Origin of the sequence: Stutzerimonas frequens (assembly GCF_024448335.1) — a bacterium.
GTDB classification, from domain to species: domain Bacteria; phylum Pseudomonadota; class Gammaproteobacteria; order Pseudomonadales; family Pseudomonadaceae; genus Stutzerimonas; species Stutzerimonas frequens.
The window spans coordinates 1-56,730 of record NZ_JAMOHM010000004.1; the positions used below are offsets into that span (position 1 = coordinate 1).

A 56,730-nucleotide genomic window follows, 5' to 3' on the forward strand; every position below is an offset into this window, starting at 1 on the left:
TCAGCGTGGCGCATTCTACTCGAATCCGCCACCAGTGCAACCCTTTTATCTAGCTAACCTTTTGATTTGCAAGAGGTTTTGCTTGAGGACTGCGCTGGAAGTGGTGCGCATTATAGGGGCCTGAAAACAGCCGTCAACCGTTTATTTCGGTTTTGTTGCAACCTTCCCCGTTTGAGTACGAAGTCGCCCTAAAACAGAGGCCAACACAGGGAGCCGTAGAACAAGCAGGATCGCAGCTACGCCGGCATAAAAAGCCCATCTGCCAGCGTCGGCACGTACAATCCAAAGCATATGTATCAACACCACAATGACGATGACGTAGATCAGTCGATGCAGGGTTTTCCAGCGCTTACCGAGACGCCGCATGCTCCATCTAGAGGAGGTAGCGGCCAGCGCGGTGAGCCCAAGCAATCCGAGCATCCCGACAAGAATATAAGGGCGTTCGCTCAACTCCTCAGGCAAACGCGAGAATTCAGCACCCAGCAGGAAGAAAAGATAACTGGCGAGATGCAGCAATGCATAGCTGAAGCACCAGAGCCCAAGTTGGCGACGTACGGCAAGCCAACCGGCCCAACCCGTCACCCGCTGCAGGGGCGTCATGGCAAGCGTTAGAAGCAAGAGGACCAGCGCGCCCTGCCCCAGGTTATCCACCAAAACCTTTCCAGGGTCAGGTCCCAACGCAAACGTCCAGGCGAGATATAGCCAGTACAAAGGTACGCTGGCGGCGCATAGGAACACACCCAGCCGCCACAATGGGTAACGCATCAGTAGTCCTTGCTGAGATCCATCGAAGCGTACAAGCCTGCCACCTGATCGGCATAGCCGTTGAACAGCTGGGTCTCCCGGACGTTGGGGCGGAACAGGCTCCCAGGAAGCCGCCGCTCACGAGCCTGAGACCAACGCGGATGGGAGACCTGTGGGTTGACGTTGGCGTAGAACCCATACTCCTCAGGAGCCATCGACTGCCAGGTGGTGGTCGGCTGCTCACTTACAAAGCTGATTCGCACGATCGATTTGATGCTCTTGAAGCCGTACTTCCACGGCACGACTAGCCGTAATGGCGCCCCATTCTGATTCGGCAATACCCGCCCATACATGCCAACGGCGAGCAGGCTGAGCGGATGCATCGCCTCATCCATGCGCAACCCTTCGACATACGGCCAATCGATCAATGCAAAGCTGGAACGCGTGCCACGCATCTCGTCGGGCCGGTAAGCCGTTTCGAAGCGTACAAACTTTGCTGCCGAAAGGGGGCGAACCCTCCGAATCAGGTCGCCCAACGGAAAACCTAGCCAGGGAATCACCATCGACCAGGCCTCCACACAACGCAGACGATAGATCCGCTCCTCGAGCTGCCCTTCCGCAAAAAGATCCTCGAGCGAATAGCGTCCTGGCTTTTCGACTGCGCCATCAATCAGCACCGTCCACGGCTCGACTTTCAACTCGCCGGCGTAGCGCGCCGGGTCGCCCTTGTTGGGGCCGAACTCATAAAAGTTGTTGTACTGCGTGGCGTCCCCATACGGAGTGATGGCTTCGTCTTCCTGGACGACAGCGCGCCAACGGGTATCGCTCAGTTTGCCAACAAACCAAGGAGAGGCTGGCGCATCGGGGACGCCGGGGTACTGCTCGGATGCCGGGGCCAGAGAGGGCAACCCCAAAGCCGCCCCGGCAATTGCTGCCCTCTGAATGAAGCGACGCCGACTTCGATAGACCGTCTCCGTCGTCACCTCAGATTCACGGCACGTACCGGAAGGGGGGATTCTAATCAGCATGAGTAGCTCCGCGTATCGGCTCTGAACGAGCAATACGCGCAGCCAGATCGAAAATCAACCCTCGACGCGCTTACGCCGACGCAGCTGCATCAGGTACTGAACCGGGCCGGAAACCGCATATGCGAGGAAGATAAGCAAGAGGATACGAGGCGGGTCGCTGAATACCACTGCAAACACCAGGACCACGACCAAAATCGCAACGAAGGGAACCCGCCCTTTCAAGTCCAGATCCTTGAAGCTGTAGTACTTGATATTGCTGACCATCAGCAGACCGGCAGCCGCGACCATCAGCGCAAAGAGCATGACCAGCACCAGCGGCAGATCGACGCCACGAATACCGGCATCATCGAGCGCCCAAACGGCCCAGACCCAACCGGCTACGACGCCCGCCGCGGCCGGACTCGCCAACCCAATGAACCAGCGCTTGTCCACCTTGCCGATCTGCGTATTGAAACGCGCCAGACGCAGCGCCGCGCAGGCAACGTAGATAAAGGCGACGGTGAGCCCAACGTTGCCGAGCTCCGAAAGCGCCCACTCGTATGCGAGTACCGCAGGCGCCAGACCGAAAGCCACCATATCTGACAGCGAGTCGTATTCCGCGCCGAAAGCACTCTGCGTATTGGTCAGGCGCGCAACGCGTCCGTCCAGACTATCGAGCACCATCGCGACGAAGACCGTCGCCGCGGCCACATAGAAATTGCCATTGATCGCCGTGATGATCGAGAAGAACCCAGCGAAGAGGTTGGCAGTGGTGAACAGGTTCGGTAGCAGGTAGATGCCCCGGTGGCGTACCTTGCGGCCGTCAGCCTCCTGGGTTTCCTCCACATGCTCGTCGATCGGCAGAATGCTTTCTGGCTCGACTGGCTTGTTCGGCTCTTCGGATTGTCCACTCATGCGCATTCACCTTCTACAACAGGTACGGATAGATTTCGACCAGATCGACACACTCGCGGTTCAGCCTGGCCAAAGCCGCGATTTATAACAGAAGCCGGGGAACAGAATGAAAAAACGCGGCCGTAGCCGCGTTTCTTGAGCAGAAAAACCGATCAGTTCTTGCTCTTGTCAACGATCTTGTTCGCAGCGATCCAAGGCATCATCGCGCGCAGCTTCTCGCCGACCACTTCGATGCCATGGGCCGCATTGTTACGACGGTAGGCCGTCATGGACGGATAGTTGGCGGCACCTTCAGTGATGAACATCTTGGCGTATTCGCCGTCCTGAATGCGCTTCAGGGCATTACGCATGGCGGCGCGGGACTCGGCGTTGATCACTTCAGGACCGGTCACGTACTCGCCGTACTCGGCGTTGTTGGAGATCGAGTAGTTCATGTTGGCGATGCCGCCTTCGAACATCAGATCGACGATCAACTTCAGCTCATGCAGGCACTCGAAGTAGGCCATTTCCGGCGCGTAGCCAGCTTCGACCAGGGTTTCGAAGCCGGCCTTGACCAGCTCGACGCAACCGCCACAGAGAACGGCCTGCTCGCCGAACAGGTCGGTTTCGGTTTCGTCCTTGAAGGTGGTTTCGATGATGCCGGTACGGCCACCGCCGACGCCGCAGGCGTAGGACAGTGCGACGTTACGGGCATTGCCGGAAGCGTCCTGGTAGATCGCGATCAGGTCGGGAATGCCGCCGCCCTTGACGAACTCGGAACGCACGGTGTGACCCGGCGCTTTCGGAGCGATCATGATCACGTCCAGATCGGCACGCGGCACGACCTGGTTGTAGTGAATGGAGAAGCCGTGAGCGAAGGCCAGGGTCGCGCCCTGCTTCAGGTTTGGCTCGATCTCGTCCTTGTACAGGCGGCCCTGAAACTCGTCCGGGGTCAGGATCATTACCAGATCGGCAGCGGCAACGGCGGCCGGAACGTCACTGACCTTCAGGCCATGGGCCTCGGCCTTGGCAATGGAAGAGGAACCCGGACGCAGACCGACGGTGACGTCGACGCCGGAATCCTTCAGGTTGCATGCGTGCGCGTGACCCTGGGAACCGTAACCGATGATGGCGACCTTCTTGCCCTGGATGATGGAGAGGTCGCAGTCTTTATCGTAAGAAACCTTCATGAATTACCCCTGTTGCCGGCCTCGTGGGCCATTCGATAAAACGTTGCTGACTGACGAGACGACGTGTCCGGCAGTCGTTAGATACTCAGCACTTTGTCGCCGCGAGAGATTCCGGTGACACCGCTGCGCACAACCTCGAGGATCGAGGCTGTACCAATGGCCTGGATGAAGCTGTCCAATTTGTCACTGGTTCCGGCCAGCTGAATGGTATAGACGCTGGTGGTCACGTCGACGATCTGCCCACGGAAGATGTCGGTGGTGCGCTTGACTTCGGCGCGCTGAGCGCCGGTGGCCTTGACCTTGATCAGCATCAGTTCGCGCTCGATATGGGCGCTCTCCGACAGGTCGACCAGCTTGACCACTTCCACCAGCTTGTTGAGGTTCTTGGTGATCTGCTCGATCACTTCCTCGTGCCCTACCGTGGTCAACGTGAGACGCGACAGGGTCGGGTCTTCGGTCGGTGCCACGGTGAGGCTTTCGATGTTGTAGTTGCGTTGCGAAAACAGGCCGACCACACGAGACAGCGCACCCGGTTCGTTTTCCATCAGCAGGGAAATGATATGTCTCATGATCAGGTACGCTCCGTCTTGCTCAGCCACATGTCACGCATCGCGCCATCCTTGATCTGCATTGGATAGACATGCTCGGCGGTGTCGACGGCGATATCCAGGAAGACCAGGCGGTCCTTCATGGCGAACGCCTCTTCCATCATCGGCTTGAGATCTTTGAGATCGGTGATGCGCATGCCGACGTGCCCGTAGGCCTCGGCCAACTTGACGAAGTCGGGCAGCGATTCCATGTAGGAATGCGAGTAGCGACTGTTGTACACCATGTCCTGCCATTGGCGGACCATGCCCAGCGCACCGTTGTTGAGGTTGATGATCTTCACCGGCAGGTCGTACTGCAGGCAGGTGGACAGTTCCTGGATGTTCATCTGGATGCTGCCCTCACCGGTCACCACCGCGACATCGGCTTCGGGGAAATTCAGCTTCACGCCCATGGCTGCCGGCAGACCAAAGCCCATGGTGCCGAGGCCGCCCGAATTGAGCCAGCGGTTGGGCTTGTCGAACTTGTAGTACTGGCAGGCGAACATCTGATGCTGACCAACGTCCGAGGCTACATAAGCCTCGCCCTTGGTCACTTCGCAGAGCACCTCGATGGCGGCCTGCGGCTTGATGATCGAACCATCGCCCTCGTTGTAGGGGAACAGCCGGCCATTGCCGCGCCACTCGTCGATCTGCTTCCACCAGCTGGCCACGGTCTCGGCATTCGGCGCCTGGCCGATCTCCTTGACGATGGCGACCATCTCGGTGAGCACGCTGTCCACCGGACCGACAATCGGGATATCCGCCTTGATGGTCTTGGAGATGGATGCCGGGTCGATATCGATGTGGATGATCTTGGCGTTCGGACAGAACTTGGTCGCGCCGTTGATCACGCGGTCATCGAAACGCGCACCGACCGCGAGGATCACATCGGAGTGATGCATCGCCAGGTTGGCGGTGTAGCTGCCGTGCATGCCGAGCATGCCGACGAACTGGCGGTCGCTGCCCGGAAAGCACCCCAGGCCCATCAGGGTGTTAGTCACCGGCAGGTTGAGCATCTTCGCCAGCTCGGTCAGTTGCGCCGAAGCCTTGCCCAGGACCACACCGCCACCGGCGTAGATAATTGGCCGCTTGGCGCCCAGCAGCAATTCCGCTGCCTTGCGAATCTGGCCGGAATGCCCACGCACGGCCGGGCTGTACGAACGCAACTTGGCCTTCTTCGGGTAGACGTACTCGAATTTCTCGGCCGGGTTGGTCATATCCTTCGGGATATCGATGACAACCGGCCCTGGACGCCCGGACTCGGCGAGATAGAAGGCCTTCTTCATCACTTCGGGAATTTCCGAAGGATGCTTGATCATGAAGCTGTGCTTAACGATCGGACGGGAGATGCCGATCATGTCGGTTTCCTGGAAGGCATCGGTGCCGACCATGGTGCTGGGCACCTGACCGGAGATGACCACCATCGGGATCGAGTCCATGAAGGCAGTGGCGATACCAGTGATGGCATTGGTCGCCCCGGGACCGGAGGTCACCAGCACCACGCCGGCCTTGCCGGTCGCGCGCGCATAGCCATCGGCCATGTGCGTGGCGGCCTGCTCGTGACGAACCAGGATATGTTCGATGGCCTTTTCCTTGAAAAGCGCATCGTAGATATGCAGAACGGCACCGCCCGGGTACCCGTAGATGTACTTAACGCCTTCGTCACGCAGGGAGCGGACGACCATTTCAGCGCCGGATAAGAGTTCCACGTTGTTCACCTCTGAACGCCAGATAGCGGTCCAAGCCGGAGCCGCCAGAAATAGGTTTACTGCCAACAGGGCATGAGCGACGGTGGTCGCCGACTACGTCAGCCACTGATTGAGCCAGTATCGGAAGAGTCCCTGGTGTCGCGGGCTCTCCACCCAGCGCGAGGTAACGCGTTGCGGGTGATGCAGGTCGGCGCGGGTAGCACCTCATGTCTGTCTAGACTGAGCCGGTATCGCTTGCGGCGAGGCGACTCAGGACAGCAAGCCTCGGATTGTTCGGATTCGGCACCCGCAAGTCAAGCCTGCCGTTACGTTTCAGCCAACCTCGAGCTGTGACGGCGCGCAGAAGTACGCCCTCGGCTTTTGGGTATAGTGGAGGCCGTTTTCCGATCCTGATGAAGGTAACAGCATGCGATTGACGGTTCTTGCGAGCGGCCTGGCACTGGCGCTTTGCGGCAATGCCATGGCCGCGCAGGTGTACAAATGGGTGGATGCCCAGGGCGTGACGCACTTTGGCGCCCAGCCGCCGCAGGGGCAGCAGGTGGAAACTGTTAATACCGTGGTTGCGCCAGGCAAATCCGTAGCAGCGCCGGCACCGTCCTCGCAGGAAAAAAGCGAGCCCGATCAGCAAAGCATCGACCGCAAGGTGAAACAGCAGGTCGCCGAGCAGGAGGCCGAGCGCAAGCGTTACTGCGAAACCATGCGCACGAACCTGGCCCAGCTGCAGAACAACCCACGCGTGCGAGTCGAAGAGAATGGTGAAACGCGGCGAATCACCGAAGAGGAACGTCAGGCGCGGATAACGGAAACCCGCGACAAGATCGCGGAAAACTGCAACTGATCCATCATCCGATCGACTGGCGCCGCCAAGCGCGGCGTCAGGACGACGACGCTTCGATCAGGGTGTCGAAGCCGCGCAAGGCCTCCAGCAGCGTAGCCACCTGGGACTCACGATAGACCACTTCGGCCATTGCGCAGATACCGGACGCAGCGGGCAACGGCTGATCCGCCTCGACGATCACCTTCATTCGCGGCAGGAAGATCCACTGTAGCCATTGCTCGAAACGCAGCGTGTCGACGCAGAACGGCTCCACACTAGCCAGGGCTTCCGGAGCCGGCGAATCCACACTCCACAACCCCAGCAGCCGCAGCTCACGCTCGATCAGCAGCAACTGCTGCGCGATCGCCGGAAGCCGACTATCCATCACAGACTGACCTTGGCGCGCTCACGCGCCTGAGCGGCACCGGCGCTGTCGCCCTGCCGTTCGCGCGCCTGGGCGATCAGCTCCCAGAGGCTGGCCTGGAGCGCTGGCCGCCCGCTGGCATAGCTCAACGCCCGGCGCGACAGCTGCTCGGCCTGAGTCGCATCGCCCTGGGCCAGGCGGACCTGAGCCAAACGGTAGAGCACCTGCGGCTCGCGCGGAGCGATACGCTGTGCTCTCTCGAGACTGGAGGCGGCTCCGTTGAGGTCGCCGCCACCCTGTTGTTGCTGTGCTGTCGTCAGCAGCGCAAGAACCGGACCGTCGAGCTGCTCGTCCGCTGCCAGCCCGCTGTTGGATGAAGGAATCCCGCTGGGCATGCTTGGCTGCGGCGTACTGGGCGGTGCGGAAATCGACGGTGCGGGCTGCCAGGTTGGCTGCGTAGCGTCGGATGCACCACTGGACGACGAAAACGGCACATCCGGTGCGGCGAAGGTTTCAAGTGGTGCGGAAGTACCCTGCGGCACCATCACCACCACCCCAGAATCCTCCTGCTGCTGCCTTGGTGTCGCGACCGCGGCTGGCGCGCGGTATCCCTGGCGAGCCGCCACCTCCTCGGAAACGGGAGCGCCTGAGTCCACCACGGGGATCGAGCCACGATCCACTGTCGCGCACCCCTGCACCAGCGTCACCGCTGCAACAACGGCCATCCACTGCTTGTTCACCAATTCAGACCTCTCAACGTAGAACCACGAAGCACGCGACCTCCGCGGCAGTTACTCCAACCAGCCGCGTACCCAATCCATGACCGACTCCGCCGGCGCCTGAATGCCGCAGCCAGGTCCGGGGGCCGGTTCGCTGCCACGAATATAGGGCATCTGCACGGCATCCGGGCAGCGCTCGTCTGTGCCAAGCCCGCTACGGGCATCGACCCAGGCGTAGGCCACATTGTCCGGCACCGGCATCTGCAACGGCAGCGGATCGGCCCTGCGCATGAAGTCGGTCCAGACCTGCAGCGCTCCGGTGGCGCCGGTCAGCGACGTCTTGCCGTTATCGTCACGCCCCAACCAGACCACCGCCAGCACGTCCTGGCTGAAGCCAGCGAACCAGCTGTCACGCGAATCATTGGTGGTGCCGGTCTTGCCAGCCAAATTGAGCGACTGCGGCAGCCGATTGTAAGCCGAGCGCCCAGTACCCTCGCGCATGGCGCGCTGCATGGCGTACTGGGTGAGATAAATAGCGCCCGGGTCAAAACGCTGCTGGATCTGGAACGGATAACGCTTGAGGGGCTCGCCATCGGCAGTCAACACACTGCGAATACCCCGCAGCGGGGTATTGAAACCGCCATTCGCAAGGGTCTGATACATGCCTGCTACCTCGATAGGTTTCAAGCCACCCGCCCCGAGCAACATCGACGGGTAGGCTGGCCACTTCGGCGAGGCACCCAACCGCTCCAGTGTCTTGAGCACATTCGGCACGCCCAGATCGAGCCCGAGCCGTGCCGTCGACAGGTTGTAGGAATTGGCTAGCGCCTGGTACAGGTACACCGTCCCATGCGCCTGACGACCATAGTTCTGAGGCTTCCATACCTGCCCATCGGCGCCCTTCACGGAGAAGGCCTCGTCCTCGAGAAGACTGGTCAGCGTGTACTGGCTGGGCTTCTCCAGCGCGGCCAGGTAGATGGCCGGCTTGATCAGCGAGCCGATCGGACGCGACGCGTCCAGCGCCCGATTGAAGCCGGCGAAACCTGGCTGGCGGCTACCCAGCATGGCCTGGATTTCACCGGTTTCGGGATTAGTGACGATCATCGCGCCCTCGACGCCCTCAGTGGCCTTGCCGAGTCGCTTGAGGGTTTCGCTCATGGCCTGCTCGGCCTTCAGCTGGAGCACCGGATCGAAACTGGTGAAGACGCGCAGGCCCTCTTCGGTGAGGTCCTCGTCCCGATAGTCCTCGCGCAGCTGACGCTTGACCAGGTCTAGGAAGGCCGGATAGGAACTGTCCGCCATGCTGCCGCGCTGGGTTACCCCCAATGGCGCCTGCTTGGCCTTGGCCGCCTCATCGACACTGATGACCTGCTGCTCGGCCAAGAGATCGAGCACCAGATTGCGCCTTTCCAGCGCACGCTCGGGGTTGCGCCGCGGGTTGTAGTAGGTTGGCCCCTTGACCATACCGACCAGCAGCGCCACTTGCGGCAGTTTGAGCTCGGCCAGCGGCTGACCGAAGAAGTACTGGCTGGCCAGTCCGAAACCATGCACGGCGCGACGGCCATCCTGGCCGAGGAAGACCTCGTTCAGGTACGCCTCGAGGATTTCCTGCTTGTCGTAATGCAGCTCCAGCAACACAGCCATCATCGCCTCGGTTGCCTTGCGGCTGAGGCTGCGTTCGTTGGTCAGGTAGAAGTTTTTGACCAGCTGCTGGGTCAGGGTGCTGCCACCCTGGCGAACCTGGCCGGCAGTCAGGTTGACCCAGACGGCGCGAGCGATGGATTTGGGCGACACGCCGAAATGATTGAAGAACTCCCGGTCCTCCACTGCGACCAGCGTTTCCACCAGATAAGGTGGCACCTGGTCCAGCTTGATCAGGATGCGATCTTCGTTGTGCGCCGGATATAGCCCGCCAATCAGCACCGGCTCCAGACGCGCCACAGGCAGGGCGCTACCGTTTGCGCTGCTGAGGCCGGCAACGAAATCGCCGGAGAAGCGGACCCGCAGCCGTTGCGACTGCTCGGCGCCTTCGTAGAACTGGAAGCCGCGGGTGTGCAGTTCAATGTCGTTGCCGGCAACCGAAGCGCCGCCCGGGCCGCTGACCGAGCGCTCGCGCCGATAGCCGAGCGCGTCCAGCTCAGCAAGGAAGTCGTTCTTGTCCAGCTTCTGACCGACGAACAGTTCCAGCGGCCGCGCATAGACCTTTGCCGGAATCGTCCAGCGCTTGCCGGAGAATTTCTCCTGCACGACAGCATCGAGGTAGATGGCGAAACCGGCCAGGATCACCAGACCGACAATGGAGAGCTTGACCGCCCAGCCCAACCAGGGGCGAGCACCACTGGAGCGGCGCTTGGAGCGATTACGAGGGGAGCGAGGTTTAGTCATGGCGGCGCATTATACGCACTTTGCCGCCGCGGATTGACGGCCTCTCAGCGGTTTGCAGCGCAACGCTCAGCGGCCATAATGCCGGCGACTTTCCGACTGTGTGGACTGCTTCGCAGTGGACTCGCACGCCCCGTTCAAGAACTTCGACAAGGAATGACCGTGAGCCAAGCACTGATCGCCGCCCTGCAGAATCCTGCCCTGTATCCGCACCCCACCGAAGGCTTTCGGGTCATCGAAACCCATATCTCCTGGGTCATCCTCACCGGCCAGCACGCCTACAAGATCAAGAAACCGGTGAACTTCGGCTTCCTCGACTTCACCGATTTGTCCGCTCGCAAGCATTTCTGCGAAGAGGAGCTGCGCCTCAACCAGCGCATGGCGCCCGATCTCTACCTGGAAGTGCTGCCCATCAGCGGCTCGCCTGATGCCCCGGTGATCGGTGGCGACGGCCAGCCCTTCGAGTACGCCCTGAAGATGCGCGAGTTCCCGCAGTCCCAGCTGCTGGCCGAGGTCCAGGTCCGCGGCGAGCTGACCGATGCGCATATCGACGCCCTGGCTGAGCAGATCGCCAGCTTCCACCTCAGTACACCGCAGGTACAAGCGGACCATGCGCTGAACAGCGCCGACGCGATCGTCGCACCGATGCGGCAGAACTTCGAACAGATCCGCCCGCTGCTCAGCGAGCCGGAAGACCTGCGCCAGCTGGACGCGCTCGAAGACTGGACCGAAACCAGCATCACGCGCCTGCGCCCGCTGCTCGAACAACGCTGCCAGCAAGGCTTCGTTCGCGAATGCCATGGCGACCTTCACCTGGGCAATGCGACGCTGATCGATGGCAAGGTCGTGCTGTTCGACTGCATCGAGTTCAACGAGCCGTTCCGCCTGATCGATGTCGCCTCGGATGCTGCCTTCCTGGCCATGGATCTTGAGGATCGCGGACTGAAATGCCAGGCCCGACGCTTTATCAATGGCTGGCTGGAACACACCGGCGACTATGCCGCACTGGCCCTGCTCAACCTGTACAAGGCCTATCGTGCACTGGTTCGCGGCAAGGTCAGCCTGTTCCGTCTGTATCAGGAGCAGGACGCCGTGCAGCGCAAGGTAGTCCTGCGCCAGTATCGCGGCTACGCCAACCTTGCCGAAAGCTACAGCGCGATTCCGTCCCGCTTCCTCGCCATCACCCACGGCGTATCGGCCGTTGGCAAGAGCCACGTGGCACTGCGCCTGGTCGAAGCGCTGGGCGCGGTGCGTCTGCGCTCGGATGTCGAGCGCAAGCGTCTGCACGGCGAGCAGCCTCAGGCGCAGGCAGGCCAGCTCGATAGCGGCATCTATAGCCCGCAAGCCAGCGAAGCGACCTACCAGCGCCTGCACCAGCTGGCGACCGGCGCACTGCAAGCCGGCTTCGCCGTGGTCATCGACGCGGCGTACCTGAAGCAGTCGCAACGCCAGGCGGCGTGGCAGGCAGCCGAAGCGACCGGCGTGCCGTTCCTCATCCTCGACTGCGAGGCTCCGGAAGCGGTGATCGCCCAATGGCTCGCCCAGCGTCAGGCCGAAGGCCTTGATCCGTCCGACGCGACGATGGAGGTGGTCCGCGCGCAGCAGGCCAGCCGCGAGCCGCTGAGCGACAGCGAGCGCCTGCACAGCTGCCGGGTCCAGACGCAGGATGCCGGCAGCCTCGACGAACTGGTCGCCAACATCCGCCAGCGCCTGCCGGGGCTCTGACCGTTAGGCACCGTCGCCGGCAGGCCGCGGCGGTGCCTCTATACTCCCGGTATAACGACCGTGGAAATGCCCATGCCTGCCAGCGAACCCCGCCTCTCCGGAGCCGGTGACAGCGTTCAGCTGTTCTCCAGCCGCTCCGATGACTACGCCCGTTACCGTCCGACCTACCCGGAGGCGCTCTTCGCCTGGCTTGCCAGCCAATGCGCCGCTACCGACAGTGCCCTGGACCTGGCCGCCGGCAACGGTCAGGCCAGCCTTCCGCTGACGCGCCACTTCCGTCAGGTGCTGGCCTGCGATGCCAGTGCCGAGCAGCTTGCCGCGGGCGATGGTTGGGCGCACGTGCAGCGTTTCGTCGCCGAGGCAGAGCACCTGCCTCTGCGAAACGGCCTGCTCGACCTGATCGTCGTCGCGCAGGCACTGCATTGGTTCGCCACTCCGGCGTTTTTCGATCAGGCGCGACAAGCGCTGAAGCCCAGCGGACTGTTCTGCGCCTGGTGCTACAGCCTGCTGGAAGTATCTCCGGATGTGGACGCGATCATTAATCACCTCTACCACGAAACGCTTGCTGGCTACTGGCCTGCCGGTCGTGCCAGCGTCGACGCCGGCTATCGAGATATCCGGCCACCGTTCGCATGCATCGACACGCCGCCCTTCGCCCTTGAAGCACAGTGGAATCTCGGCGAGCTGTTGGGCTACTTGCGCACCTGGTCAGCCGTCAAACAATGGCAACGGCAACACGGCCGGGACCCCATCGAGCTGCACGAACCTCAAATTCTCTCGGCCTGGGGCCCACCCGATCAGCGGCGCCCAGTCCGCTGGCCGCTACACTTCCTTACAGGCTTCCCCAACCGCTAGCAATGCAAGGACGCCGCCATGCACGACGAACTGCTATCGCTCCGCAATCTCGGCAAGACCTCGGTTCAGTGGCTGCACGCTTCGGGCATTCACACAAGGGATGACCTGCGGCGGCTCGGCTCGGTCAGCTCCTATCGAGCAGTCAAGGCGCGCGGCTTTGCTGCGTCCAAGGTTCTGCTCTATGCCATTGAAGGCGCACTGCGTGACGTGCCCTGGCAGCAACTACCGTCCCCGCTGAAGGACGAGCTGAATCGGAACCTGAGCAACGAGCCCGACAACTAGAGCTAGCTCACAACCTCCGCTCGGCACGATTTACTCGCTCGCGCGACCGGGCCTATTGTGCATCAACGTGACCCTGCCAATCGTCTGCCGCTCGTTCAAGGATTACCGACATGTATCTACTCGGGGAACAACCGGCGTATGCCGATCGCCTGATCAGCCGCCTGCAAGCCATCCCCAGCCAGCTGCTGGAGGGCCTGCAACCATCAGGCCCCAATCTCGACATCAAACACACCGACGACCTTTGCGCGGAGCTGCCGCCCCAGCAGCTGTTCGTGATCGAGACCGGCCTGCTGCATGCGGTGATCGACGGCAAACCACTGTTCTATCTGCAGGAAGGCGACTTGATCGGCCTGCGCCAGGCCGCCGACTTGCCCGAATGCCGCTACAGCAGCGACGAGCCCGTCACACTGGTGCCCTACTCGCGCAACGCGGTGTTTCAGCACGTTCATGGCGACACGCATCGGCAGGAACTCTTCACGCAATACCTGATCGGTCACACCGCTCTGCTCGGCGACGCGCTGGCACGCCTGAAGCAACCGGAAATCCGCCCGGCAACGGGGTTCAAGCATTTCGCGGTAGGCGAGGAACTCATTCGTCAGGGCGATGAGGCGGACAACGTATTCATCATCATCGAAGGCCACGCGGACGCTATCGTCGACGGACAGAAGGTCGGCGACGTCCAGAAGGACGAGATCTTCGGCGCCATGGCGGTGTTCACTCGCGAGCGCCGCAGCGCAACGGTGGTCGCCAGCGAGCCATGCACGGTCATGGTGATTCCCAAGGAACAGTTCCTCGGCCTGACGCAAAGCAACCCGCGCATCGCCCACAGCCTGATCGAGAGCATGGCCCGACGCATCGACCTGCTGAACAAGGAAGTCACTCACCTGCGGGTCAATGTCGCCGTCTAGCGATCCGCTCGTCGCGGCCGCATATATTTTTACGAATGCCTGTTGACGTAGAAATGAGAATTGTTATTATTATCGCAACTGATCGCGAGGTCAGCCGATAGCTGAAGGCTCAGGCAGTCGATCCTTCAGGTTATCTCCTCATCAGGCTAATCACGGTTTTGACCCGGCTCTGCCGGGTCTTTTTTTGCCTGTCTTCTGCTGGCGGCAGATAAGGCAGCGCTATTTGCCGCGCTGCCGCAGTTGCTCGCAATGATCCTGCTCTGGTTGTGCCGGTGTATACCAGACGAAGTCTGCCTGCTCGGCGGATACCCTCTCGCCGACCTCGGCAAGCATCAGCACCGTGACAGGCATGTCTGCCAGATCCTCGATATGCAGCGGCACCCCAAGGTCACGCCGCACATGGAACGCCCCCGCCAGCAGCATCGCGGGCTTTGGCGCTGCGAGCAGACGTTCGGCCATGCGTCGATCTCGCTGCTGTTGCACCGCCAGCATCGCCGGAAGCTGACTTGCCGGCAGCATGCCGCAATGCGAGGTTTCGATCTGCGCGAGCAGAGCATCCCTCACCGTGGTCGTTGCCGAAGCGCGCCCCTGCAAGCGGGGAGCGGCCCGGTAGATGGACATGATCTCGTCGCGTCCGAGATTTGCCTGCAACAGCGGATAGGACTGCATCAGCGCATGGCTGACCAAAGGCCCGTAGAGGTTCCAGTCCCAGCCCTTCTGCCAGTCCAACGCCTGGGCAAGATCGCCCGGCGCATGGCCCGCGCGAAGGTTTCGACGCACACTGTCGACACGCGCCTGCTGGCCGGGCTCGAGCATTTCCAGCAGCAGGCTGCCGTGCGGGCGTTGCTGCTCCAGCGCCTGCAGCAGCCAGAGCTGCAGCGCATGGTGATCGGGGTTGTCGTGGCGCTCGCCGACCAGCAGGGCCTCGCTGTCCTGCAACCTGGCGACGAGCTGAGCCGGGGTCAGCACAGCGTCATTGCGCAGATCGACGATAAGGCCGAGATCGGCGTGGTCCCGGCCTTCCGGACCCTGCCACTCAGGTAGCGGTGGCAGTACGCTACAAGCGCTCAGCAAGACCACTGTCAATAAAACGATGATGCGCACCACAGACCTCCTCAACGGGCGATGACCAGGGGGTGACCTCGTTCCGGATGCCGCTGGACCAGCACATCCAGGCCGAACACGGCTTGCAGCGGCGCCTCGCGCAACACCTCGTCCGGCGCGCCGGCGATCTGTGCGCGACCGTTCTTGAGCAGCAACAGCCGATCACAGTAACGGGCAGCCAGATTCAGGTCATGCAGGATCACCAGTGCGGCGCCGCCCTGCTCGGCGAAACGCCGAACCGCCTGGAGGATGCTGTGCTGATGTGCCGGGTCGAGCATCGAGGTGGGCTCGTCGAGCAGCAGCACGCTGCCCTCGTCCCCCGGCCAGAGCTGCGCCAGCACTCGGGCCAGATGCACCCGCTGACGCTCGCCACCGGACAGCCGCAGATAGCTGCGCCCGGCCAGATGCTGCGCATCCGCGGCCTGGAGTGCAGCGGCCACGATGCGAGCATCAGCCTGACGGCCGCTGCAATGCGGCAGGCGCCCCATCGCGACCACATCTTCGACCTGGAAGGCAAAGCTCAGCGTCGAACTCTGCGGCAATACCGCTAGGCAACGCGCCCGCTCGCGATCCGACCAGTCGTCAAGCGCTCGCCCATGCAGCATGACCTGCCCTCTGGCGGTTTTCAGCTCGCCGGACAGAGCCTCCAGCAAGGTGCTCTTGCCCGCTCCGTTCGGGCCGAGCACACCCGACACCTGTCCCGCCTGCAAGCGCAGAGAAACCCCATCCAGCGCCGTGATGGCGCCACGCCTTACCGTCAGATCGCTGCCGACCAGCATCAAACACGCTCCCGGAGCAGCAGGAACAGAAAGAACGGCGCGCCTAGCAGCGCCGTGACGATGCCGATCGGCAACTCGGCAGGCGCGATCACCAGCCGCGCGGCGACATCCGCCAGCAACAGCAGGGTGGCGCCGGCGAGGGCCGAGGCCGGCAGCAGCAGCCGATGATCCGGCCCCACCAGCAGACGCATCAGATGCGGGACGACCAGGCCGACGAAGCCGATCAGGCCCGCGGCAGCAACGGCGGCGCCGACACCCAGCGCGGTACAGACCACCAGCTCGCGCTTGATGCGCTCGACGTCGAAACCCAAATGGCGCGCCTCGGATTCGCCTAGCAAGAGTGCATTCAATGCCGTTGCGCGGCGTGGCAGCCAACAGCCGACGGCAAGCGTGATCAGCAACAGCGGCCATAGCCCCGCGTAGCTGGCGCCGTTCAGGCTGCCGAGATTCCAGAAGGTCAGTGAGCGCAACGTGGTGTCGTCGGCAAGATAGGTGAACAGGCCGACAATGGCACCGGCCAGTGCGGTCAGGGCGATACCCGCCAACAGCATGGTGGCGACGCGGGTCTGCCCGTCGCGCCGCCCCAGCCGATACACCAGCAAGGTCACCGCGAGGCCCCCAAGGAAGGCGAACATGGACAGCACATAGGGCTGCCAGACCTGCGGCAGCGCGGGCACGAAGGTGCTGCCGACGATCGCGGCAGCCGCACCGAGCGCGGCGCCGCTGGACACCCCGACGAGCCCGGGATCGGCCAAGGGGTTGCGAAAGAGTCCCTGCATCGCCACGCCGCACAGGGCCAGCACGGCACCTGCGGCGCAGCCGAGCAGCGTACGCGGCAGCCGGATCTGGCCCAGGATCAACTCTGCCTGCTGCAGACCATCATGTCCGATCGGCAGTCCCAGCAGGCGCAGCGCCGCCAGCGCAGTGTCGTCCAGCGCCAGGCTCAACGGACCCAGCGCCAACGACAGCCAGACGGCCGCCAGCAACAGCACGCTGAGTACGACAAACAGAATACGTACAGGAACCCGAGTGCCCATCAGGGATGCTTCGCCAGGCGGATGAGGGGCGAAGGATAAGAGCGTGTCGGCGGCGCCGCCACCCCGCGGTTAGCATCAGGCTGCGCACGAGCAGTGGTTGCGGGATAATCGCCGTTCCTGCGAGAGGTCAAGATGATTCGATTGTGCGCAACATCCGAACTGCCGGAAGGGCAGAGCCGCGGTTTCACCGCAGGCGAACTGCAGATCATCGCGGTTCGCCGGGATGGCCGGCCGTACCTGTACGAGAACCGCTGCCCGCACCGGGGCGTGCCATTGGAATGGCTGCCCGACCGCTTTCTCGACGAAAGCGGCAGCCTACTGCAATGCGCCACGCATGGAGCACTGTTCCTTATCGAGACTGGCGAATGCGTCGCCGGCCCCTGCGCCGGTCAATCGCTGCGGCAGCTGGATGTGATCGAGCGGGACGACAGCATCTGGTTGCAAACTGATCGACAGGGCGGCAGTTGAGCACGGGCACCAAACTCGAGGCTTGGTTATCATGCCGCCAAAGCTTTGCCGTGAGATCACCATGCTTCGCCTGCTGAGTCTGCTGCTCCTCTTCTGCGTACTACCCGCTAACGCCGGCCTGTTCGACAACAAACCCAGCGCGGGCTTCGGCAGCGCGCTGAACAATAGCAGCGACTTCCTGCCGGTACGCGAGGCATTCAGGCTGAGCCTCGTCGAAGCGACGCCCGAGCGAATCACCCTGCGCTTTGTCGCTGCCGAAGGCTACTACCTCTATCGGCATCGATTCGCCTTCAAGACCGACGAGCCGACGGTCGCCATCGGCGAGCCTGAGCTGCCCGCTGGTGTGCCCAAGGTCGATGACTATTTCGGCGAGATCGAAGCCTACTACGGCATTGTCGATGTCGAACTTCCGCTGACCAACCCGGACAATCGCCCCTTCGTCCTGCAGGTCTCCTACCAGGGTTGTGCCGACAAAGGCCTGTGCTATCCACCGGAAACCGAGTCGCTTCCCATCGGCGATGGCGCCGTTGCATCCGCCGGAGCGGCCGACAGCGGGCAGGCCAGCGAAGGCGAACTCTCCTGGCGCTCGGTCGCGCTGTTCTTCCTCGCCGGCCTCGGCCTGACGTTCACCCCCTGCGTGTTGCCAATGCTGCCGATCCTTACCGGCGTGGTCCTGCGCGGCCAGCCCGGCGGCATGCGCAGCTTCCTGCTGTCGGTGACCTATGTGTTGCCGATGGCTGGCGGCTTCGCCCTGCTCGGCGCGCTGATGGGCGTGTTCGGTGCCGAGCTGAATCTGCAGGCACGCCTGCAATCGGCGTGGATTCTGGTGCCCTTCGCCCTGTTCTTCGTGATATTCGCCCTGGCCATGTTCGGTCTGTTCGAACTGCGCCTGCCGCGGGCCCTGAGCGGCCGCCTCGACCGTCTGGCCGGCAGCGCCCGCGGCGGTTCGTTCACCGGAGCGGCGCTGCTCGGTGCGGTGTCCAGCCTGCTGGTCTCGCCGTGCGTTTCCGCACCGCTGGCCGGCGCGCTGCTGTACATCAGCGCCAGCGGCGACGCCCTGGGCGGAGGGCTGAAGCTGTTCGCCCTGGGGCTGGGCATGGGCGCACCGCTGGTGCTGTTCGCCACGGGTGGTGGCGCCCTGCTGCCCAAGAGCGGGCCCTGGATGGTTGGCGTGCGCAACCTCTTCGGCGTGCTGCTGCTGGCGGTCGCGATATGGATGCTCGAGCGCGTACTGCCCGGCCCCGTCGCCCTGGCGCTCTGGGGATTGCTGGCGGCGGGCAGCGCGCTGTTCCTCGGCACCCTCGAGCTCACCAGCAAGACGCCACGCCAGAAGCTCGCCCAACTGCTCGGCCTGGCTCTGCTGGTCTACGCCCTGGCCGCCTGGGTCGGCGCACTGCAAGGCGGCTCCGACCCGCTGCGCCCGCTGCCGATCGCCAGCAGCTCTGCACCGGGCAGCCAGGTTGGCGAAGGCTGGCACACCATTTCCGCGCCGGCGGAACTGGACGCGCAACTGGCCGCCGCCCGCGCCGCCGGACAACCATTGATGCTGGACTGGTATGCCGATTGGTGCATCAGCTGCAAGGTTATCGAGCGTGAAGTCTTCGCCAATCCACAGGTGGCTCCGCGCCTGGCCGACTATCGTCTAATCCGCTTCGACATCACCAAGAGCAATGCTGCCCAACGTAGCCTGCTGGATCGCTACCAGCTGTTCGGCCCGCCCGCCATCCTGTTCTTCGATGGCAACGGAAAAGAACTGAACGAGGTGCGCGTAGTCGGCGAAATAGACGCCTCCGGCTTTGTCGATCGACTGGATCGAGCGGCGGCTTCGCTCCAGGCGCCGCGATGATTTTCCGTGCTTCGTTGCAGGCACTCGAAGCACGCCTTGGGTCGACGAATGATTGCGGGAAACTTCAGACATAATGCAGGCATTTCCTTCGATCGCGACATGACTGGACAGTCAGCCCTTGCCTGGGGCATAGTTTTTCACCTCTCGCGACCCGGCCGGTACTTGCCGGATCGGCGCACCAAGAAAAACAAGGAACCTGCATGGCCACGTTTCTGGTCCTCCATGGCCCGAATCTCAATCTGCTCGGCACTCGCGAGCCCGGCGTCTATGGCGCTGTCACGCTGGCGCAGATCAACCAGGATCTGGAGCAGCGTGCCCGCGAAGCGGGGCATCATCTGCTACACCTGCAATCGAACGCCGAGTACGAACTGATCGAGCGCATCCATGCCGCGCGCAGCGAAGGCGTCGATTTCATCCTGATCAACCCTGCAGCCTTCACTCATACCAGCGTCGCATTACGTGACGCATTGCTGGCCGTGAGCATCCCATTCATCGAAGTGCACCTGTCCAACGTGCACAAACGCGAACCTTTCCGCCATCACTCCTATTTCTCCGACGTAGCGGTAGGGGTGATCTGCGGCCTTGGCGCCAGCGGTTACCGACTGGCCCTGGAGGCCGCCCTGGAACAACTCGCTGCTTCCTGACGGACACTGATGTGGCTTGAAGAAGCGAGCAGCAATGCCCTTTGAACTTACCTGGGAGTCAACGCTTCATGGATATTCGCAAAGTCAAGAAACTGATCGAACTGCTGGAAGAGTCCGGTATCGACGAGCTGGAAATTCACGAAGGTGAGGAGTCGGTTCGCATCAGCCGCCACAGCAAGCAGGTAGCGATGCAGCAACCGATCTACGCCCATCAGGCACCAGCCGCCCCGGCACCCGCTCCCGCCGCTGCTGCCGCTCCGGCTGCCGACGCCGCTCCGGCCGCACCCAAGCTGAACGGCACCGTAGTCCGTTCGCCGATGGTCGGCACCTTCTACCGCGCCTCCTCGCCGGAAGCCAAGCCGTTCGTCGACGTGGGCCAGACTGTCAAGAAGGGCGATATCCTCTGCATCGTCGAAGCCATGAAGATGATGAACCACATCGAGGCCGAAACCAGCGGCACCATCGAATCGATCCTGGTGGAGAATGGTCAGCCGGTCGAATACGACCAGCCGCTGTTCACCATCGTTTGAACCGCGGAGAGCCAGCGATGTTGGAAAAAGTACTGATCGCCAACCGCGGCGAGATCGCCCTTCGTGTCCTGCGCGCCTGCAAGGAACTGGGCATCAAGACCGTGGCGGTGCACTCCACTGCCGACCGTGACCTGATGCACGTGTCGCTGGCCGACGAGTCGGTGTGCATTGGCCCGGCCTCCTCCGCCCAGTCCTACCTGAGCATTCCGGCGATCATCGCCGCTGCCGAGGTAACCGGCGCCGATGGCATTCACCCCGGCTACGGCTTCCTCGCCGAGAATGCCGATTTCGCCGAACAGGTGGAAAAATCCGGCTTCACCTTCATCGGCCCGACCGCCGATGTGATCCGCCTGATGGGCGACAAGGTGTCGGCCAAGGACGCCATGAAGCAGGCCGGCGTCCCCACCGTTCCCGGCTCCGACGGCCCGCTGCCGGAAGACGAGCAGGAAGCGCTGCGAATCGCTCGCGAAGTAGGCTACCCGGTGATCATCAAGGCCGCCGGTGGTGGTGGTGGCCGCGGCATGCGTGTGGTGCACAAGGAAGAGGATCTGATCGCCTCGGCCAAACTGACCCGCAACGAAGCCGGCGCCGCCTTCGGCAACCCGATGGTCTACCTCGAGAAGTTCCTGACCAATCCACGCCACGTGGAAATCCAGGTGCTGGCCGACGGCCAGGGCAATGCGATTCACCTGGGCGATCGCGACTGCTCGCTGCAGCGCCGCCACCAGAAGGTGATCGAGGAGGCCCCTGCCCCGCTGATCGACGAAGAGGCTCGCCGCAAGGTCCAGGCTCGCTGCGTCCAGGCGTGCATCGATATCGGCTACCGCGGCGCTGGCACCTTCGAGTTCCTCTATGAAGACGGCAACTTCTACTTCATCGAGATGAACACCCGCGTGCAGGTCGAGCACCCGGTTACCGAGATGGTCACCGGTATCGATATCGTCAAGGAAATGCTGCTGATCGGTGGCGGCCAGAAGCTGTCGATCAAGCAGGAAGACGTGGTCATCCGCGGCCATGCCGTCGAATGCCGCATCAACGCCGAAGACCCGCGCAACTTCATGCCGAGCCCAGGCAAGGTCAAGCATTTCCATGCTCCGGGCGGCAACGGCGTACGCGTTGACTCCCACCTGTACGACGGCTACTCGGTTCCGCCGCACTACGACTCGCTGATCGGCAAGCTGATCACCTTCGGGGCGAACCGCGATGAAGCCATGGGCCGTATGCGCAACGCACTGGACGAGCTGATCGTCGACGGCATCAAGACCAACGCCCCGCTGCACCGCGACTTGGTGCGCGACCCCGGCTTCTGCAAGGGCGGCGTGAACATCCACTACCTGGAGAAGAAGCTGGGTATGGATAAGCACTGAGCCACGCTCGGCGCTGTACTGCAGAGGCTGCCTTCGGGCGGCCTCTGTCGTTTCTAGCTGGTGTTCGTCGAGCCCAGGCTGGCCGCACAACGCCCCCTCCAGTAAGCTTGCCGGCTTTTACCGCGACCCCATTCGAGAGGCCTCCATGTCCTGGCTGCAGATCCGACTCGCCATCACCCCCGATCAGGCCGAAGCGCTGGAAGACCAGCTGCTGGATCTGGGTGCGGTCTCCGTGACCTTCATGGACGCCGAAGATCAGCCGATCTTCGAGCCGGACCTCGGCACCACCCCGCTGTGGTCGCACACTCATCTGCTGGCATTGTTCGAAGCCGATATCGACGCGGACGCCCTGCTCGCCCATCTGCAGCTGCTACGTGGCGGCGAGCTGCCCGAGCACCAGGTCGAGGTGATCGAAGAGCAGGACTGGGAGCGCAGCTGGATGGACAATTTCCAGCCGATGCGCTTCGGCCGCCGCCTGTGGATCGTCCCCAGCTGGCACGTGGCACCCGAGCCCGACGCGGTCAACCTGTTGCTGGATCCCGGCCTGGCGTTCGGTACCGGCACTCACCCCACTACCGCACTCTGTCTCGAGTGGCTGGATGCCCAGTCGCTGAACGGCCAGAGCCTGCTGGATTTCGGCTGCGGCTCGGGCATTCTCGCCATCGCCGGCCTTCTGCTGGGCGCCGCGCATGCCGTCGGTACCGACATCGACATCCAGGCGCTGGAAGCCTCGCGTGACAACGCCCAGCGTAACGGCATCGCCGAGGAGCGTTTCGCCCTTTATCTGCCCGAGCAATTGCCGCAGGAACCGGCCGACGTGGTAGTCGCCAACATCCTCGCCGGGCCGCTCGTCTCCCTGGCACCGCAGATCACCGCACTGGTCAAACCGGCCGGGCGGCTGGCGTTGTCCGGAATCCTCGCCGAGCAGGCTGAAGAGGTGCGTGCAGCTTATGCCGACGCCTTCGAACTCGACCCGACCGCCGAAAAGGATGGCTGGGTGCGCATCAGCGGGACGCGGCGTGGCTGATCCTGCGACCGCAGCCACATGCTGCACGCCCATGACGGCGGGCCACTGCCGCTTGCCGATCGGCATGCGCTAGACTAGCCGGCACATTTGCGCGGAACCTCGCATGACCAGCTTCGTCACCCAGTGTCCCCACTGCCGTACCCGCTTTCGCATCGGCCGCAGCCAGCTCCGTGCAGCGCGAGGAGCGGCACGCTGTGGTGCCTGCATGGAGGTATTCAATGCCGCACATCATCTGCTGCGCGACGACATCGATCCGACTCGCCCGCTGACGCCGCCGCCCTTGGCCGCAGAGCAGGCGGAACCGGAACCAGGTGCGATCGCGACTGCTGCCTCGCCCAGCCCGCGCAGCAGTGACGAGACTCTCTGGATCCACGACGACCTGGACCTCGACAGCCTTGACCTGGACGCTGAGCTGGCCAAGCTGGAGCGCCAAGAGCGCGAGCTGTCTGCCGATCTGAATGCCCTGCGGCACGACAGCCCCGGCACATCGCTCCCTCACGAAGCACCGTCGGACGAGGTAGCCCCGCAGGATGAAAGCTGGGCCGAGCTCCTGCTCAATGCCGAGCAGAGCGTTAGCGCACGTCGCGCCGATGAGCCGGATGACCCGATCATTTTCACCCCGGTCTCGGCGGAAACGCCCCGCCAACCCGCCCCCCTGACACCGAGTACCAGCGCGCTGTCGACAGCGAGGGCCCAGCAGGCACGCAACGAGCGGGTCGAACCGGAGCTGGCACCACCCGAGCAGCCGATGCAGGCGGCCGAAGCGATCGCACCACCACGACGCGAACCGGATCTGCGTGACGAGCCGCTCTTCGAACTCGCTGACGAACCGCTGCAGCTGGATTGGCAGGAACGCAAGACCCCCTGGCCACGCCGGCTTGGCTGGAGCGCCCTGAATCTGCTGGCGCTGCTGGCCCTGGGCGCCCAGTACGTGGCGTACAACTACGACGAGCTGTCACGGCAGGCGGCTTACCGCCCCTGGTTCGAACGGGTCTGCCCGACGCTGGGCTGCGAGCTACCTGCACTCGTCGACATATCGCAGATCAAGAGCAGCAACCTGGTCGTGCGCAGCCACCCCGACTTCACCGGGGCACTGGTGGTTGACGCCATCCTCTACAACCGTGCCGCCTTCGCGCAGCCTTTCCCGCTCCTGGAAATCCGCTTCGCCGACATCAACGGCAAGCTGCTGGCGAGCCGCAGCTTCAAGCCCAGCGAATACCTCTCGGGCGAGCTTGCCGGGCAAGCACAGATGCCCCCGCAGGTGCCGATTCACATCGCACTGGACATCCTCGACCCGGGCTCGCAGGCGGTGAACTACAGTCTGGGTTTCCACTCCCCCGATTGATACGACTTGCCGATGCGATGGGTCAGCCATCGCGCTGATGGCATATCCATGCCCTCCAGCAAACCACTGGCGATAAGGCAGCCGCTGTTCAGAATTTGTTCAAAACAGCCTTTAACCCGTCATGCGGAGCGGGTATTATGCCCACCCTTTTTTGCAGTCCCGATCGACCTAACAAGCAGGCCCCAAGCAGGGAATCTTCATGTCAGCGGTGCGCATCGGCCCCTACACCTTATCCAACCGGTTGATTCTCGCGCCCATGGCGGGCGTGACCGATCAACCGTTCCGCCAGCTGTGTCGCCGCTTCGGCGCGGCCCTGGTGGTTTCGGAAATGCTCACCAGTGACGTGCGCCTGTGGAACAGCCGCAAGTCGCGGTTGCGCATGCCCCATGCCGACGAGCCCGAGCCACGCTCGGTGCAGATCGCCGGCGGCGACCCGCAGATGCTCGCCGAAGCCGCACAGCGCAACGTCGAACTGGGCGCACAGATCATCGATATCAACATGGGTTGCCCGGCGAAGAAGGTCTGCAACAAGGCTGCAGGCTCGGCGCTGATGCGCGATGAGCGACTGGTCGCAGACATCCTCGAGGCCGTGGTCGCCGCGGTGGATGTGCCGGTGACGCTGAAGATCCGCACCGGTTGGGACCGCCAGAACAAGAATGGCGCAACCATCGCCGGCATCGCCGAACAGTCCGGCATCGCCGCATTGGCGGTGCATGGGCGTACCCGCGCCGACCTGTATACCGGCGAGGCCGAGTACGACACCATCGCCGCGATCAAGCAGGCGGTGTCGATCCCGGTTTTCGCCAATGGCGACATCGACTCGCCGCAAAAAGCCGCGCAGGTCCTGCACTCGACCGGTGTCGACGGCCTGCTGATCGGACGTGCGGCACAGGGTCGCCCGTGGATATTCCGCGAGGTGGAGCATTATCTGCGCACCGGCCAATTGCTGGCGGCGCCAACGCTGGACGAGATCGAAAGCACCCTGCTGGAGCATGTGCAGGCGTTGCATGAATTCTACGGCGAGGTGATGGGAGTCCGTATCGCCCGCAAACACGTGGGCTGGTATCTCGCAACACTGCCGGGCGCGCGGGACTTCCGCGCCCGTTTCAATCATCTGGAAGACAGGGATGCACAGGGCTTCAGCATTCGGCAGTTCTTTGCCGAACAACGCTCAGGGCCTGGCTCGGTGGATGGAACAGAGGTGGCCGCATGACGCTGTTGAATGAAACATTGGTAAGTGGAACAACATCCGTGAGTGACAACCTGAACCTCAAGCAGCACCTGAACACGCCGAGCGAAGCGGGACAGACGCTGCGTGGTAGCGTCGAGAAGGCGCTGCACAACTATTTCGCACGCCTCGAAGGCGCCGACGTCACGGACGTTTACAACCTCGTGCTATCCGAGGTGGAAGCACCGCTGCTGGAAACCGTGATGCACTACGTCAAGGGCAACCAGACCAAGGCCTCCGAGCTGCTGGGTCTGAACCGCGGCACCCTGCGCAAGAAACTCAAACAGTACGACCTGCTCTGAAGCGACCGCCGGCAGGCGCGCCTGCCGGCTTCGCGGCCTCAAGCCTGTAGCCTCTAGGAAACGTCAATGACCGACCAAACCACCCGCCTTCCCGTGCGCCGCGCGCTGATCAGTGTGTCCGACAAGACCGGCGTCGTCGATTTCGCCCGCGAGCTCGCCGCCCTCGGCGTCGAGATCCTGTCCACCGGCGGCACCTTCAAGCTGCTGCGCGAAAACGGCATCGCCGCCGTCGAAGTGGCTGATTACACGGGCTTCCCGGAGATGATGGACGGCCGGGTGAAGACCCTGCATCCGAAGATCCACGGCGGCATTCTCGGTCGCCGCGATCTGGACGGCGCGGTCATGGCCGAGCACGGCATCAACCCAATCGATCTGGTGGCGGTCAACCTCTACCCGTTCGCCGCGACCGTGGCCAAGCCCGGCTGCACCCTGCCCGATGCCATCGAGAACATCGACATCGGCGGCCCGACCATGGTCCGCAGCGCCGCGAAGAATCACAAGGACGTGGCCATCGTGGTCAACGCCGAAGACTATGCGGCGGTGATCGACAACCTGAAGCACGGCGGCCTGACCTACGCTCAGCGCTTCGACCTGGCCCTCAAGGCCTTCGAGCACACCTCCGCCTACGACGGCATGATCGCCAACTACCTAGGCGGCATCGACCAGAGCGCCGAGACCCTCACCACCGAAGGCCGCAGCCTCTTCCCACGCACCTACAACATGCAGTTCGTCAAGGCGCAGGACATGCGCTACGGCGAGAACCCACACCAGCAGGCCGCCTTCTATGTCGAGAAGCCGGATGAGGCCAGCGTCGCCACCGCCAAGCAACTGCAGGGCAAGGAACTGTCTTTCAACAACGTGGCCGACACCGATGCCGCGCTGGAATGCGTGAAGAGCTTCACCAAGCCGGCCTGCGTGATCGTCAAGCACGCCAACCCCTGCGGCGTGGCCGTGGTGCCGGAGAACGAAGGCGGCATTCGCAAGGCCTATGATCTGGCCTACGCTACCGACAGCGAATCGGCTTTCGGCGGTATCATCGCCTTCAACCGCGAGCTGGATGGCGAGACCGCACGCGCCATTGTCGAGCGCCAGTTTGTCGAGGTGATCATTGCCCCGAGCGTGTCCGCCGAGGCTCGTGAAGTGGTGGCCGCCAAGGCCAATGTGCGTCTGCTCGAATGCGGCCAGTGGCCGGCCGAACGTGCGCCGGGCTGGGACTACAAGCGCGTCAACGGCGGCCTGCTGATCCAGAGCCGTGACATCGGCATGATCACCGAGGCCGACCTGAAGATCGTCACTCAGCGTGCACCCACCGAGCAGGAGATCCACGACCTGATCTTCGCCTGGAAAGTGGCCAAGTTCGTCAAATCCAACGCCATCGTCTATGCCAAGAACCGCCAGACCGTTGGCGTCGGCGCCGGCCAGATGAGTCGCGTCAACTCCGCGCGCATTGCCGCCATCAAGGCTGAGCATGCCGGCCTGCCGGTACCCGGCGCGGTAATGGCCTCGGATGCTTTCTTCCCCTTCCGCGACGGCATCGACAACGCGGCCAAGGCCGGCATCACCGCGGTGATCCAGCCAGGCGGCTCGATGCGCGACAACGAGGTGATCGCCGCGGCCGACGAAGCAAACATCGCCATGGTGTTCACCGGCATGCGCCACTTCCGCCACTAATATCGGCCGTACTCGGACAGGTATCTGCGGCGTTGCCCGACTCTTCCCCATGCTCATTGCCAGAAGGCAACTCCGCAGGGGGAAGAATCGGACGCCTTGCATCTACCAGCCCGATTGCGATCTCGGAATTCATAAGGATGGATAACGCTTCGCTTATCCACCAAGCGGGCTACCGGCCCGCCTCCATCGGGAGAGAGAAATGAACGTACTGATCATCGGCAGCGGCGGCCGCGAGCATGCCCTGGCCTGGAAGGTCGCGCAGGATCCGCGCGTTGCCAAGGTGTTCGTCGCCCCGGGCAACGCCGGCACCGCCACCGAAGCCAAGTGCGAGAACGTCGCCATCGACGTGCTGGCCATCGAGCAGCTGGCCGATTTCGCCGCTGCCAATGTGCAGCTGACCATCGTCGGCCCCGAGGCACCACTGGTCAAAGGCGTCGTCGACCTGTTCCGCTCGCGCGGCCTGGACATCTTCGGCCCCACCGCCGCCGCCGCGCAGCTGGAAGGCTCCAAGGCGTTCACCAAGGACTTCCTGGCGCGTCACGCCATCCCGACCGCCGACTATCAGAACTTCACCGAAGTCGAACCGGCGCTGGCCTACCTGCGCGAGAAGGGTGCCCCGATCGTGATCAAGGCCGACGGCCTGGCCGCCGGCAAGGGCGTGATCGTTGCCATGACCCTCGAGGAAGCCGAGGAAGCCGTGCGTGACATGCTCTCCGGCAATGCTTTCGGTGACGCAGGCGCGCGCGTGGTGGTCGAGGAGTTCCTCGACGGCGAGGAAGCGTCTTTCATCGTCATGGTCGATGGCGAGCATGTACTGCCGATGGCCACCAGCCAGGATCACAAGCGCGTAGGCGATGGCGACACCGGCCCGAACACCGGCGGCATGGGTGCCTACTCCCCCGCCCCGGTGGTCACCCCCGACGTGCATCAGCGGGTGATGGACGAGGTGATTTATCCGACCGTGCGCGGCATGGCGGCCGAAGGCAACGTCTACACCGGCTTCCTCTACGCCGGCCTGATGATCGACCAGAGCGGTGCACCCAAGGTCATCGAGTTCAACTGCCGCTTCGGCGACCCCGAAACCCAGCCGATCATGGTGCGCCTGGAGTCCTCGCTCGTGTTGCTGGTCGAGGCCGCTCTGGCCAAGGCGCTGGACAAGGTCGAAGCGACCTGGGATCCACGCCCGACAGTCGGCGTGGTGCTGGCCGCAGGCGGCTACCCGGGCGACTATGCCAAGGGCGACGTGATCGAGGGACTTAGCGAAGCTGCCTCCCTGGACGGCAAGGTCTTCCATGCCGGGACCGCGCTGAATGCGCAAGGCCAGATCATCACGGCCGGCGGCCGCGTACTGTGCGCCACCGCCATCGGTCGCAGCGTGTCCGAGGCGCAGCAGCAGGCCTACCGCCTGGCGGAAAAGATCCGCTGGAATGGCTGCTTCTACCGCAAGGACATCGGCTACCGCGCCATCGCCCGCGAACAGGGCGAAAGCTGAACCCCGCCAGTCACCAGGAATGCGCGCGGCGCCAGATTTTATCGACACCGCGCGCATTACAGGCTGACAACGGCATGGCTATAATCCGCCGTCACACTCATGAACGGACTTCTCCAGTGGGTCGGCTCCGGATCGCCATCGCTCTCATCTTCGGCCTGCTGCTGATCAATCTGATCCCGCTGTCGGCTCAGGCGTCCGTTGCCCCGCCGTCCTCTACGCCGCTGGCCGCAACGCCGAATTCACTGCCGCAGAACTGGCGCATTCTGGTCGATCAGTCCGGCAAGCTCACACTGGAGGAAGTGGTCGCCCAGCGCGCCCTGTTCCAGCGGCTGGAAAAGCTGTCCTACAGCGCTCCGGCCAGTGATCGGGCGGTCTGGCTGCAAGTCAGCCTGCCCCCTCTGACCAAGCCGAAATGGCTTTCGCTGTTCGCGCCGCGCGTGCAGTACCTGGACTTCTACCTGCTGCGCGAAGGCCAGCTTGAGCAGCACGTCGCCACCGGCGAGCTGCGACCGGTCAGCGCGCGCCCGCTGCCGAACCGAGCATACCTGTTCAGCCTGCCCAATGATGGTCAGGCGAGGGAAGCCTACGTTCGCCTGCAGTCCAGCCATCCGGTGATGACCTGGTTCAAGGTCATCGACGACAGCGGCCTGGTCAGCCAGTCCAGGCCTGCCTACCTGTTCGGCGCCCTGTTCGGCGCCCTGGCACTGCTGATGGTGTACAACCTGCTGCGCTTCGCCTACACGGTCAGCTACACGCATATCTGGCTCAGCCTGCTGCATGGCGCGCTGCTCGCTTGCGCCATGGCGAACCTGGGCGTCCTGGCGGTCTGGTTGCCGGGATTGACCTATAGCCAACCGTTGATCGCCGACCTGTCGGCGCTCGCCGCGAGTTGTGCGCTGCTCGGTTACACGCTGGGCTTTTTCAACCAGCGCCGGCGCACCTGGATTACATGGCTGCTGGGCATCGAGCTCAACGTGGTGCTGGCCATCGCCGCCAGCATCCTGCTTGGCCAGTGGCTGTGGCACAGCTGGCTGATCTACTCGCTGGTGCTGGTCGCCTCGTGCAGCGCTCTGGTGGTCGCTCTGTACCACTGGCGTCAGGGCTATCAGCCGGCACGGCTGGTAGTCGCCGGCGCGACGCTCTTCAACAGCGGCATGGTGTTCTTCATGCCCATGCTGCTCGGCTTCGACCAGCTCGACCCGGGCTGGCTGACCGGCGGGCTGTTCAGCCTTGCCACGATCGCCGGCCTGCTGCTCAGCTTCGCCCTGCTCGAACGGCAGCGCCAGCGTCAGAGCGACAGCCGCACTCAGTTCACCGCAGCTGCAGTCAGCAGTGCTGAGCTCAAGACCAAGGCTGACTTCCTGTCCAAAATCAGTCATGAGCTGCGCACGCCGATGAACGGAGTGCTCGGCATGAGCGAGCTGCTGCTGGGCACCTCGCTCTCGGCGAAACAGCGCGATTACGTGCAGACGATTCACAGCTCCGGCAACGAGCTGCTCAATCTGATCAACGAGATCCTCGACATATCCAAGCTGGAGTCGGGCCAGATCGAGCTGGACGACGTTCAGTTCGACTTCAATGCGCTCATCGAGGATTGTCTGAGCATCTTCCGCGCCAAGGCAGAGCAGCAGAAGATCGAGCTGATCAGCTTTATCCAGCCGCAACTGCCACAGGTCGTGGCCGGCGATCCGACACGCCTGCGCCAGACGTTGCTCAATCTACTGGAGAACGCCTTCAAGCAGACCGAGGAAGGCGAGGTGCTGCTGATCGCCGCGATCGACGGACCGATGGATGCGCCGCGACTGCGCATTACCGTGCAGGACAGCGGTCGGCCGCTGGAGGCATACGAGCGCGATGCCCTGCTCAATGCGGCAGTGGACAGCCAGGACTTCCTCGCCGCGACCCGTCATGGCGGACGGCTCGGCCTGATCATCGCTCGCCAGCTGGTCCAGCTGATGGGTGGCGATTTCGGTATCCAGACCGGTAGCAATCAAGGCAATACGCTTTGGATCAGCCTGCCGCTGGCCGGCGAAGGCCTGGCCCAGAGCAACGCCGACCTGGACGGACCGTTACGAGGCACGCGCCTGCTGATCGTCGATGACAACGATACCTGCCGCAAGGTACTGGTCCAGCAGTGCAGCAGCTGGGGACTGGAGGTCAGTGCGGTGGCGTCGGGCAAAGAGGCGCTGGCGTTGCTGCGCACCAAAGCGCACCTGAAGGAATACTTCGATGTGGTACTGCTCGACCAGGACATGCCCGGCATGACCGGTATGCAGTTGGCGAGCAAGATCAAGGAAGACTCCAGCCTCAACCACGATATCCTGCTGATCATGCTCACCGGCATGAGCAGCGCCCCGAGCAAGATCATCGCGCGCAACGCCGGCATCAAGCGCATCCTGGCCAAACCGGTGGCCGGCTACACCCTCAAGACCACGCTCGCCGACGAACTCGCGCAGCGTCAGCAGGGCAACCAGCAGCGCTCCACGACAGCACCCCAGGCGTCAACGCCACTCGAGGTTCCGGGCGACTTTCGCATCCTGGTCGCCGAAGACAACAGCATCTCCACTAAGGTCATCCGCGGGATGCTGAACAAGCTCAACCTGCAGCCCGATACCGCGTGCAACGGTGAGGAGGCGCTCGAGGCCATCAAGACCACCCCTTACGACCTGGTGCTGATGGACTGTGAAATGCCGGTGCTCGATGGTTTCCAGGCCACCCGCCAATTGCGCGAATGGGAGGCCAACAGCGGTCGGCGGCGCACGCCGGTGGTCGCCCTGACTGCACACATCCTCAGCGAGCACCGTGAACGTGCCCGTGAAGCGGGAATGGACGGGCATATGGCCAAGCCCGTCGAGCTCTCGCACCTGCGCGAGCTGATCGACCACTGGGTGCGCGTCAAGCAGGCCGAGCAGGTCGACTGAGCAGCGCTCGGTACCGGTCTCAGCAGACGCCGCGCTTCACGTCTCGGATCAGCATCCCGCTCTCGGGCCTGGCCGGCATACGCGTCAGATCGATACGCAGATCCTGCGCTGGCACCGCGTAGGCCATTTCGCGCGTCAGCATGCGCAGCGCCATCTTCAGCAACTCGATTGCCAGCCGTTCGCCTGGACAACGATGCCCTTCGGCCGCGTCACCGCCGCCCTGGGTGACAAAGCTGAAGGCATTGCCCGGCCAGTTCAGGAAGCGCTCGGGCTGGAACGCTTCGGGCTGATCCCAACGGCTCGCTTCGCGGTTGGTCCCCCACAGATCCAGCATCACTCGGGTGCCCGCCGGAAAATGCTGGCCCTGCCAGTCGAAGTCCTCTCGTACGCGGGCAGCCGTGAACGGAAAGAACGCGTGCAACCTGCGAACCTCCTGCGCGAAGGGCTCGAGCAGTTCATCGTCCGTACGCAGGCGCGCGGCCCATTGCGGCTGCGCCCGCAGTTCCAGCACGGCATAGGTGATGAAGTAGGAAACCGCCACTGTCGGCCGCAACAGATTGAGCAACTCGACAGCGGCGACCTGCTCATCGAGCGGTGTGCCGTCGAGGTCGCGGTGATGCGCGATCACCATGAGCGCCGTGGTCGGCTCGGCTGGCAGCCGGCCGGCGCGAACCTGCTCGATCAGCTGCCGCGCCCAGGCTTCGGCGTCGCGCCGCGCCTTGCGCGCCTCCCAGTGACGTGCCCCGATGCCACCCGCACCGTCAACCATCGTCGCCAGCTGCTCGGCCCGGATCTCCCGCTCGGCGGGTGCCAGCGGCACGCCGGCCCAGCGACATACCGCTTCGGTCAGAATCAGCTGCACTTCCGTCATCAACCGGACCTCCGGGCGCGCCTGCCACTCACCGATCGCCTGGCGCCAGGCCTGCTCGGCCAGGCTGACCAGCTTCTCGACCGCAGCACCGTCGAGCAACTGCAGGAACATTCGCTTTCGATTCCGGTGCGCCTCACCGTCCAGCCCCTGCACGCCTCCTTGTCCGACCAGCGTCTTTATCAGCATGCGCGGCATGGCATGGGCGCGCTGCAGATAGCGTTCGTCGTAGAACAGGCGCGCGGCGTCTTCGCCGCTGAGACAGATGGTGTTCTGCAGTAGCAGACGCGCCTGGAATACGTTGCTGTGCAAACGAGCACAGCGATCACGGATAAATGGATAGCCTTCGCCCAGCAGCGCCAGTGAGCTTTCCAGATGATCATCATGGGGTATTTCGGTCATGCCGCTCTCCAATCAACCAGTCCTGCAATCGACCTCCGTGCGCTCGGAGTGTTATCGCGCGAACGACCCGAAGGTCGGATAACTGAACAAAAAGGGCCGAGCGCTGCCGATTACTGAACGACTCACGAAACGGTGCAGGTCTCGGCATGCCGTGTCCATCACGTCGCAGAACGCGGCGTGGCCGCAGTCCTGCCCCGAGGAGCCACTCGATGATGAAGAGGAGCGATGTCGCCTGGACCCTGATCGGGGTTTCGGCCGTGCTGCTGTCCGGCTATCTGCTGTATCACGAGGTCCGCAACATCTCGCTGAGCGAACTCGCCAACAGCCTGCATGCGATCGGTGCCCATCGCTGGTTGCTGGCGGCCCTGTCGACGCTTGGCGCCTACCTGGCGCTGGCCTGGTACGACCGCATCGCCATGGCCCATCTGGGCCGGAAGATCTCCTGGTGGTTCATCACGCTTTGCTCGTTCACCACCTATGCGCTGGCCCACAACATTGGCGCCTCGGTTTTTTCCGGCGCGCTGGTGCGTTATCGCGCCTACCGCAGCCGCGGCCTGACGCCCCAGGAAATCGGAATCCTGATCGTCTTCTGTTCCTTGACGTTTGTCCTCGGTACCGTCCTGGCAGGTGGCACGGTGTTGATCCTCGAACCGCAGTTGCTGGACCGCCTGATGGACAGCGCGAGTTGGCTATCGACCGCGGTCGGGTGTGGGCTGTTGCTGCTGATCGCGTTGTATGTGTTCGGCGCATGGCGGCAGTTGCCGGCGTGGCGGCTGGGCAAATGGCATATCGAGTATCCGCGGCTGCCGATCGTCGCGCGCCAGTTGCTGGCCGGACCACTGGAGCTGCTATGCGCGGCGGCGATCATCTACTTTGCCCTGCCGGCGGCGAACAACCCAGGCTACCTGACCATCCTCGGCGTGTTCCTCGCGTCCTTCTCGCTGGCCCTGCTCTCCCATGCCCCAGGCGGGCTCGGGGTGCTGGAACTGACCTTCGTCGCCGCACTGCCGGAACTCGCGACCGTCGACGTGCTGGCTGCACTCATCGTGTTTCGTGTCTTCTATCTGCTGCTGCCGTTCGCCATTGCCATGGTGGTCGTGCTGCTGTTCGAACACGGTCAGTGGCGCGCTCGACGAGCCGACGCAGTAGGTCGTTGATCCGCGCGCAGCCCTCCATACCTCTCATCCCGACGAAGATGGTCTGGCGCGAAACGGCCACAGAGGCCATCATGCTGCCCTTTCCAACCCAACCCGACGTCATGACCGAAACCGCCCATTCCCACGCCGAACACAAACCGCGCCCATTGGTCGACCTGGCCGTAAGCATCCTGATTCCTTCACTGATCCTGATGAAACTCAGTGGCGAGGAGCGCTTGGGTGCCGATGGCGCGCTGCTGCTGGCCCTGGCCTTCCCGCTGGGCTGGGGCCTGTGGGAGCTGGCCCGCTACCGCAAGTTCAACTGGATCGCCCTGCTCGGCCTGATCAGCGTGCTGCTCACCGGCGGCATCGGTCTGTTGCAGCTCGACACCCAATGGCTGGCGATCAAGGAAGCGGCCGTACCGGGGATCATCGGCATCGGCGTGCTGGCCTCAACTCGCACGCGCTACCCGTTGATTCGTACCCTTCTGTACAACCCGAAGGTGCTCAATGTGGACAAGGTCCACGAGCAGCTGGAACGCAACGGTCAGGTCGCTCATTTCGAAACCCGCCTGCTACGGGCGACCTACCTGCTCAGCGGCACCTTCTTCTTCTCGTCGTTCATGAACTACGTCCTGGCCAAATGGATCGTGCACAGTCCGGCCGGCAGCGAAGCGTTCAACGCCGAACTGGGACGCATGACCCTGCTCAGCTACCCGATGATCGCCATACCCAGCATGCTGATGATGATGGCGATCTTCTTCTATCTCTGGCGGACCATCCATGGCCTGACCGGCTTGCGCCTGGAGGACATCATGGCCGTCCACGAGCAGCGCGACGGCAAATGAAGCCGCGGAAGCATCCGGCAGCCAGACGCCAAGCCATCAGAACAGCAGTTTGAAGATGCCGATCACCACGATCAGGCCAATGATGAAGATGACGCCCGCGGTACCGCCGATGAACTTCAGCATGCCGTACTCTCCGTATTTTCTGGACTGTGCTCTTGTGACAGTCCGGTTCGGAAGGACGTTCAGCGCCAGACGCCGGGATGTTCGGCAGTCAGCTGGTCGTCAGCAGCATCCATAGCGGCAGGCTGACGGCAGCTGCCACCGTCGACAGAAATACGGTGGAGCTGACCGCGCGGCTGTCGTCGGCATGCTTGACGAAGGCCAGCACATTTACGCCACTCGGACAGGCTGCCAGCAGCACCAGCACGCTGCGCGCCTCCTGACTCAGCCCGGGCAAGCAACCACTCAGCCACCACACCAGCGCCGGGAACAGGACCAGCTTGGCCAATGTGAGCACGACGACCGACGCGCTAGGCCGCAGGCGATAACGTGACAGACTGATACCCAGCACCATCAACGCGCAGGGCAGCGCCGCCTGCGCGAGCCAGCCAATCACTCGCCACAACGGCTCGGGCAGCGACAGGCCGCTCAGGTTCAACAAGGCTCCGAGCAGCAGGCCGACGATCAAGGGGTTGGCCAGGTTCTTCAACAGCGACGGCGCGCTGACCCTGTCGCCATCACCGAGCGCGGCGTAGAAACTCTGCAAAGAGAACAGCACCAGGCTGTGGAACACCAGAATGGCGAACACGTAGACCAGACTCTCGGCCCCGAGCAGCGTGGTCACCAGGGGAATGCCGACCAGCACGTTGTTCGAGTAGGCTGCGGTCAGCCCCAGAGGGCTCGCTCGCCCCTTCAGGCGATGTGCAACGACGTTCACCAGCAGAAAAATCAGCAGCACCGGGGCGAAGTATGCCAGCAGCAACATCGGCGACATGCCCTCGCCCAGCTCGGCGCGAGCGATGCCATTGAACAGCACCGCAGGCATGAACAGCTTGAAGGTCACGCTGGCCAGCCCGGCGGCACCTTCGTTGCTCAACCACTGGCGCCAGCCAAACAGATAACCGAGCGAGATCAGACCGAAGATCGGCAGGATCGCCAGCACCACTACCATGTCGCCCCTCCAGAGCCGAACTTCAGGCCGCGTCGAGGCGCGGGGGCGCAAGAATACACTGGCGAGCGGACGCCCGCACGGAAGCCGGGCCTCCGCCGGGCGGGCGAATCAGGCGCGAAAGCTGCGCTGCCTGACGACGGCAGCCGGCTCCGCTTGCTGCAACACGTCGAGCACCTCGGCGAGCTCGAGCTTCCATGGCCGAGGCGCCAGACCAAAGGTCGACTCGAAGCGACGGCAGTCGAGCACTGACCAGGCCGGACGGCGCGCCGGTGTCGGGTATTGTGCAGTCGCGATCGGCGACACCTCGGGCTGCCTGGCTAGCAGTCCGGCCGCCTCACCTTGACGGAAGATTTCTACGGCGAAGTCGTACCACGAGCAGGCCGGTGTACCGCTGTAGTGATAAACGCCCCAGGCCAGCCTGTCGCCGGCGGCATAGCGGCGCGCCAGTTCCAGCAGCACGGCGGCGATACTGCCGGCCTGGGTCGGACATCCCAGCTGGTCGCTCACCACGCCAAGCGCATCGCGCTGACGCGCCAACCGCAACATGGTCTTGACGAAATTGTGCCCGTGGACGCCGTACACCCAACTGGTACGCAGGATCAGGTGCGCGGGCAGGCAGTCACGGATGATCTGCTCGCCGGCCAGCTTGCTCGCCCCGTAGACACCCGTCGGAGCGGTTGCATCGTCCTCGGTATAGGGTCTGTCGGCTTCGCCGGAGAACACATAGTCGGTGGAGATGTGGAACAGCGGCACACCCGCACGCCCGGCAGCCTCGGCAAGATTGCGCGCACCATCGCGGTTGACGGCATAGGCCTGCTCGCTGTGAGACTCGGCGTTGTCCACATGGGTGTAGGCAGCCGCATTGATGATCAGACCGGGGCGCTGCGCCATGGCCGCCGCAATTTGTTCTGGCCGGACGATATCCAGCTTGGTGCGATTCGGAGCCAGCACATCCAGGCCGAAACTCGCCGCACGCTCGGCCAGCTCGCGCCCAACCTGACCACCGGCACCGCAAACGAGGATTCGCATTCTCTTTAGCCTCATCGACGACGCTCGCGCCAGGGCGAACGTCCGAAATAATCTTTGCCAACGACACCTCTCGGCGCATCGAATGGCACCGCCGGATATGCCGCCGATGCGGGCGAGGCCGCGTCGACACCGCGCTGCGCGGCGGAGCAGAGCCTCTGCGAGCATGAAGGGATGCATTTTCCAGCTTCGTTGAGGCCAGACAGAAAGCGCTTTGTTCCCCAGCCCGGATAAAAATTTTCATCCACCGAGCCGAGCGTGCTCACAGCAGCACGGGCAGCGGCCGACTCAAGCGCAGCTCGTGCGGGGACAGCTCGACGCCATACGCCAGTACCTCCACTCCCGCCGCAATCGCCTCATGCAGCGCCGCCGCATAGGTCGGGTCGATTTCCACTGCCGGGCGTACCGCCTCGATGCCGCTGAGATTGACGCAGTACAGCTGCACGGCGCGCACCCCGCTGCGCGCGAGCGCAGCCAGCTCTCGCAGATGACGACTGCCGCGTGTTGTCACCGCATCGGGAAAGGCAGCCACGGCGGTGTCGTCGAACCCCAGCGTAACGCTCTTGACCTCGACGTAGGCCGGCAGGCCGGCATAGTCGAGACGGAAATCCACCCGACTGTTTTCCACGCCATAGGCCACCTCGCGCTTGAGCGCCGAGAAGCCTGCCAACTCGGCGATCTGCCCGTTCAGCAACGCTTCCTCGACCAGTGGATTGGCTCGCGCGGTATTCACGCAGGCCAGCCGCCCCTGCGGTGTCTCCACCAGCTCCCAGGTGCCCGGCAGCTTGCGCCGCGGATCGCTGCTGCGCTGGAACCACACCCGCGCGCCCTCGCTCATGCAGTTGAGCATCGAGCCGGTGTTGGGACAGTGAATGCACAGCGCCTCGCCTTCGTCAGTCACGACATCGGCGAGAAAACGCTTGTAGCGCCTGACCAGTCGCCCCCGCTCCAGCGGTTGCGCGAAACGCATCAGGATTGCCAGCTGCGCAGGCCGTGGGCAATACGCTCGACGGCCTGCTCCAGGCGCGGCAGATCCTGCGTGTAGGCGAAACGCACATGATGGCCGGCCTGGTGACGGCCGAAGTCCAGCCCCGGCGTGATGGCGACGAACTCGGTTTCCAGCATGTGCTGACAGAACGCATAGGCATCGCCACCAAATGCACTGATGTCAGCGTACAGATAGAAGGCGCCCTGCGGTTCGACCGCGATGCCGAAGCCCAGCTCGCGCAGGGCGGGCAGGAGGAAGTCACGGCGACGGGCGAACTCTGCGCGCCGCGCCTCGAGAATTTCCAGGGTCGCCGGTTCGAAACAGGCCAGGGCTGCGTGCTGAGCCATGCTCGGCGCGCTGATGTAGAGGTTCTGCGCCAGCTTCTCCAGCTCCGGCACAGCGGAGGGCGGCGCCACCAGCCAACCCAGGCGCCAGCCGGTCATGCCGAAGTATTTGGAAAAGCTGTTGAGCACGAAGGCGTCGTCATCGACCTCCAGCACGCTGGCCGCTTCCGTGCCGTAGGTCAGCCCATGATAGATCTCGTCCACCACCAAATGGCCGCCGCGCTCCTTCAGCGCCGCCGAAAGGGCGGCCAGTTCGGCACGCTCGAGCAGCGTTCCGGTGGGATTGGCCGGCGAGGCCACCAGCGCACCGACACTGTCGCGATCCCAGTAGCGCTCGACCAGCTCGGGGGTCAGCTGATAGCGCATCTCCGGGCCGACCGGCACCAGTTGCGCAGCGCCTTCCACCAGACGCAGGAAGTGCCGGTTGCATGGATAGCCCGGATCGGCCAGCAGCCAGTGCTTGCCAGGGTCGACCAGCAGGCTGGAGGCCAGCAGCAACGCGCCGGAGCCACCGGGAGTAATCAGGATGCGCTCGGGGTCAATGCTCAAGTGATAGCGCTGGGCATAGAAGCCGGCAATCGCCCCGCGCAGCTGCGGCAGGCCGCGCGCGGCGGTGTAGCGCGTATGACCGGCCGCCAGCGCGGCCTGCCCGGCGGCGACGATAGGCTGTGCGGTGGTGAAGTCCGGTTCGCCGATTTCCAGGTGAATGACGTCGCGGCCTTGAACTTGCAGCTGGTTGGCCCGCTCCAACAGCGCCATGACGTGGAAAGGTTCGATTGCGCGACTGCGTGCGCTGTACGACGAGGTCATCTGACCTTCCTGTTGACGATAAAACGTGAATTCTACCCAAGGTCCCAAGGCCGCCGCAGCCACTGTCGGATTGGGGAGTAGCGCACCCCGATCCGATCTGGTAAGTTCGCCCGCTTGCAGCCGCAGGGCCGGCACGGGCCGGCAAGGGACAAATCATCCTGCGCAATGGACATAGCGAGAGGCGTTCATCCATGCCCATTACCAAAGAAACACCGTCGAGCAAGCAACTGATTCGCGCCTTCGAGCCCTATAAGGAAAGCAAGGGCGAGGAGTACATGAGCGAGAAGATGCGCGCCCATTTCACCGGCATCCTGAACAAGTGGAAGCAGGAGCTGATGGAAGAAGTCGATCGCACCGTCCATCACATGCAGGACGAGGCAGCCAACTTCCCGGACCCGGCCGATCGCGCCAGCCAGGAAGAAGAGTTCAGCCTGGAACTGCGTGCCCGCGACCGCGAGCGCAAGCTGATCAAGAAGATCGACGAGACGCTGCAACTGATCGAAGACAATGAATACGGCTGGTGCGATTCCTGCGGTGTCGAGATCGGCATCCGTCGCCTGGAAGCGCGGCCTACCGCCACGCTCTGCATCGACTGCAAGACACTGGCGGAGATCAAGGAAAAGCAGATCGGTTCCTGATCCCGAACGGGGCGCTTCGGCGCCCCGCTTCATTTCCAGGCCCGGCAACCGCCTCACCCGCCCCGCCATCCCTGATCGCGCCGGCCCCGCCATGCCCTTGTCCAGCTCACCCCAAACTGCCCACTATGTTGGTCGTTTCGCCCCGACGCCAAGCGGCTATCTGCATTTCGGCTCACTGCTCGCCGCCCTTGCCTCCTATCTCGATGCCCGCTCGGTGGGCGGTCGCTGGCTGCTGCGCATGGAAGACATCGACCCGCCCCGAGAGATGCCCGGTGCGCAGCAAGCGATCGTCGAGACACTGCAGAGCTACGGCTTCGAATGGGACGGCGAAATGCTGCGCCAGAGTCAGCGCCACGCCGTCTACCGGGATACGGTCGAACACTTGCTGGAGAAAGGGTTGGCGTATGCCTGCACCTGCTCGCGCAAGCAGCTCGAAGACTACCCGGGCCCCTACCCCGGCTTCTGCCGCAACGCCGGACACGGCCTCGAGGATGCCGCCATCCGCCTGCGCGTGCCTGATCGCGAGTACGGCTTCGTCGACCGTGTACAGGGCGAGTTCCGCCAGCACCTGGGACGCGAGGTCGGCGACTTCGTCATCCGCCGCCGCGATGGCCTGATCGCCTATCAGCTGGCCGTGGTGCTGGACGACGCCTGGCAAGGCGTCACCGATGTGGTGCGCGGCGCCGACCTGCTCGATTCGACGCCGCGTCAGCTCTACCTGCAGGAAATCCTCGGCTTGCCGCAGCCGCGCTACCTGCATCTGCCGCTGATCATTCAGCCGGACGGCCACAAGCTCGGCAAGCGCTATCGATCACCACCGCTGCAAGCCGAGGAAGCCAGCCCACTGCTGCTGCGCGCACTGCGCGCCCTTGGCCAGCAACCGCCGACCGAACTGGCCGGTGCCCTGCCGGCGGAGATCCTCGGCTGGGCGATTGGCAATTGGGATGCCGGGCGCATTCCGCGGACCCGAACCCTGGCCGAAGCTCAGCTGCGCTGAGCAGCATTTGCCTGTCACCGGTGGCTAGCAGCGTGCCGCTGCTCTACCATCGCCCTCACTTCCGACACGAGACCCGGCATGTATATCTACCGACTGGTGCTGCTCCTGGTGGTGGGGATCTATCTGTTCTCCCCGGCCATCATGGACTGGTGGATCGACCCCAACGGTGCCTGGTATCGGCCCTACCTGCTGTGGCTGATCCTGATCGTGGTGACCTTCATTCTCCAGAGCCAGCGTGATGCAGACGAGCTTTAGCCTGAGCCACCTGATCCTGATCAGCGCCGCCTACCTGTTCATGCTGTTCGGTGTCGCCTGGGTCAGCGAGCGCGGACTGATTCCGCGCTGGATCATCCGCCACCCACTGACCTACACCCTCTCGCTCGGCGTCTATGCCAGTGCCTGGGCCTTCTACGGCACCGTGGGCCTGGCCTATCAATACGGCTACGGGTTTCTCGCTACCTACCTCGGCGTCTGTGGCGCGTTCCTGCTGGCACCGGTGCTGCTCTACCCGATCCTGCGCATCACCCGCACCTACCAACTGTCGTCCCTGGCCGATCTGGTGGCCTTCCGCTTCCGCAGCACCTGGAGCGGCGCGCTGACCACCATCGTCATGCTGATCGGCATGCTGCCGCTGCTGGCCCTGCAGATCCAGGCGGTCGCCGACGCGATCGGCATCCTCACCCTCGAGCCCCTGCAGGAACGCGTCGCACTGGGCTACTGCCTGATGATCATGCTGTTCACGATCCTCTTCGGGGCCCGCCACATCGCCACGCGGGAGAAGCACGAAGGGCTGGTGTTCGCCATCGCCTTCGAATCGATCGTCAAGCTGGCGACCTTCGGCGCCATCGGTCTGTACGCGCTGTACGTGGTGTTCGGCGGTCCGCACCAGCTGGAGATCTGGCTGCTGCAGAACCAATCGGCGCTGCAGGCGTTGCATACGCCGCTGCAGGAAGGCCCGTGGCGCACCCTGCTGCTGGTGTTCTTCGCTTCGGCCATCGTGATGCCGCACATGTATCACATGACCTTCACCGAAAACCTCAACCCGCGTGGCCTGGTCAGCGCCAGCTGGGGCCTGCCGCTGTATCTGCTATTGATGAGCCTGGCCGTGCCGCTGATTCTCTGGGCCGGGCTGAAGCTGGGCGTAAGCACCAACCCGGAGTATTTCACGCTCGGCCTGGGGATCGCCGCGCAGAGCGAGATGCTGGCACTGCTGGCTTTCGTCGGCGGGCTGTCGGCCTCCAGTGGGCTGATCATCGTCAGCACCCTGGCGCTGTCCGGCATGGCGCTCAACCATCTGGTCCTGCCGCTCTACCAGCCGTCGAGCGAGGGCAACATCTACCGTTGGCTGAAATGGACGCGGCGCAGCCTGATCTTCGCCATCATCATGGCCGGTTACGGCTTCTACCTGCTGCTCGGTGCCGAGCAGGACCTGTCCAATCTCGGCATCGTCGCCTTCGTCGCCACCCTGCAGTTCCTACCCGGCGTGCTCTCGGTGCTGTACTGGCCGACTGCCAATCGGCGCGGCTACATCGCCGGCCTGCTGGCCGGCATCGGCGTCTGGGTGGTGACCATGCTGCTGCCGCTGGTGGGCAACCTGGATGGCTTCTACATTCCGCTGTTCAACGTGGTCTACGTACTCGACGACACCAGCTGGCACCTGGCGGCAATCGCTTCGCTGGCGGTCAACGTGCTGGCCTTCTCGCTGTTCTCGATCTTCAGCGAAACCAGCCCGGAGGAGCAGAGCGCCGCCGAGGCCTGCGCCGTGGAGAACGTCCGCCGCCCGCAACGACGCGAGCTGCTGGCTGCCTCGCCGCAGGAATTCGCCACCCAACTGGCCAAGCCGCTGGGAGCCAAGACCGCCCAACGCGAGGTGGAACAGGCCCTGCGTGACCTGCAGTTGCCGTTCGACGAGCACCGCCCCTACGCGCTGCGCCGCCTGCGCGACCGCATCGAGGCCAACCTGTCCGGGCTCATGGGGCCCAGCGTCGCCCAGGACATCGTCGAGAACTTCCTGCCCTACAAGAACGGCGCCGAGGGCTACATCACCGAGGACATCCACTTCATCGAGAGCCGCCTGGAGGACTATCACTCACGCCTGACCGGCCTGGCCGCCGAACTCGATGCGCTGCGTCGCTACCACCGGCAGACCCTGCAGGAGCTGCCCATGGGCGTCTGCTCGCTGGCCAAGGACCAGGAAATCCTCATGTGGAACCGCGCGCTCGAGGAGCTCACCGGGATCGCGGCGCTGCAGGTGGTCGGCTCGCGCCTCTCGACCATCGCCGAACCTTGGCGGAGCCTGCTGATCGACTTCATCGAACAACCCGATGAACACCTGCACAAGCAGCGCCTGGCGCACAACGGTCATCGCCGCTGCCTCAACCTGCACAAGGCGGCGATCGCCGAGCCGCTGGCCCCGAGCAACAGCGGCCTGGTTCTACTGATGGAAGACCTGACCGAAACGCAGGAGCTGGAAGATCGTCTGGTGCACTCCGAGCGCCTGGCCAGCATCGGCCGGCTGGCAGCCGGCGTGGCGCACGAAATCGGCAATCCGATCACCGGTATCGCCTGCCTGGCGCAGAATCTGCGCGATGAGCGCGAAGCCGACGAGGAAATCGTCGAAATCAGCGGCCAGATCATCGAACAGACCAAGCGCGTGTCGCGCATCGTGCAGTCGCTGATGAGCTTCGCCCACGCTGGCGAGCGCCAGCAGCGGCTGTATCCGGTGAGCCTGGCGCAGGTCACGCAGGATGCCATCGGCCTGCTATCACTCAACCGCAATCGCACCGAGGTGCGCTTCGTCAACGCGTGCGCCCCGGAGCACCTGGCCGAAGGCGACCCGCAGCGACTCGCCCAGGTGCTGATCAACCTGCTTTCCAATGCCCGCGACGCATCGCCGCCGGGCGGCTTGATCCGCATCAGCAGCGAGGTCGCCGAGCAGACCGTGTACCTGGTGGTGGAAGACGAAGGCAGCGGCATTCCCAAGGAAATTCAGGACCGCCTGTTCGAGCCATTCTTCACCACCAAGGATCCGGGCGAAGGCACCGGCCTGGGCCTCGCGCTGGTCTATTCGATCATTGAAGAGCATTATGGCCAGATCGATATCGACAGCCCGGCCGACCCGGAAACACAACGCGGCACCCGTTTTCGCATCACCCTGCCGCGGCATGTCGAAGCGTCACATGCCGTAAGTTGAAGAGGCGACTGCCGTACCGGCCCTGCGCCGGCTCTGCCTCCAGACCGTCGAGAGAGTACTGATGTCACATATTCTGATCGTCGAAGACGAAACCATCATCCGCTCCGCCCTGCGGCGCCTCCTCGAACGCAACCAGTACGAGGTCAGCGAAGCCGGCTCGGTACAGGAGGCGCAGGAGCGCTACAGCATCCCGGGTTTCGATCTCATCATCAGCGACCTTAGGCTGCCCGGCGCACCGGGCACCGAATTGATCAAGCTCGCCGAAGGCACACCGGTGCTGATCATGACCAGCTACGCCAGCCTGCGCTCGGCGGTGGATTCGATGAAGATGGGAGCGGTGGATTACATCGCCAAACCGTTCGATCACGACGAGATGCTGCAGACTGTGGCGCGTATCCTCAGCGATCATCAGCAGGCCGCCACCACACAACCCCAAGCTACTCGCAATGCAGGCGCAGCGCCGGGCGCCGCCTCGCGCGACGATATCGGCATCATCGGCCATTGCACGCCGATGCAGGAACTGTTCAGCAAGATCCGCAAGGTTGCGCCGACTGACTCGAATGTCCTTATCCAGGGTGAGTCCGGGACCGGCAAAGAACTGGTGGCGCGGGCCCTGCACAACCTCTCGCGCCGGGCCAAGGCACCGATGATCTCGGTGAATTGCGCGGCGATTCCGGAAACCTTGATCGAGTCGGAACTGTTCGGCCATGAGAAAGGCGCCTTCACCGGCGCCAGCGCGGGGCGCGCCGGGCTTGTGGAAGCGGCCGATGGGGGCACGCTGTTCCTCGATGAGATCGGTGAGCTTCCGCTCGAAGCCCAGGCGCGCCTGCTCAGAGTGCTGCAGGAAGGCGAGATCCGCCGCGTCGGCTCGGTGCAGTCGCAGAAAGTCGATGTGCGCCTGATCGCCGCCACCCATCGCGACCTGAAAACGCTGGCCAAGACCGGCCAGTTCCGTGAAGACCTCTACTACCGCCTGCATGTCATCGCCCTCAAGCTTCCGCCGCTGCGTGAACGTGGCAATGACGTGCTGGAAATCGCCAAGGCTTTCCTCGCCCGTCAGGCTGAACGCCTGAACAGTGATGACCTGCGTTTCTCTCGCGACGCCGAACAAGCGATCCGCCACTATTCCTGGCCGGGCAATGTCCGCGAACTGGAAAATGCCATCGAGCGTGCCGCCATCCTCAGCGAGAGCCCGGAGATCGACGCCGAATTGCTGGGCATCGATATCGAGCTGGATGAGCTGGACGATGACTTCGATGAGCCGCTTGGCGCCATGCGTGGCGTGGTCGGCGGCAACGAGCCGACCGAAGACCTTTCGCTGGAAGACTACTTCCAGCATTTCGTGCTTGAGCACCAGGATCACATGACCGAAACCGAACTGGCGCGCAAGCTGGGAATCAGTCGCAAATGCCTGTGGGAGCGACGCCAGCGCCTGGGCATTCCGCGCCGCAAGTCGGGTAGCGTCACCGGGTAACCTGTTACCGCCCTCGCATCGCTCGTAACAGAAACCGGGAGCATCGGTAACGGTGCCCCGGTTTTTTCTTGCAACTCGCACCGCTGAGAATACGCAAATGCTTGAAATAAAAGGATTTTAAAAAGCTGGCACGGCAACTGCTTACTTAATGGCACAACAACAATAACAAGCAGATCCCACAATAAGAACAAGACGTAACGGCTCCAGCAAAACAACGACAAGAAGGCGGAGGCGCAGCTAACTGATTCTTTTGGAGAGGACTTGCCACGGGGCTAACCCCACGACCAGGCCGAGAACAACAAAAACTGCTCAAGCAGCGCCTGAACTGGTTGGATCGTAGATCGAGGCAAAGTCAGCGACCAAAGAAATCCGTTTGCTATTAGCTCCCAGTGTAGGAGCGCTCCTGATGGCTACGGCCGGACGGAACAGGCGAACAACAAGAACAGCACGCCTGCATGACCAATAACAATAAATAAAGCACGCGACATCATTCAGAGGGGAGCTTCGGCTCCCCTCAGTGCTATCTGCTACCGCACATAACGCCAGCCACACAGTCACCAGCCGTGCCTGCATCGCAATAGGCGACGTGCTTTTTGACACCTCTCCGCGCTTCGTTCACCATCCGAGCCTCTCGGTGCTAGAATCCGCGCAGGTTTCGCGGCTATTCGCGACACCGGCCCGTCATTCCGTCACACAGTTGCCCCCCATGCTGAAAAAGCTGTTCCAGTCTTTTCGTCTTCCTCTGCGCCGTATCCCGCACGCCCGACGCTCACCTGAAATTCTGTCCAGCCGGCAGCATTCCCTGCAGCGCAGCGCGATCAGTCGGCATGCGGTGAGCGTGGTCGAACGCTTGCAGCAGGCCGGGTACGAGGCCTATGTCGTGGGTGGCTGCGTGCGCGATCTGTTGCTGCAGCTCAATCCCAAGGATTACGACGTCGCCACCAGCGCAACGCCCGAGCAGGTTCGAGCCGAGTTTCGCAATGCACGGGTGATCGGACGCCGCTTCAAGCTCGTCCATGTGCATTTCGGACGCGAGATCATCGAGGTCGCCACCTTCCGCGCCAACCACCCAGAAGAAGACGACGAGGACGCCAGCCAGCTGGCCTCGCGCAACGAGAGCGGCCGCATCCTGCGCGACAATGTCTACGGCACGCTCGAAGATGACGCGCAACGCCGCGATTTCACCATCAATGCGCTGTATTACGACCCGACCACCGAGCGTATTCTAGATCACACCCACGGCGTGCATGACATCCGCAACCGCCTGGTTCGCCTGATTGGCGACCCCGAACAGCGCTATCAGGAAGACCCGGTGCGCATGCTGCGCGCGGTGCGTTTCGCCGCCAAGCTCGATTTCGAAATCGAGCGCCACAGCGCCGAGCCCATCGTCGACCTGGCCGACCTGCTCGACGGTATTCCCTCGGCCCGCCTGTTCGACGAAACGCTCAAGCTGTTCCTCGGCGGCAAGGCCGAGCGCACCTTCGAACTGCTGCTCGAATACGATCTGTTCGCCCCGCTGTTCCCGGCCGCCGCCGCCGCGCTGGAGCGCAACCCCGAGTACGCCGGCACGCTGATTCGCAATGCGCTGGCCAATACCGACCTGCGCATCCAGCAGGGCAAGCCGGTAACACCGGCGTTCCTCTTCGCCGCATTGCTCTGGCCAGCCCTGCCGGCCCGGGTGCTGGAGCTGCAGGACCGCGGCATGCCGCCGATTCCGGCGATGCAGGAAGCCGCCCACGACATCATCTGGGAGCAGTGCCAGCGCACCGCCATTCCGAAGCGCTTCACCATCCCCATGCGCGAGATCTGGGACATGCAGGAGCGCCTGCCACGCCGGCAGGGGCGACGGGCCGACCAGTTGCTGGAGAACCCACGCTTCCGTGCTGGCTATGACTTCCTGCTGCTGCGCGAAAGCGCCGGAGAGAAAACCGGCGGCCTAGGCGACTGGTGGACCGACTATCAGGAAGCCAGTGACAGCGAGCGCCGCAACATGATTCGCGGCCTCAGCGGCAAGGATGACGGCGGCGCCAAGAAACGTCGCCGTGGCGGTCGTCGGCGGCGCGGCCCGGGCGACACTCCTGCCGGTTCGGCCGACTGAGATGGAGCGCGCCTATATCGGCCTGGGCAGCAACCTGGCCGATCCCCAGCGACAGTTGCGAGGCGCTCTGCAGGCACTGGCCGAGCTGCCGCAAACCAGGCTGGTCGCGGTCTCATCCCTTTATGCCAGCGATCCGCTCGGGCCTGCCGACCAGCCACGCTATGTCAATGCCGTCGCGGCACTGGATACCGATCTCCAGCCTCTGGACCTGCTCGATGCCCTGCAACGTATCGAGCTGGCCCAAGGCCGCGAGCGCAAGGCCGAACGCTGGGGTCCACGCACCCTGGATCTGGACATCCTGCTGTTCGGCGAGCGACTGATCGACGAGCCGCGACTCAAGGTTCCGCACTATCACATGCAGGCCCGCCCATTCGTGCTCTATCCATTGGCCGAGATCGCCCCCGCGGAGCTGGCGCTGGCCGATGGTCGCCGCCTGGCCGACCTGCTCGCGGCCTGCCCGTTCAGCGGGCTGGAGCGGCTCGCCGATGCAGGTGTCACCGCCGCGGTAACGAGCGTAACGCGTAGGTAACACTCGCGATTGACTTAGGCTGCCGCCGCCGGGACTATAAGCGCCCTCTGCCATCCGCGGTCTTGGCACTCTATAGGTGCACCGCATGGCAATCCTGACCTCCGAGGCTCGAAGAGGACGGCATTCATGCCAGACGTCACCCTGACCACGCTGCAAGGGCTCAAGCAGAAGGGCGAGAAGATCGTCATGCTCACCTGCTATGACGCCACCTTCGCCAAGACCGCCTGCGACGCAGGCGTCGAGATGCTGCTGATCGGCGATTCACTCGGCATGGTCCTGCAAGGTCACGACAGCACCCTGCCGGTCACCGTCGCCGACATGGCCTACCACACCGCCAGCGTCAAGCGCGGCAACCGTGGCGCGATGATCGTCGCCGACCTGCCGTTCATGGCCAACGCCACCACCGAGCAGACCCTGAACAACTCCGCAGTGCTGATGCAGGCCGGAGCCCACATGATCAAGCTGGAAGGCACCGCCTGGCTGGCCGACTCGATCCGCCTGCTGGCCGACCGCGGCATTCCGGTGTGCGCGCACATGGGGCTGACGCCGCAAGCGGTCAACCTGTTCGGTGGCTACAAGGTACAGGGTCGTGAAGAAGCGCAGGCGCAGCAGATGCTGGAGGATGCCAAGTCGCTTGAAGCCGCCGGCGCCGCCATGTTGCTGCTCGAATGCGTGCCCAGCGAGCTGGCCGCGCGCATCACCCGTGCCGTGCAGATTCCGGTAATCGGCATCGGCGCCGGCAGCGACACCGACGGCCAGGTGCTGGTGCTGCACGATATGCTCGGCCTGTCGCTCAGTGGCCGCGTACCGAAGTTCGTGAAGAACTTCATGCGTGAGCATGGCGACATCCCCTCGGCCATCGCCGGCTATGTCAAGGCGGTCAAAGCCGCCGAATTCCCTGCAGCCGAACACGGGTTCTCCGCATGAACGTCGTCAAGACCATCGCCGACCTGCGCGCCGCGGTTGCCCGCGCGCGCGGCGAGGGCAAGCGCATCGGCTTCGTGCCAACCATGGGCAACCTGCACGCCGGCCACATCGCCTTGGTGAAGAAAGCCGGTCAGCGTGCCGATTTCGTCGTCGCGAGCATCTTCGTCAACCCGCTGCAGTTCGGCCCCAACGAAGACCTGGACAACTATCCGCGCACCCTCGCCGCAGATCAGGACAAGCTGTTCGACGCCGGCTGCCACCTGCTCTTCCCGCCCAGCGTCGAGGAGATGTACCCCCACGGCCAGGCCAACCAGACCATCGTCCGCGTACCCGGCGTATCGGAAGGCCTCTGCGGCGGCAGTCGTCCCGGCCATTTCGACGGCGTCTCCACGGTGGTCAGCAAGCTGTTCAACATGGTCCTGCCGGACCTCGCCGTGTTCGGCCAGAAGGATTTCCAGCAGCTGGCGGTGATCCGCACCATGGTGCGCGACCTGAACATGCCGGTGCAGATCATCTCCGAGCCCACCGTGCGCGACGTGGATGGCCTTGCGCTGTCCTCGCGAAACGGCTATCTGAGCGCCGACGAGCGTGCCACGGCCCCGCTGCTGTACCGAACGCTGACCCAGCTGAAAGATGCGCTCCAGAACGGCCGACGCGACTACTCGACACTCGTCGCCGAAGGCCTGGAAAGCCTGCGCGCTGCCGGACTACGGCCGGACTATCTGGAAATTCGCAATGCGATCGACCTGCAGCCGGTAAGCGACGCTTCTGCCGAGCTGGTCATCCTCGCCGCAGCCTTCCTGGGCAAGACGCGGCTGATCGACAACCTGATGGTCGATATCCACACATCGGCCTGATCCATGCCATTTGCCTGCAGCCTTGATCACGTTCGAGGCTTCGGGCACACTCTGCGCCGCTTGCGCACCCGGAGGACCCTGCCATGCACGCCATCATGCTCAAGGCCAAACTGCACCGCGCCCAGGTAACTCACTCGGTGCTCGACTACGAAGGCTCCTGCGCCATCGATGGCGAGTGGCTGGACCTGGCCGGTATCCGCGAATACGAACAGATCCAGATCTATAACGTCGACAACGGCGAGCGCTTCACCACCTACGCCATCCGCGGCGAGGAAGGTTCGAAGATCATTTCGGTCAACGGTGCCGCCGCCCACAAGGCAGGTGTTGGTCATCGCCTGATCATCTGCGCCTACGCGCACTACAGCGAGGCCGAGCTGGCCAACTTCAAACCCCATGTGCTCTACATGGGCGCAGACGGAGAGCTGAGCCATACCAGCAACGCCATCCCGGTACAGGTCGCCTGAGTCACCATTCAGGCGCTGTCGAATAGAAGCCCGAAGTGTTCCGCACTTCGGGCTTTTTCGTTGTGTGCAGCATCGGCGCTCAGACAGCACGCCGGCGCGAATCGAATAGAAGGCGAAAGCCCGGAACGCAGCAGGGGTTTTCTCTGTCTGAGCTGTCTCTGATGGCATAGGATGTGCCTCACCGGCTCGGTGAAAGCCGGGTTCGGCCAGCATCCGCAGCATTCAGGAACGAGTGCCGGCGTGCCCGCACGGTCATACACATCACTGAATCCCCGAGGCAACATGCGCGCTCGCTGCGCGGATTCACGGGGTTCAGCGGCCTGTCAAAGCAAAGGAAGCCGCATCACCATGAGCTACTACCAGCATCCGCTCGACGTCACCGGCCTGCCGTCCTGGAAGGCCCTGGAAGAACACCGCCTGGCCATGCAGAACTTCAGCATGCGCGAGGCCTTCAAGGCCGACCCGACGCGCTTCGCTGACCTGTCGGTTTCCTGCAGCGGCCTGTTTCTCGATTATTCGAAGAACCTGATCACCCCCGAAACCCGCACCCTGCTGGTCAACCTGGCCCGCGAGGCCGGGGTCGAGCAGGCAGCCCATGCGATGTTCGAAGGCGAACGCATCAACGCCTCGGAAAACCGTCCGGTGCTGCACACGGCCCTGCGCCGCCCCATGGGCGACACGGTGATGGTCGACGGCAAGAACATCATGCGTGATGTGCACACCGCCCTGGCGCAGATGACCGACATCGTTACTCGCATCCACAACAACCTGTGGCGCGGCTTCAGCGACAAGACCATCACCGACGTGGTGAACATCGGCATCGGAGGCTCGTTCCTAGGCCCGCAACTGGTCTCCGAGGCGCTGCTGCCCTTCACCCAGCACGGCGTGCGTACGCACTACCTGGCCAACATCGACGGCAGCGAATTCCGCGAAGTGACCGCCAAGCTGAATGTCGAGACCACGCTGTTCATCATTTCCAGCAAGACCTTCGGTACCCTCGAGACGCTGAAGAATGCCCAGGCTGCGCGCACCTGGTATCTGGGCAAGGGCGGCACCGAAGAGAAGCTCTACCGCCACTTCATCGCCGTCACCAGCAACAAGCAGGCGGCCATCGACTTCGGCATTCGCGAAAAGAACATCTTCCCGATGTGGGACTGGGTCGGCGGGCGCTACTCGCTGTGGTCGGCGATCGGTCTGCCCATCGCCCTGGCGATCGGCATGTCCAACTTCAAGGATCTGCTGTCCGGCGCCTACAGCATGGACCAGCATTTCCTCAGCGAGCCGTTCGAAAGCAACATGCCGGTGCTGCTGGCGATGCTCGGCATCTGGTACCACAACTTCTGGGGCGCGCAGAGCTACGCCTTCCTGCCCTACGACCACTATCTGCGCAACTTCGTCAAACACCTACAGCAGATGGACATGGAATCCAACGGCAAGAGCGTGCGCCAGGATGGCACGCCGGTGACTTACAGCACCGGCCCGGTGATCTGGGGCGGCGTCGGCTGCAATGGCCAGCATGCCTACCACCAACTGCTGCACCAGGGCACACCGCTGATTCCGGCCGACTTCATCGTGCCGGTGGTCAGCCACAATCCAGTGGCCGATCACCATGAATGGCTCTACGCCAACTGCCTGTCGCAGAGCCAGGCGCTGATGCGCGGCAAGACCCGTGAGGAAGCCGAGGCCGAACTGCGTGCCAAAGGCCTTAACGAAGACGAGGTTCAGCGCCTGGCCCCGCACAAGGTGATCCCGGGCAATCGACCGAGCAACACCGTGGTGATGGAAACCATCAGCCCCGGCCGCCTTGGTGCGCTGATTGCGCTATACGAGCACAAGGTATTCGTCCAGGGCGTGATCTGGGGCATCAACTCCTTCGACCAGTGGGGCGTCGAGCTCGGCAAGGATCTTGGCAAGGCGGTCTACAATCAGATGACCCGCTTCGATGCCGCACCGGCCGAAGACGCTTCGACCCAGGGCCTGATCGACTTCTTCCGCGGTCGCCACCGCGGCTGATAAGCCCTCTCGACCGGACAGCGCGCAGCTGCTGTCCGGTCTATCTTGCCCTCCTTTTACCTCGACAACTGGCGAGCCCTCTGCGCCTCTTCAGGTACCATCGCCGCTTGCCAAGCCACCAGCGCTGTCGCCATGGAATTCCTCCGCCGTCATATCGAAACCCGCGTGCTCAGCCTTACCGGCCTGGCGATCGGCGGTGTCGACTACGAAAACCCTCCGGGCGATCCCGGCCTGTTCGGGCCTGAGTCAGTATGCTGGCGCGTGCATGGCGACTTCACCTCGATGATGGTCGGCGGGATCTCTGCACTGCTATTGCAAGCGCTGCACCCATTGGCGCTGTCGGGCGTATGGGATCACTCGAACTTTCGCGAGGACCTGCTCGGCCGTCTGCGGCGTACCGGGCAGTTCATCGCCGCCACGACGTTCGGCAGCCACGCCGATGCCGAACGCCTGATCGAGCGGGTCCGACGCATCCACCTGAACGTGGCCGGGACGGCACCGGATGGTCGACCCTACGCCGCCTCCGATCCCGATCTGCTGACCTGGGTGCATGTCGCTGAAGTCAGCAGCTTTCTCAAATCGCACCTGCGCTACCGCGACCCCGGTCTCTGCGCAGCCGACCAGGATCGCTACTACGCCGAAGTCGCACTGATTGCCGAACGGCTCGGCGCCGGTGAGGTTCCACGCTCGCGCGCCGACGTCGAGGCGTACCTCGAACGGCTCCGCCCGCAGCTGCGGATCGACGAACGCGCCCTGGAGATCCTGCGCATACTGCGCACCGCTCCGGCACCAAGCCCACTGCTACGGCCGTTCGGCACGCTAATGTTGCACGCTGGTGTTGAGTTACTGCCGGAATGGGCCGCAGCCATGTTCGGCATATCGCTGAGCGACGCGCGCCGTCAGTTGCTCCGCAGCGGCGTACGCAGTACCGCGCCAGCGCTACGCTGGGCAGTGCGCAATGCCTCGGTGCATCGCGCACGCCGGCGCATGGGCTTGCCGCCACGCGGCTGAGGCGCATGCCGCGTCCGGCATCGCCAATCTGCGGCGCGCTGCCCAATGCCCATATCGGGCCGATTCGGGAACCGCGCACCCATGCCATACTCCAAGGCAACCATCCGCCAGGAATACTTCCGGTCATGCCCAATGGAATGAAGCGAGCGTTCAGCGGCGTGGCGCTCGTGCTGATCTGCTACAGCCTGCTTGGCTTCCTGATCCTGCCAGGCATTGCCCAGCGCATCGCTAATCAGCAGCTTGCGGCCTACGCGACGGTGCCGGCCAGTCTGCAACGTGTCGAGTTCAATCCCTTCAGCCTTGAGCTCTCCCTGTTCGACCTGCGCATCGGTGACGAAAATGATCACCCGCTGGCCTTCGAGCAGCTCTACCTCGATCTGCAATGGGCGAGCCTCTGGCAACGTACGCTGCACCTGGCTACCGTCGAGTTGGTGGCACCGCATACCGAAGTCCGTATTGCCAATGACGGCACCCTGAACCTCAGTCAACTCTTCGATATTCCTCCAGCAGAGCCGTCCGACGACGGCGAACGCGACCTGCTCGCGCTGCGCATCGACCAGTTGCGGCTGGTACGCGGCCACGTCGCTTTCGAGGATCGGCGCCCGAGCGAGCCCATCGAGCTGGTCTACGACTCCCTGGACCTCGAGCTGCACAACCTCGCCACCCGCAGCGACGACAGCGCCGACGCACGCCTCACCGCCAGCGGCGCGAGTGGCGGACGCATCGATTGGCAAGGCGACCTCAGCTTGCAGCCGCTAGCCTCCCGCGGCCAGCTGCAGATCAGCAAGCTACCGCTCGAGGCCTTCTGGCCCTACGTGCGCGACGCAGCGCCACTGGTTCTGCAGGATGGCAACATCGAGCTGAGTACCGGCTACCGCCTCGATCTCAGCGACGGCCTGGCCCTGACGCTGGATAACGCCCAGGCCACCCTGGCGCCGCTGGCCCTCGACAGCCCGGACGGGCGCAAGCTGGTGCGCCTGGAGCGCCTGGAGCTGAGCGAAACGACGCTGGACCTGGCCAGGCGGCAGGTCAGTATCGGCAAGCTGCGCAGCCGCAACCTGGAAACCTGGGCCGCCCGCGAAACCGATGGCGAGCTGGACTGGCAGAAGCTGTTCGCCACAAGTGCGTCCCCGTCGAAGGCCGACGACCAGACTCCGGACAGCGAAGCCCGGACATCTGGCGAACCATGGCAGGTATTGCTGCACGATGCTCAGCTGCGTGATTACCGGGTGCACCTGGCCGATCGCGTCCCTGATGAGGAGGTCCAGCTGGAGCTCGGCCCGCTGAACCTGGACGTCAGCGATTTCGACAGCCTCGCTACCCGCCCCTTCTCGCTGAAGCTGGACACGGGGGTCGGCAAGCAGGGGACACTCCAGGCCCAGGGACAGCTGCAGCTCAGCCCGGTCAGCGGTGAGCTGGCAGTAACCACCCGCGACATAGATCTGCGCATCGCTCAGGCCTACCTCAGCCCACTGGTGAGCCTGGAGCTACGCAGCGGCATGCTCAGCAGCGAACTGCAGGTCAACCTGCAGGGCATCGAGCCATTGGCGTTCAACGTTCGCGGTAGTGTCGACGCCACGCAGCTGCACACTCTCGATACCATCAACAATCGCGACTTCATCAAATGGCAGCGGCTGCAGCTCAACGGTCTCGATTACCAGCACCCACGGAGCCTGGAAATCGAACGGATCGATCTGAGCCAGCCCTACGCCCGCTTCATCATCAACCCAGATCTGAGCACCAACATCAACGACCTGCTGGTCGAGCGCAGCGAATCCACCGCGCAAGAGGCTTCCGAGGAGCAGGTATCGGAACCATTGGCCATCCGCATCGGCGGCATCGCCATCGCCGACGGATCGGCCAACTTCGCCGACTTCAGCCTGCGCCCGCCCTTCGTCACCGCCATCCAGTCGCTCAATGGCGACATTGGCACGCTGGACAATCGCGAGCAGAAGCCAGCCTCAGTGAACATTGCCGGCAAGGTGGATCAGTACGCACCCGTGAGCATCAAGGGCAGCCTGACGCCCTTCGACCCGCTGCAGCGCCTGGATATCGCCACCAGTTTCCGCCAGGTCGAGCTGACCACCCTGACGCCTTATGCAGGCAAGTTTGCTGGCTATCGGATCCGCAAGGGACGCCTCAACCTGGACCTGCACTATCGCATCCAGAACGGCCAGCTGAACGCCGACAACAAGGTGGTCCTGGAGCAGTTGCAACTCGGCGAAAAAGTGGACAGTCCCGACGCGGTGGATCTGCCGGTACGCTTGGCGGTCGCACTACTGAAGGACAGCAACGGCACGATCTCCATCGAGCTGCCCGTGCAGGGCGACCTGAACAATCCGCAGTTCAGCGTCATGCCGATCATCTGGCAAACGTTGCGCAACCTGGTGGTGCGTGCGGCCAAAGCCCCGTTCAAGTTCATCGCCGGGCTGGCTGGTGGCGACCAGAGCGACCTTAGCCACATCGATTTTGCTCCGGGCAACAGCGAACTGGACCCAGCGGCGCGCCAGACCCTGGATACCCTGGCCGCCGGGCTGAAACAGCGACCCGGGCTGCGTCTTGAGATCGAAGGCATGAGCGCCACGGCAACGGACGGCCCGCTCCTCGCCGAACAACGTCTACAGGACGAGTATCGCCAGATTCAGTACCGTATCCTGCAGCGTCGAGGCGACGAGGTACCGTCCGATCCCGCGCAGCTTACCGTGGACGAGCAGGATCAGGCGCCGCTTCTGGAGGGCATCTATCGCAGCCGGCTGAAGCAACAACCTCCAGCGGAATGGAGCGACCTGGAAAGTGAAACCCGAGCCCAGCACCTTCGCCAAGCGATCATCGATTCCTGGGCACAGAGTCCTGCCTTGCTACGCCGTCTGAGTCGTGAGCGCGCTGCCTCGATCAAGAGCTATCTCGTCCAGGCCGGGCTGACACCAGAGCGCATCTACCTGCTGGATACCGGTACTACCGAGGCCGGCAGCGACGGCCGGATTGCTACAACCCTGAATTTGGGAAGCGAAGAATGAAGAAAGGATACTTGCTCGCCGCCCTGCTGATCAGC

The 56,730-nt window shown here is 63.5% G+C and carries 51 protein-coding genes (1 of these 51 only partly in view); 33 read left to right on the forward strand and 18 right to left on the reverse strand.

What is annotated here, in order from left to right; all coding sequences use genetic code 11:
- Positions 1-141: 141 nt before the first annotated feature.
- The 6 genes from msrQ to NAO55_RS06930 all read right to left on the reverse strand — a co-directional run bounded on the left by msrQ (position 142) and on the right by NAO55_RS06930 (position 6,131).
- A complete protein-coding gene (gene msrQ, locus NAO55_RS06905; RefSeq protein WP_102838500.1) occupies positions 142-765 on the reverse strand; it encodes a protein-methionine-sulfoxide reductase heme-binding subunit MsrQ in 624 nt (207 codons plus the stop codon).
- Complete coding sequence (gene msrP / locus NAO55_RS06910) at positions 765-1,772, reverse strand: protein-methionine-sulfoxide reductase catalytic subunit MsrP (RefSeq protein ID WP_102838501.1); 1,008 nt, start codon at positions 1,770-1,772, stop codon at positions 765-767. Before msrP ends, msrQ begins: the two co-directional genes overlap by 1 nt.
- 54 nt (positions 1,773-1,826) lie before the next feature.
- Positions 1,827-2,666 (reverse strand): CDP-diacylglycerol--serine O-phosphatidyltransferase, encoded by an 840-nt coding sequence (gene pssA / locus NAO55_RS06915; RefSeq protein ID WP_063540400.1) that lies wholly within the window; start codon positions 2,664-2,666, stop codon positions 1,827-1,829.
- A 152-nt stretch (positions 2,667-2,818) separates the two neighbouring features.
- The gene (gene ilvC / locus NAO55_RS06920) at positions 2,819-3,835 is read right to left on the reverse strand and encodes a ketol-acid reductoisomerase (RefSeq protein WP_003303406.1); all 1,017 of its coding nucleotides are present in this window, start codon (positions 3,833-3,835) and stop codon (positions 2,819-2,821) included.
- Positions 3,836-3,912: 77 nt separating this feature from the next.
- Positions 3,913-4,404, reverse strand: a complete 492-nt coding sequence (gene ilvN / locus NAO55_RS06925; RefSeq protein WP_013983830.1) for an acetolactate synthase small subunit — start codon at positions 4,402-4,404, stop codon at positions 3,913-3,915.
- 2 nt (positions 4,405-4,406) lie between these two features.
- The gene (locus tag NAO55_RS06930; RefSeq protein WP_063540430.1) at positions 4,407-6,131 is read right to left on the reverse strand and encodes an acetolactate synthase 3 large subunit; all 1,725 of its coding nucleotides are present in this window, start codon (positions 6,129-6,131) and stop codon (positions 4,407-4,409) included.
- 406 nt (positions 6,132-6,537) lie between these two features.
- Here NAO55_RS06930 and NAO55_RS06935 point away from each other — a divergent pair, with 406 nt between their 5' ends.
- Positions 6,538-6,969 (forward strand): DUF4124 domain-containing protein, encoded by a 432-nt coding sequence (locus NAO55_RS06935; protein WP_102838502.1) that lies wholly within the window; start codon positions 6,538-6,540, stop codon positions 6,967-6,969.
- 37 nt (positions 6,970-7,006) lie between these two features.
- On the opposite strand, the gene NAO55_RS06940 is transcribed toward NAO55_RS06935, so the two are convergent.
- The 3 genes from NAO55_RS06940 to mrcB all read right to left on the reverse strand — a co-directional run bounded on the left by NAO55_RS06940 (position 7,007) and on the right by mrcB (position 10,416).
- Positions 7,007-7,333 (reverse strand): YqcC family protein, encoded by a 327-nt coding sequence (locus NAO55_RS06940; RefSeq protein WP_102838503.1) that lies wholly within the window; start codon positions 7,331-7,333, stop codon positions 7,007-7,009.
- A complete protein-coding gene (locus NAO55_RS06945) occupies positions 7,333-8,037 on the reverse strand; it encodes a tetratricopeptide repeat protein (protein ID WP_102839643.1) in 705 nt (234 codons plus the stop codon). The genes NAO55_RS06940 and NAO55_RS06945 overlap by 1 nt, the downstream gene beginning before the upstream one ends.
- Positions 8,038-8,103: 66 nt before the next feature.
- A complete protein-coding gene (gene mrcB, locus NAO55_RS06950; protein WP_102838504.1) occupies positions 8,104-10,416 on the reverse strand; it encodes a penicillin-binding protein 1B in 2,313 nt (770 codons plus the stop codon).
- 159 nt (positions 10,417-10,575) lie between these two features.
- Here mrcB and NAO55_RS06955 point away from each other — a divergent pair, with 159 nt between their 5' ends.
- The 4 genes from NAO55_RS06955 to NAO55_RS06970 all read left to right on the forward strand — a co-directional run bounded on the left by NAO55_RS06955 (position 10,576) and on the right by NAO55_RS06970 (position 14,183).
- On the forward strand, positions 10,576-12,138 hold the full coding sequence (locus tag NAO55_RS06955) for a bifunctional aminoglycoside phosphotransferase/ATP-binding protein (protein ID WP_102839644.1): 1,563 nt from the start codon (positions 10,576-10,578) through the stop codon (positions 12,136-12,138).
- Between the two features lie 72 nt (positions 12,139-12,210).
- Complete coding sequence (locus NAO55_RS06960) at positions 12,211-12,993, forward strand: class I SAM-dependent methyltransferase (RefSeq protein WP_102838505.1); 783 nt, start codon at positions 12,211-12,213, stop codon at positions 12,991-12,993.
- A gap of 18 nt (positions 12,994-13,011) precedes the next feature.
- Entirely contained in the window at positions 13,012-13,275 is a 264-nt protein-coding gene (locus tag NAO55_RS06965) for a TfoX/Sxy family protein (RefSeq protein WP_063540405.1), read from the forward strand.
- 110 nt (positions 13,276-13,385) lie between these two features.
- On the forward strand, positions 13,386-14,183 hold the full coding sequence (locus NAO55_RS06970; protein WP_102838506.1) for a Crp/Fnr family transcriptional regulator: 798 nt from the start codon (positions 13,386-13,388) through the stop codon (positions 14,181-14,183).
- A gap of 219 nt (positions 14,184-14,402) precedes the next feature.
- Here the strand turns inward: NAO55_RS06970 and NAO55_RS06975 are convergent, their stop codons facing one another.
- From NAO55_RS06975 to NAO55_RS06985, 3 genes are read right to left on the reverse strand one after another with little or no spacing between them, the layout of a single operon-like run.
- Entirely contained in the window at positions 14,403-15,287 is an 885-nt protein-coding gene (locus NAO55_RS06975) for a ChaN family lipoprotein (protein ID WP_102838507.1), read from the reverse strand.
- 11 nt (positions 15,288-15,298) lie between these two features.
- Positions 15,299-16,066, reverse strand: a complete 768-nt coding sequence (locus NAO55_RS06980; RefSeq protein ID WP_102838508.1) for a heme ABC transporter ATP-binding protein — start codon at positions 16,064-16,066, stop codon at positions 15,299-15,301.
- Entirely contained in the window at positions 16,066-17,103 is a 1,038-nt protein-coding gene (locus tag NAO55_RS06985) for a FecCD family ABC transporter permease (RefSeq protein ID WP_102838509.1), read from the reverse strand. Before NAO55_RS06985 ends, NAO55_RS06980 begins: the two co-directional genes overlap by 1 nt.
- A gap of 132 nt (positions 17,104-17,235) precedes the next feature.
- On the opposite strand from NAO55_RS06985, the gene NAO55_RS06990 reads away from it, so the two are divergent.
- The 12 genes from NAO55_RS06990 (at position 17,236) to NAO55_RS07045 (ending at position 31,944) form a co-directional block, all read left to right on the forward strand.
- Positions 17,236-17,571, forward strand: a complete 336-nt coding sequence (locus NAO55_RS06990) for a Rieske (2Fe-2S) protein (protein ID WP_102838510.1) — start codon at positions 17,236-17,238, stop codon at positions 17,569-17,571.
- A gap of 31 nt (positions 17,572-17,602) precedes the next feature.
- Positions 17,603-19,417, forward strand: a complete 1,815-nt coding sequence (locus NAO55_RS06995) for a protein-disulfide reductase DsbD (protein WP_180981600.1) — start codon at positions 17,603-17,605, stop codon at positions 19,415-19,417.
- Positions 19,418-19,617: 200 nt separating this feature from the next.
- The gene (gene aroQ, locus NAO55_RS07000; protein WP_063540412.1) at positions 19,618-20,061 is read left to right on the forward strand and encodes a type II 3-dehydroquinate dehydratase; all 444 of its coding nucleotides are present in this window, start codon (positions 19,618-19,620) and stop codon (positions 20,059-20,061) included.
- Between the two features lie 68 nt (positions 20,062-20,129).
- Complete coding sequence (accB, locus tag NAO55_RS07005; RefSeq protein WP_063540413.1) at positions 20,130-20,591, forward strand: acetyl-CoA carboxylase biotin carboxyl carrier protein; 462 nt, start codon at positions 20,130-20,132, stop codon at positions 20,589-20,591.
- Positions 20,592-20,608: 17 nt separating this feature from the next.
- On the forward strand, positions 20,609-21,958 hold the full coding sequence (accC, locus tag NAO55_RS07010; protein WP_102838512.1) for an acetyl-CoA carboxylase biotin carboxylase subunit: 1,350 nt from the start codon (positions 20,609-20,611) through the stop codon (positions 21,956-21,958).
- A 145-nt stretch (positions 21,959-22,103) separates the two neighbouring features.
- Positions 22,104-22,985, forward strand: coding sequence for a 50S ribosomal protein L11 methyltransferase (gene prmA, locus NAO55_RS07015; protein ID WP_102838513.1), 882 nt, complete (start codon positions 22,104-22,106; stop codon positions 22,983-22,985).
- Between the two features lie 103 nt (positions 22,986-23,088).
- Complete coding sequence (locus tag NAO55_RS07020; RefSeq protein ID WP_102838514.1) at positions 23,089-24,330, forward strand: zinc-ribbon and DUF3426 domain-containing protein; 1,242 nt, start codon at positions 23,089-23,091, stop codon at positions 24,328-24,330.
- Positions 24,331-24,529: 199 nt separating this feature from the next.
- Positions 24,530-25,543 (forward strand): tRNA dihydrouridine synthase DusB, encoded by a 1,014-nt coding sequence (dusB, locus tag NAO55_RS07025; protein ID WP_102838515.1) that lies wholly within the window; start codon positions 24,530-24,532, stop codon positions 25,541-25,543.
- Positions 25,540-25,860 (forward strand): DNA-binding transcriptional regulator Fis, encoded by a 321-nt coding sequence (gene fis, locus NAO55_RS07030; protein WP_003293170.1) that lies wholly within the window; start codon positions 25,540-25,542, stop codon positions 25,858-25,860. The genes dusB and fis overlap by 4 nt, the downstream gene beginning before the upstream one ends.
- Before the next feature lie 66 nt (positions 25,861-25,926).
- Positions 25,927-27,531, forward strand: a complete 1,605-nt coding sequence (gene purH, locus NAO55_RS07035) for a bifunctional phosphoribosylaminoimidazolecarboxamide formyltransferase/IMP cyclohydrolase (RefSeq protein WP_063540419.1) — start codon at positions 25,927-25,929, stop codon at positions 27,529-27,531.
- Between the two features lie 199 nt (positions 27,532-27,730).
- Positions 27,731-29,023, forward strand: a complete 1,293-nt coding sequence (purD, locus tag NAO55_RS07040) for a phosphoribosylamine--glycine ligase (RefSeq protein ID WP_102838516.1) — start codon at positions 27,731-27,733, stop codon at positions 29,021-29,023.
- A 116-nt stretch (positions 29,024-29,139) separates the two neighbouring features.
- On the forward strand, positions 29,140-31,944 hold the full coding sequence (locus NAO55_RS07045; protein WP_102838517.1) for a hybrid sensor histidine kinase/response regulator family protein: 2,805 nt from the start codon (positions 29,140-29,142) through the stop codon (positions 31,942-31,944).
- Between the two features lie 19 nt (positions 31,945-31,963).
- On the opposite strand, the gene NAO55_RS07050 is transcribed toward NAO55_RS07045, so the two are convergent.
- On the reverse strand, positions 31,964-33,214 hold the full coding sequence (locus NAO55_RS07050) for a cytochrome P450 (protein ID WP_102838518.1): 1,251 nt from the start codon (positions 33,212-33,214) through the stop codon (positions 31,964-31,966).
- 209 nt (positions 33,215-33,423) lie between these two features.
- Between NAO55_RS07050 and NAO55_RS07055 the strand changes: the two genes are divergently transcribed.
- Positions 33,424-34,371, forward strand: a complete 948-nt coding sequence (locus NAO55_RS07055; protein ID WP_102838519.1) for a lysylphosphatidylglycerol synthase transmembrane domain-containing protein — start codon at positions 33,424-33,426, stop codon at positions 34,369-34,371.
- A 101-nt stretch (positions 34,372-34,472) separates the two neighbouring features.
- The gene (locus tag NAO55_RS07060; RefSeq protein ID WP_305123853.1) at positions 34,473-35,198 is read left to right on the forward strand and encodes a VC0807 family protein; all 726 of its coding nucleotides are present in this window, start codon (positions 34,473-34,475) and stop codon (positions 35,196-35,198) included.
- A gap of 36 nt (positions 35,199-35,234) precedes the next feature.
- On the opposite strand, the gene NAO55_RS21020 is transcribed toward NAO55_RS07060, so the two are convergent.
- From NAO55_RS21020 to NAO55_RS07080, 5 genes are all read right to left on the reverse strand, one after another.
- The gene (locus NAO55_RS21020; RefSeq protein WP_442807067.1) at positions 35,235-35,321 is read right to left on the reverse strand and encodes a small membrane protein YohP; all 87 of its coding nucleotides are present in this window, start codon (positions 35,319-35,321) and stop codon (positions 35,235-35,237) included.
- An 88-nt stretch (positions 35,322-35,409) separates the two neighbouring features.
- Positions 35,410-36,309 carry an AEC family transporter gene (locus tag NAO55_RS07065; protein ID WP_102838521.1) on the reverse strand — a complete coding sequence of 300 codons (900 nt, stop codon included), beginning with the start codon at positions 36,307-36,309 and terminating at the stop codon, positions 35,410-35,412.
- Between the two features lie 108 nt (positions 36,310-36,417).
- Complete coding sequence (gene rfbD, locus NAO55_RS07070; RefSeq protein ID WP_102838522.1) at positions 36,418-37,338, reverse strand: dTDP-4-dehydrorhamnose reductase; 921 nt, start codon at positions 37,336-37,338, stop codon at positions 36,418-36,420.
- A gap of 259 nt (positions 37,339-37,597) precedes the next feature.
- Positions 37,598-38,305 (reverse strand): DNA/RNA nuclease SfsA, encoded by a 708-nt coding sequence (sfsA, locus tag NAO55_RS07075; RefSeq protein WP_102838523.1) that lies wholly within the window; start codon positions 38,303-38,305, stop codon positions 37,598-37,600.
- Positions 38,305-39,477: a pyridoxal phosphate-dependent aminotransferase gene (locus tag NAO55_RS07080; protein WP_102838524.1), complete on the reverse strand. Its 1,173-nt coding sequence runs from the start codon at positions 39,475-39,477 to the stop codon at positions 38,305-38,307. Before NAO55_RS07080 ends, sfsA begins: the two co-directional genes overlap by 1 nt.
- A gap of 191 nt (positions 39,478-39,668) precedes the next feature.
- Here NAO55_RS07080 and dksA point away from each other — a divergent pair, with 191 nt between their 5' ends.
- The 14 genes from dksA to NAO55_RS07150 all read left to right on the forward strand — a co-directional run.
- On the forward strand, positions 39,669-40,115 hold the full coding sequence (gene dksA, locus NAO55_RS07085; protein ID WP_063540429.1) for an RNA polymerase-binding protein DksA: 447 nt from the start codon (positions 39,669-39,671) through the stop codon (positions 40,113-40,115).
- 91 nt (positions 40,116-40,206) lie between these two features.
- Positions 40,207-41,112, forward strand: a complete 906-nt coding sequence (gluQRS, locus tag NAO55_RS07090; protein ID WP_102838525.1) for a tRNA glutamyl-Q(34) synthetase GluQRS — start codon at positions 40,207-40,209, stop codon at positions 41,110-41,112.
- A 78-nt stretch (positions 41,113-41,190) separates the two neighbouring features.
- Positions 41,191-41,367 carry a hypothetical protein gene (locus tag NAO55_RS07095; RefSeq protein ID WP_003095129.1) on the forward strand — a complete coding sequence of 59 codons (177 nt, stop codon included), beginning with the start codon at positions 41,191-41,193 and terminating at the stop codon, positions 41,365-41,367.
- Positions 41,351-44,305, forward strand: a complete 2,955-nt coding sequence (locus NAO55_RS07100; protein ID WP_102838526.1) for a sensor histidine kinase — start codon at positions 41,351-41,353, stop codon at positions 44,303-44,305. The genes NAO55_RS07095 and NAO55_RS07100 overlap by 17 nt, the downstream gene beginning before the upstream one ends.
- A 61-nt stretch (positions 44,306-44,366) precedes the next feature.
- Positions 44,367-45,779 (forward strand): sigma-54-dependent transcriptional regulator, encoded by a 1,413-nt coding sequence (locus tag NAO55_RS07105; RefSeq protein WP_102838527.1) that lies wholly within the window; start codon positions 44,367-44,369, stop codon positions 45,777-45,779.
- A 706-nt stretch (positions 45,780-46,485) separates the two neighbouring features.
- Positions 46,486-47,877 carry a polynucleotide adenylyltransferase PcnB gene (locus NAO55_RS07110; RefSeq protein ID WP_102838528.1) on the forward strand — a complete coding sequence of 464 codons (1,392 nt, stop codon included), beginning with the start codon at positions 46,486-46,488 and terminating at the stop codon, positions 47,875-47,877.
- Position 47,878: 1 nt separating this feature from the next.
- A complete protein-coding gene (folK, locus tag NAO55_RS07115) occupies positions 47,879-48,406 on the forward strand; it encodes a 2-amino-4-hydroxy-6-hydroxymethyldihydropteridine diphosphokinase (RefSeq protein ID WP_102839645.1) in 528 nt (175 codons plus the stop codon).
- Positions 48,407-48,532: 126 nt separating this feature from the next.
- Positions 48,533-49,333 (forward strand): 3-methyl-2-oxobutanoate hydroxymethyltransferase, encoded by an 801-nt coding sequence (gene panB, locus NAO55_RS07120; protein WP_102838529.1) that lies wholly within the window; start codon positions 48,533-48,535, stop codon positions 49,331-49,333.
- Complete coding sequence (gene panC / locus NAO55_RS07125; protein WP_102838530.1) at positions 49,330-50,190, forward strand: pantoate--beta-alanine ligase; 861 nt, start codon at positions 49,330-49,332, stop codon at positions 50,188-50,190. The genes panB and panC overlap by 4 nt, the downstream gene beginning before the upstream one ends.
- A gap of 83 nt (positions 50,191-50,273) precedes the next feature.
- On the forward strand, positions 50,274-50,654 hold the full coding sequence (gene panD / locus NAO55_RS07130) for an aspartate 1-decarboxylase (RefSeq protein ID WP_014597581.1): 381 nt from the start codon (positions 50,274-50,276) through the stop codon (positions 50,652-50,654).
- Between the two features lie 348 nt (positions 50,655-51,002).
- Positions 51,003-52,667 carry a glucose-6-phosphate isomerase gene (gene pgi / locus NAO55_RS07135; protein WP_102838531.1) on the forward strand — a complete coding sequence of 555 codons (1,665 nt, stop codon included), beginning with the start codon at positions 51,003-51,005 and terminating at the stop codon, positions 52,665-52,667.
- A 132-nt stretch (positions 52,668-52,799) separates the two neighbouring features.
- Positions 52,800-53,678, forward strand: a complete 879-nt coding sequence (locus NAO55_RS07140; protein ID WP_102838532.1) for an oxygenase MpaB family protein — start codon at positions 52,800-52,802, stop codon at positions 53,676-53,678.
- Positions 53,679-53,803: 125 nt separating this feature from the next.
- On the forward strand, positions 53,804-56,695 hold the full coding sequence (locus NAO55_RS07145) for a DUF748 domain-containing protein (protein ID WP_102838533.1): 2,892 nt from the start codon (positions 53,804-53,806) through the stop codon (positions 56,693-56,695).
- A protein-coding gene (locus NAO55_RS07150; protein WP_063541293.1) for a DUF2845 domain-containing protein crosses the window boundary here: on the forward strand, positions 56,692-56,730 show its beginning. Its footprint extends 249 nt past the window's final position; the window shows 39 of its 288 coding nt (coding positions 1-39); its start codon is at positions 56,692-56,694; its stop codon lies off the right edge, out of view. Before NAO55_RS07145 ends, NAO55_RS07150 begins: the two co-directional genes overlap by 4 nt.

What these genes read in the sequence shown, in the direction of transcription:
- msrQ (WP_102838500.1), bottom strand. Translation starts at nt 765, where the DNA reads ATGCGTTACCCATTGTGGCGGCTGGGTGTGTTCCTATGCGCCGCCAGC.
- msrP (WP_102838501.1), bottom strand. Translation starts at nt 1,772, where the DNA reads ATGCTGATTAGAATCCCCCCTTCCGGTACGTGCCGTGAATCTGAGGTG.
- pssA (WP_063540400.1), bottom strand. Translation starts at nt 2,666, where the DNA reads ATGAGTGGACAATCCGAAGAGCCGAACAAGCCAGTCGAGCCAGAAAGC.
- ilvC (WP_003303406.1), bottom strand. Translation starts at nt 3,835, where the DNA reads ATGAAGGTTTCTTACGATAAAGACTGCGACCTCTCCATCATCCAGGGC.
- ilvN (WP_013983830.1), bottom strand. Translation starts at nt 4,404, where the DNA reads ATGAGACATATCATTTCCCTGCTGATGGAAAACGAACCGGGTGCGCTG.
- NAO55_RS06935 (WP_102838502.1), top strand. Translation starts at nt 6,538, where the DNA reads ATGCGATTGACGGTTCTTGCGAGCGGCCTGGCACTGGCGCTTTGCGGC.
- NAO55_RS06940 (WP_102838503.1), bottom strand. Translation starts at nt 7,333, where the DNA reads ATGGATAGTCGGCTTCCGGCGATCGCGCAGCAGTTGCTGCTGATCGAG.
- NAO55_RS06945 (WP_102839643.1), bottom strand. Translation starts at nt 8,037, where the DNA reads ATGGCCGTTGTTGCAGCGGTGACGCTGGTGCAGGGGTGCGCGACAGTG.
- mrcB (WP_102838504.1), bottom strand. Translation starts at nt 10,416, where the DNA reads ATGACTAAACCTCGCTCCCCTCGTAATCGCTCCAAGCGCCGCTCCAGT.
- NAO55_RS06960 (WP_102838505.1), top strand. Translation starts at nt 12,211, where the DNA reads ATGCCTGCCAGCGAACCCCGCCTCTCCGGAGCCGGTGACAGCGTTCAG.
- NAO55_RS06965 (WP_063540405.1), top strand. Translation starts at nt 13,012, where the DNA reads ATGCACGACGAACTGCTATCGCTCCGCAATCTCGGCAAGACCTCGGTT.
- NAO55_RS06970 (WP_102838506.1), top strand. Translation starts at nt 13,386, where the DNA reads ATGTATCTACTCGGGGAACAACCGGCGTATGCCGATCGCCTGATCAGC.
- NAO55_RS06980 (WP_102838508.1), bottom strand. Translation starts at nt 16,066, where the DNA reads ATGCTGGTCGGCAGCGATCTGACGGTAAGGCGTGGCGCCATCACGGCG.
- NAO55_RS06985 (WP_102838509.1), bottom strand. Translation starts at nt 17,103, where the DNA reads ATGGGCACTCGGGTTCCTGTACGTATTCTGTTTGTCGTACTCAGCGTG.
- NAO55_RS06990 (WP_102838510.1), top strand. Translation starts at nt 17,236, where the DNA reads ATGATTCGATTGTGCGCAACATCCGAACTGCCGGAAGGGCAGAGCCGC.
- NAO55_RS06995 (WP_180981600.1), top strand. Translation starts at nt 17,603, where the DNA reads ATGCCGCCAAAGCTTTGCCGTGAGATCACCATGCTTCGCCTGCTGAGT.
- aroQ (WP_063540412.1), top strand. Translation starts at nt 19,618, where the DNA reads ATGGCCACGTTTCTGGTCCTCCATGGCCCGAATCTCAATCTGCTCGGC.
- accB (WP_063540413.1), top strand. Translation starts at nt 20,130, where the DNA reads ATGGATATTCGCAAAGTCAAGAAACTGATCGAACTGCTGGAAGAGTCC.
- accC (WP_102838512.1), top strand. Translation starts at nt 20,609, where the DNA reads ATGTTGGAAAAAGTACTGATCGCCAACCGCGGCGAGATCGCCCTTCGT.
- prmA (WP_102838513.1), top strand. Translation starts at nt 22,104, where the DNA reads ATGTCCTGGCTGCAGATCCGACTCGCCATCACCCCCGATCAGGCCGAA.
- NAO55_RS07020 (WP_102838514.1), top strand. Translation starts at nt 23,089, where the DNA reads ATGACCAGCTTCGTCACCCAGTGTCCCCACTGCCGTACCCGCTTTCGC.
- dusB (WP_102838515.1), top strand. Translation starts at nt 24,530, where the DNA reads ATGTCAGCGGTGCGCATCGGCCCCTACACCTTATCCAACCGGTTGATT.
- fis (WP_003293170.1), top strand. Translation starts at nt 25,540, where the DNA reads ATGACGCTGTTGAATGAAACATTGGTAAGTGGAACAACATCCGTGAGT.
- purH (WP_063540419.1), top strand. Translation starts at nt 25,927, where the DNA reads ATGACCGACCAAACCACCCGCCTTCCCGTGCGCCGCGCGCTGATCAGT.
- purD (WP_102838516.1), top strand. Translation starts at nt 27,731, where the DNA reads ATGAACGTACTGATCATCGGCAGCGGCGGCCGCGAGCATGCCCTGGCC.
- NAO55_RS07050 (WP_102838518.1), bottom strand. Translation starts at nt 33,214, where the DNA reads ATGACCGAAATACCCCATGATGATCATCTGGAAAGCTCACTGGCGCTG.
- NAO55_RS07055 (WP_102838519.1), top strand. Translation starts at nt 33,424, where the DNA reads ATGATGAAGAGGAGCGATGTCGCCTGGACCCTGATCGGGGTTTCGGCC.
- NAO55_RS07060 (WP_305123853.1), top strand. Translation starts at nt 34,473, where the DNA reads ATGACCGAAACCGCCCATTCCCACGCCGAACACAAACCGCGCCCATTG.
- NAO55_RS21020 (WP_442807067.1), bottom strand. Translation starts at nt 35,321, where the DNA reads ATGCTGAAGTTCATCGGCGGTACCGCGGGCGTCATCTTCATCATTGGC.
- NAO55_RS07065 (WP_102838521.1), bottom strand. Translation starts at nt 36,309, where the DNA reads ATGGTAGTGGTGCTGGCGATCCTGCCGATCTTCGGTCTGATCTCGCTC.
- rfbD (WP_102838522.1), bottom strand. Translation starts at nt 37,338, where the DNA reads ATGCGAATCCTCGTTTGCGGTGCCGGTGGTCAGGTTGGGCGCGAGCTG.
- sfsA (WP_102838523.1), bottom strand. Translation starts at nt 38,305, where the DNA reads ATGCGTTTCGCGCAACCGCTGGAGCGGGGGCGACTGGTCAGGCGCTAC.
- NAO55_RS07080 (WP_102838524.1), bottom strand. Translation starts at nt 39,477, where the DNA reads ATGACCTCGTCGTACAGCGCACGCAGTCGCGCAATCGAACCTTTCCAC.
- dksA (WP_063540429.1), top strand. Translation starts at nt 39,669, where the DNA reads ATGCCCATTACCAAAGAAACACCGTCGAGCAAGCAACTGATTCGCGCC.
- gluQRS (WP_102838525.1), top strand. Translation starts at nt 40,207, where the DNA reads ATGCCCTTGTCCAGCTCACCCCAAACTGCCCACTATGTTGGTCGTTTC.
- NAO55_RS07095 (WP_003095129.1), top strand. Translation starts at nt 41,191, where the DNA reads ATGTATATCTACCGACTGGTGCTGCTCCTGGTGGTGGGGATCTATCTG.
- NAO55_RS07100 (WP_102838526.1), top strand. Translation starts at nt 41,351, where the DNA reads ATGCAGACGAGCTTTAGCCTGAGCCACCTGATCCTGATCAGCGCCGCC.
- NAO55_RS07105 (WP_102838527.1), top strand. Translation starts at nt 44,367, where the DNA reads ATGTCACATATTCTGATCGTCGAAGACGAAACCATCATCCGCTCCGCC.
- NAO55_RS07110 (WP_102838528.1), top strand. Translation starts at nt 46,486, where the DNA reads ATGCTGAAAAAGCTGTTCCAGTCTTTTCGTCTTCCTCTGCGCCGTATC.
- folK (WP_102839645.1), top strand. Translation starts at nt 47,879, where the DNA reads ATGGAGCGCGCCTATATCGGCCTGGGCAGCAACCTGGCCGATCCCCAG.
- panB (WP_102838529.1), top strand. Translation starts at nt 48,533, where the DNA reads ATGCCAGACGTCACCCTGACCACGCTGCAAGGGCTCAAGCAGAAGGGC.
- panC (WP_102838530.1), top strand. Translation starts at nt 49,330, where the DNA reads ATGAACGTCGTCAAGACCATCGCCGACCTGCGCGCCGCGGTTGCCCGC.
- panD (WP_014597581.1), top strand. Translation starts at nt 50,274, where the DNA reads ATGCACGCCATCATGCTCAAGGCCAAACTGCACCGCGCCCAGGTAACT.
- pgi (WP_102838531.1), top strand. Translation starts at nt 51,003, where the DNA reads ATGAGCTACTACCAGCATCCGCTCGACGTCACCGGCCTGCCGTCCTGG.
- NAO55_RS07140 (WP_102838532.1), top strand. Translation starts at nt 52,800, where the DNA reads ATGGAATTCCTCCGCCGTCATATCGAAACCCGCGTGCTCAGCCTTACC.
- NAO55_RS07145 (WP_102838533.1), top strand. Translation starts at nt 53,804, where the DNA reads ATGCCCAATGGAATGAAGCGAGCGTTCAGCGGCGTGGCGCTCGTGCTG.